Origin of the sequence: Tistrella mobilis (assembly GCF_041468085.1) — a bacterium.
Classification (GTDB): domain Bacteria; phylum Pseudomonadota; class Alphaproteobacteria; order Tistrellales; family Tistrellaceae; genus Tistrella; species Tistrella mobilis_A.
Map to the genome: position 1 here is coordinate 2325756 of NZ_CP121017.1, position 56637 is coordinate 2382392.

Genomic DNA, 56637 nt, shown 5'->3' on the forward strand with positions numbered 1-56637 from the left:
GTCGTACCAGGAGGCGGCGGCTGCGCTCGACGTGCCCGTCGGGACTTTGATGTCGCGGATCGGCCGCGCACGGGCTGCCCTTCGGGCACTCGACGAGGCCGGGCCTGCAACGGTGCGGACCGCCGGTTCCCCGCCGAAGCTTCGAATCGTTGGAGGGTCGGATGACGGCACCGACTGAACGCCTGCCGGATTTCGATCTGCACGCCTATGTCGACGGACAGCTCGACATTGCGCGGCGGATGGAGGTCGAGGATTACCTGTCCCGCCACCCCGAAGTGGCAGCGCAGGTGATGGCCGATCTGCGCACCCGTGATGCGCTCAGGATCGCCTTCGGCGGCGCTCAGGGCCGGCCGTCTCCGCGGCTGGTCGATGCAGCCCGTCGTCTGGAGCGCGGTCTGGCCTTTGCCGGCGTGATGCGGCGCATGCAGCGGGCGGCGGCGGTTGTTGCCCTGCTGTCCATCGGCTGGGCGGCCCATGCCCAGTTCGGCGGCATCTCGACCAGCGAGGCGGCGCCGACGCCGCCAGGCTTTGTGGACGAGGCGCTGATGGCACATCGGGTTGCAATGCTCCGCCACGGCATGGCGTCCGCGCCAACGGCGGCGGCCTTCGATGCCCAGGAGATTCGTCAGGTTACGCGAATTTCGCTGCCGGTCCTGCCTGAAGACTGGCGCGTGATCGATGTCCAGGTTTTTCCGTCCAACGACGGCCCGAGCGTCGAAATGACGATCGAGGATCGGAAGCTCGGGCGGATGTCTCTGTTTGCAGTCAGGGTCGACGAGTTCGACGTCTCCTGGCCGCAGGAGGTGAAGGCGGAACACGAGGCAGCCGCCTTCTGGCAGATCGGTGATCAGGCCTATGTCCTGACAGCCTCTGTCACGGACCCGCGCGATCTCGGCAAGGCCGCGGATCGCCTGGCCCGCAGCCTCTACTGAACGATCGAACGCATACGCAACGGCAATGAGTTGACGAGGGCCCCCGGCGGCACTGCCGCCACGAACGGGCCCCCAAAGGGGACCACACCAGATGAACCTGCCACCCTTCGCCCGCGAAGCGGCCTATGCCCAGACGGGCGCCGCGTTTGACGAAGGCCTCCGGCGGCACATGCTCCGGGTCTATAACTACATGGCCCTGGGGCTCGTCCTCACCGGCATCGTCGCATTCGTGGTGGGCACGACGCCCGCTCTTTATGTGCCGATCTTCAGCACGCCGCTCAAATGGGTGGTGATGCTGGCGCCGCTCGCCTTCGTGCTCGTGTTCTCGTTCCGAATCCACAAGATGTCGGCGGCCGGAGCACAGACTGCCTTCTGGGCCTTCTGTGCGGTCATGGGCCTGTCGCTCTCGTCGATCTTCCTGGTCTTCACCGGCGCCAGCATCGCCCGCACCTTCTTCATCACGGCCGCGATGTTCGGTGCAACCAGCCTCTACGGCTACACCACCAAGCGGGACCTGTCGAAGTTCGGCTCGTTCCTGATCATGGGCCTGATCGGCGTGGTCATCGCCAGCCTGGTGAACATCTTCATCGGCTCGTCGATGCTCCAGTTCGTGGTCTCGGTGGCGGGCGTGCTGGTCTTCGTCGGCCTGACCGCCTGGGACACCCAGTCGATCAAGGAGCAGTATTCCGAGAGCTGGGACCATGAGTCGAGCCAGAAGCTGGCCGTGTTCGGTGCGCTCTCGCTCTATCTGAACTTCGTCAACCTCTTCCAGCTGCTGCTGAGCCTCACCGGCCAGCGCGAGGAGTGACGACTGTCGGCGCCGGGGCAGGGGGTCGACAGACCTCCGCCCGGTGCCGGAGGGCAGGGGTGTCGTCGGCACCTCGCGCATAAGGCGAAGACGACCACCTCACGACTATCATCACACGTCATCCGTCATCACGGGAACAGACACGTCATGGACGCCCAGGACCGCAAAGCCATCGACGACCTCTTTGCCAAACTCGGCCAGGTCGAACGCAGCGCCGGCGCGCGTGATGCCGAGGCAGAGCAGTTCATCCGTCAGCGCGTCGACGCGCAGCCCGGCTCGCCCTACTACATGGCGCAGACCATCGTCATTCAGGAGCATGCGCTGAACGCGGCGCAGGCCCGCATTCAGGAACTGGAACAGCAACTGGCCAGCCGGCCCGCTTCGGGCGGCGGGTTCCTTTCCGGTCTGTTCGGCGGCGGCAGCCGCCAGGCTCAGCAGCCGCAGCCCCGCCAGGCCTATGGTCAGCAGGGTTACGGTCAGCAGCAGCCGGGATATGGCCAGCAGCCGGGCGGGGCGCCGTGGGGCGCACAGCCGCAGCGCTCCGGCGGCGGCTTCCTGGCCGGTGCAGCGCAGACCGCCATGGGTGTCGCCGGCGGCGTGGTGCTCGGCAACATGATCGCCGGCATGCTGGCGCCGGATGAAGCCATGGCAGCTGCCACTGAAGCCATGCCCGAGGAGCTTGATCCCGCGGCCGACATGATGGCCGACGAGGGGGGCGACTTCTTCGGCGGCGAGGAAGAATTGTTCTGATTTTTCATCGGGCTGCCTGCCCCCGCACAGCCCGATGACACGACGTTCGGCGAAGTTGTCCTCGAGACCCCTGGCACTTCGCTGACACCGGCCGGCACGGCCATTTCGACCCTGCCCACGTCTCGTGCCGGTCTGCTTCCGCCCCGTCCGCCCTGACGGCCGGAAGCCTTGCCCACCCGATCCGGTTGCCCCCGGATCGGTCGCCGATGCGGAAGTGACTTGGCCGGGAAGCGGTTCACCGTTTCCCGGCTTTTTTTGTCCACTCAGGCATCGTCACCGGCAAAGATCATGATGCGGAACAGTTCGGAAAAGCCGGCGCGGGTGTAGAGCGACGCACCGTCGACCGATGCCTCCAGACAGCAGGCGAGGGCGCCCCGCATCTCCATCAGGTGCAGGGCATGATCGACCAGCCGGCTGCCATATCCGCGCCCCTGCCAGGCCGGCAATGTGCCGACGTCGTCGAGTCGGGCGATTCTGCCGGCCATGGACAAAGTCGCCGAGCACACCGGTTCGCCGTCGACAAAACCGGTCAGGTGAACCAGCCGATGCCCGGCATGCCGGGCCGCCTTATGGCGCTCGCGATACTGCCGTGAAGCCTCGGGCCCGCCGCCGAAGGCTTCAGCCAACGGGCGGCCCCAGACATCCAGATCATCAATCGCCCGGATCGTGAGATCCGTCCCGGCCGTCTTGCATCGATGCTGCCGGTTCGCAGGATCTATCATCATCGCCGTCGTCATTCCGGACGGCGTCAGCCCGTAGCCGGCGGCCCAGGCCTCATAGACTGGTACGCGGTCTTCGGGCAGCGCAAGCGAGAAGGGCAGGCCGGAGCCGGCCATGAAGGCAACTCCGTGTTCGGCCGCTGCGTCCGGTGCCGCAGCCGGCAGATGCAGCGACAGCAGGTTCAGGCCGCCGGTCTCCACGCCGGTGACATAAGCCCGAACCTTGGAGCCGAAGGCTTCGCGCTGTACACTGATCGCCGTGAAAAAGTGATCTTCGGCGCGATACCAGTTGGGAATCGCTGTCCCGTGTCGGAGGTCGGTCATATCGATCCCTTGCGTCCTGGTCCCACACCGGCTGGCAGCGGGACGCGGCAGAATGCATCAAGATAAGGCACCGGTCCATCAGGCCATGTGTCGTGTTGTCGCTCCGGCCGTAACTCCAATGTCATTTTCCATAATGTTGCTTATGCGACTTTGATAAATCCCCGGAAGGGCGCGGTTTTAAGCCCGGGTGCCAGCCGAACCAGACGAGCCGGATCTCCGTCCTGCTCGGAGGGACGAAGCCCGGGCCGGGCCTGAGATTGCGGACGAGTCGCTGGTCCAGGTGCGTACAACATAAACAAGCCGGCCTCCATGCAACGCAACAGGTGCAATCCCGACTGAATCGGTCTTATATAGACCGGACCACCCGAACCCGACCGGGAGCCCGCATTCCATGAGCCTTCTTGCCCAAACCCGGATCTCCGTACTGGACCTGTCGCCGATCAGGGCCGGCCATCCGATTGCCCAGAGCTATGCCGACAGCCTCGCCCTCGCCCGCCATGTCGACGAGCTGGGCTATACCCGCTACTGGCTGGCGGAACACCACAACATTCCCGGCGTGGCCAGTTCCGCGACCGTCATCCTCATCGGCCATATTGCCGGAGGCACGCGCCGGATTCGCGTCGGATCTGGCGGCATCATGCTGCCCAACCACGCCCCCTTGATTGTGGCTGAACAGTTCGGCACGCTTGAAAGCCTTTATCCGGGCCGTATCGACCTGGGCCTCGGCCGGGCTCCCGGGACAGACGGGCTGACCGCCCGGGCGCTGCGCCGCGATCTGGCCGGCCGGCCCGAGGACTTCCCTGCCCTGCTGATGGAACTGCGCGGTTTCCTGGCAAAGCCAGAATCGTCGTCGCCGCGCCGGGTGCGCGCCATTCCGGGTGAGGGCCTTGAGGTGCCGATCTGGCTGCTCGGCTCCAGCGATTTCAGCGCACGCCTTGCCGGCAAGCTCGGCCTGCCCTTTGCCTTCGCCGGCCAGTTCGCACCGCGCTACATGCTGGAAGCGCTGGCGATCTATCGCCGGGCCTTCGAGCCGTCCGAGACGCTGCGGGCTCCCTACGCCATGATCGGCACCAATGTCATCGCCGCCGAATCCGACGATGAGGCCGACTATCTGTCGACCTCGGCCAAGCAGCATGTGCTGAACCTGATCCGCAACGATATGCAGCCACTGGCACCGCCGGTGGACGACATGGATGCGCTCTGGTCGGTGCACGAGGCCCGCGCCGTCGAGGATTTCCTCGGGGCCTCGGTCATCGGTGGCCGCGAGACCGTGCGCAAGGGACTGGAGCGGCTGATCGGACTGACCGGAGCGAATGAGGTCATGATCAATGCCGCGATCTATGACCAGGATCTCCGCCGGCGGTCGTTCTCGATCGTCTCGGAACTGAAGGCAGAGGCGGCAGAAGCCGCCTGAAACGCACGGCAGGTCTGACCCGTGCGGAAATCCACGGGATGGACCTGCGGTGGTTCATCATGGACCCGGGGCGGCGGCGGCGGTATGAAAGAGGCCCGACACGGCCGAAGCCGCCCCTCCATCCAGATGGAAGCCGCCCGATGACGGACGCTGCCCCGCCCAGCACCGCCCTGCCCGATGATGCAGCCATGGACCGCCGCGACATCCGGGCCCTGCTTCGGGTCATGGCAAGGCTGCGCGATCCTCAAACCGGCTGCCCCTGGGATGTTGCCCAGGATTTCTCGACCATCGCGCCCTATACGATCGAGGAAGCCTACGAGGTCGCAGACGCCATCGACCGCGGCTCCATGGCAGATCTTGTCGACGAACTGGGCGACCTGCTGCTTCAGGTGGTGTTTCACGCCCGCATGGCCGAAGAAGCCGGCGCCTTCGCCTTCCCGGATGTGGTCGAGGCGATCGTGACCAAGATGATCCGCCGGCACCCTCATGTTTTTACCCGGGAGGGCGGCGCCGACCAGGATGCCGTGCGGCGGCGCTGGGAGGATATCAAAGCCGAGGAACGCGCTGCCAAGGCCGCCCGCGCCGATGCCGCCTCCCCCAGCCTGCTGGATGATGTCGGCCGCGCCATGCCGGCACTGATGCGCGCCGCCAAGCTCGGCAAGCGCGCGGCCCGGATCGGTTTCGACTGGCCCGACGCCCGGGATGTGCTCGACAAGGTCGCCGAAGAGACGGCGGAGCTGCGTGAGGCCATGACGGCAGGCCATGACGATGCCGTGCGGGAAGAGGTCGGCGACCTTCTGTTCAGCGTGGCTCAGCTGGCCCGCAAACTTCATCTTGATCCCGAAGATGCCCTGCGCCGGGCCGATGCCAAGTTCGAGCGGCGCTTTCGGGCCCTCGAAACCAGGCTCGCCCCTGAAGAAGGCGGCAGACCGGTTGATGCCGACCGGCTGGAAGCGCTCTGGCAGGCCGTCAAGGCTTCAGAAGCCGAAGCCGCCCGCACAGCTCAAGACTCCCCCGGACCAGAAGACAAGGAGACGACGTGATGTCCGACCGCCTGACCGTCCTGATCACCGGCGCCACCGCCGGATTCGGCGCTGCCCTCGCCCGCGCCTATGCCGCCTCCGGCGACCGTCTGGTGCTGGTCGGGCGCCGTACCGAGCGTCTTGAAGCGCTGAAAGCCGAACTCGGCGGCGAGGTGCATGTCGTCACCCTCGACGTGCGCGATCGCAAGGCCGTGGAAGAAGCCATGGCCGCCCTGCCCGCCCCCTTCGACGCCGTCGACGTGCTGATCAACAATGCCGGCCTCGCCCTCGGCCTCAACCCCGCCCCCAGCGCCGATCTCGACGACTGGGACACGATGATCGACACCAATATCAAGGGCCTGACCTATATGACCCGGGCGATGCTGCCGGGGATGGTCGCTCGCGATCGCGGCCACATCATCAATCTGGGCTCGGTGGCCGGCACCTATCCCTATCCGGGCGGCAATGTCTATGGCGGCACCAAGGCCTTCGTGCACCAGTTCTCGCTGAATCTGCGCGCCGATCTGCTGGGAGCGAATGTCCGCGTCACCAGCATCGAGCCGGGCATGGCGGATACCGAGTTCAGCACCGTACGCTTCGGCGGCGACAAAGAACGGGCCGCCAAGGTCTATGAAGGCATGACGCCGATGAGCGCCGACGACATCGCAAACGTCATCCACTGGGTCAGCAAAACCCCCCGGCACGTCAACATCAACGTGCTGGAGCTGATGCCGGTCATGCAGGCCTTCAACGCCTTTGCGGTGAAGCGCGGCTGAGCCGGACACCACCCGCCACGGCACCGCCCGCCCCGATACGATCGGGGCGGGTTTTTCTTGCCGGGAAATCAGCCGATAACCACTTAGCTGAAAAAAGAAAAGGCCGCAGCCCCGTTTCCGGGACTGCAGCCTCCGTCGATATAGGCCGTCGATCCGAAGATCGGGTCGGCTGGTATCGGTTGGATCAGAAGTCCATACCGCCCATGCCACCCATGCCGCCCATGCCACCGGCCGGAGCAGCGTCCTTCTTCTCGGGCTTCTCGGCGACCATGGCCTCGGTGGTGATCAGCAGACCGACAACCGACGCGGCATCCTGCAGCGCGCTGCGGACAACCTTCACCGGGTCGATGATGCCGGCCTTGACCAGGTCGGTGTACTCGCCCTTCTGCGCGTCGAAGCCCCAGTTGGTGTCGTCGCTCTCGGCCAGCTTACCGGCCACGACGGCGCCATCGACGCCGGCATTGTCGGCGATCTGACGCACCGGACGGGTCAGGGCGCGACGGACGATGTCGATGCCGGTGGTCTGGTCGGCATTCGCACCGGCCAGGCCTTCAAGCGCCTTGGTGGCGTAGAGCAGCGCAGTGCCGCCGCCCGGCACGATGCCCTCTTCGACCGCAGCGCGGGTCGCATGCAGCGCGTCGTCGACGCGGTCCTTGCGCTCCTTCACCTCGGTCTCGGTGGCGCCGCCGACGCGGATCACCGCGACGCCGCCGGCCAGCTTCGCCAGACGCTCCTGCAGCTTCTCACGGTCGTAGTCCGAGGTGGTCTCCTCGATCTGCGCCTTGATCTGCGCGACGCGACCCTGGATCTCCTCCTTCTCGCCCGCACCGTCGACGATGGTGGTGTCGTCCTTGGTGATGCGAACGGTCTTGGCAGTGCCCAGCATGTCGACGGTGACCGTCTCCAGCTTGATGCCCAGATCTTCAGAGATCACCTGGCCGCCGGTCAGGATCGCGATGTCCTGCAGCATGGCCTTGCGGCGATCGCCGAAGCCCGGCGCCTTGACGGCGGCGACGCGCAGCCCGCCGCGCAGCTTGTTCACGACCAGGGTCGCCAGGGCCTCGCCCTCGACGTCCTCGGCGATGATCAGCAGCGGACGGTTCTGCTGCACGACGGCCTCGAGGACCGGCAGCATCGGCTGAAGGCTGGAGAGCTTCTTCTCGTAGAGAAGGATCAGCGGGCTGTCGAGTTCCGCTTCCATCTTCTCCGCGTTGGTCACGAAGTACGGCGACACGTAGCCACGGTCGAACTGCATGCCCTCGACGACATCCAGCTCGGTCAGCAGGCTCTTCGCCTCTTCGACCGTGATCACGCCTTCCTTGCCGACCTTCTGCATGGCCTCGGCGATCATCTCGCCGATCTCACGCTCGCCATTGGCCGAAATGGTGCCGACCTGGGCAATCTCGTCCGAGGTGTTGATCGGGTTGGCGCGCGACTTCAGGGTCTCGACGACCTTGGCGACGGCCTGGTCGATGCCGCGCTTCAGGTCCATCGGGTTCATGCCGGCGGCGACGGCCTTCAGGCCCTCGTTGAAGATCGCCTGGGCGAGAACGGTGGCGGTGGTGGTGCCGTCACCGGCGTTGTCAGCGGTCTTCGAGGCAACCTCGCGAACCAACTGCGCGCCCATGTTCTCGAACTTGTCCGACAGCTCGATTTCCTTGGCGACCGAGACACCGTCCTTGGTGATGCGCGGCGCGCCGAAGGACTTCTCGATCACGACGTTGCGGCCCTTCGGGCCCAGCGTCACCTTCACGGCATTGGCCAGGGCGTCGACACCGCGCTGAATCTTCACGCGCGCGTCGTTACCAAACTTGATTTCCTTGGCAGCCATGGTTCTTCCTCAAAAGCTCTGGTGTGGTCAGGGGATGGGACCCGCCTGGCGGCCATCCCGGTCCCTGGTCACGAAATTTGGTCCGGCGAATGCGGAACCGGATGCACGACGAAGGAGGGATCAGCCCTCGATCACGCCGAAGATGTCCTGCTCCTTCAGGATCAGGACGTCCTGGCCGTCGACCTTCACCTCGGTGCCCGACCACTTGCCGTAGAGGACGCGGTCGCCGACCTTCACGTCGAGCGCCACAACCTTGCCGTCCTCGCCGCGGACGCCATTGCCGACCGCAATGACTTCGCCCTGCTGCGGCTTCTCCTTGGCGGTGTCGGGGATGATGATGCCGCCGGCCGTCTTCTGCTCCTGCTCGATCGGGCGCACAACGACGCGATCATGCAGCGGACGAATCGCCATGAGTACTCTCCAGTCTGAGCGATTTCTGAGGATGTGCCCGGCCCGTTCAGGCTCTCCCGGATGGGCCGGACCTGCACGGGCTGTTTAGCACTCCTCAGGTAAGAGTGCTAGCAAATCGTTCAAGAGCTCCGGGCCCAAAAAAATCACGCGGGCGACACCGACGGCGAGAGATGCGGCCAGCGGGCCTGGAACCGGCTCAGATCCTGGGGTTTCAGGCGGACGGCGACATGGGCGACCGCTTCGTCGTCTTCCCGCTCCGCAATCTCGCCATGGGCATAAAGCCAGGCCAGGGCCTGGCCGTCCGAATGCGGCACGTCGAAATGGGCAAGCTCGTCACCGACCGCGAGCCGGGCGTCGATTGCGGCGAACAACCGGTCGAGCCCCTCGCCGGAGAGGGCCGAGCCCGCAACGGCATCTTCTGCGCGCGACGCCTCGTTCAGCACCCGCTCCCGCGCCTCGCCTTCCAGCATGTCGAGTTTGTTGCGGAATTCGAGCACGTCATCGGCAAGGCGATGCCCCATGCCCAGTTCGCCCAGCACATGGAGTACGTCGCGCCGCTGTGCACCGGTATCGGGATCGGCGATGTCGCGGACATGAATGATCAACGCCGCCTCGCGCACCTCTTCAAGCGTCGCCCGGAAAGCGGCGATCAGGCCGGTCGGCAGCTCGGAGACGAAACCCACGGTGTCGGACAGGATCACCCGCCGGCCGGAGGGCAGATCGAGCGCCCGCATGGTCGGGTCCAGCGTGGCGAACAGCATGTCTTTCGCCATCACCGAGGCACCGGTGACACGATTGAACAGCGTCGACTTACCGGCATTGGTATAGCCGACCAGGGCCACCACCGGATAGGGCACCTCGCGGCGCTTCTTGCGATGCAGTTCCCGGGTGCGGACGACTTCGGCGAGCTGAAGCTTCAGCTTGGCCATCTTGTCGTCGATGATCCGGCGGTCGGTTTCGATCTGGGTCTCACCAGGGCCGGCGAGGAAGCCGCGGCCACCGCGCTGCCGCTCCAGATGGGTCCAGCTGCGGACCAGACGGCTGCGCTGATAACCCAGGCGGGCAAGCTCGACCTGCAGCCGCCCCTCACGGGTACGGGCACGGTCGGCGAAAATTTCCAGAATCAGCCAGATCCGGTCGATGACCTTGACGTTCCAGGCCTTCTCCAGATTGCGCTGCTGGATGGGCGTCAGCGGCCGGTTCATCACCACCAGATCGACCGGTGCGGCTTCGAGCCTGGCCTTGATCTCCTCAACCTTGCCCGACCCCAGCAGGGTGGAAGGCCGCATGCGCGCAACCGGCACCACCAGCCCCTCGGCCACATCCAGGCCGAGCGCGCCGGTCAGTGCAACCCCTTCCTCCAGCCGCGCACGGATGCTGCGGACCGCTTCGGGATCATCCTCGACCGGGGCCGGCGCACCGCGCCGCTGCTCCTTGACGTCGGGCTGCAAAACCAGGGCCCGGGCCGGCAGATCGCCGTCGGGCCGGAAAATGATCTTATCGTCGGACAAACCGCTCCTTCATGCGCCGGGCGCAAAGGACAGGAAAGGTTGCGACATGATGTCGCCGGCGGTCGCCACCCCGCCCCCAGAAGGCGATGACAGGCCGCACGCGCAACCGCGGCGGCCTGGTCGGGAACCCTGCCGGACAGGGGAACCGCGCGGGCAGAGCACGTGTTCCCCGTCCGTCTCGACCATCAATGGTCGCCGTGATCCTTGTCGCGATCGCCCTGAGCCTGGGCATCGAACAGCTGGACCGGCACCGTCGGCATGACGGTCGAGATGGCATGCTTGTACACGAGCTGACTGTGCCCGTCCCTCCGCAGCAGCACGGAGAAGTTGTCGAACCAGGTCACGACACCTTGAAGCTTGACACCGTTGACCAGGAATACGGTCACCGGGGTCTTGTTCTTCCGGATGTAGTTCAGAAACACATCCTGGAGGTTCTGGTTCTTTTCAGACGCCATGGAGGCACCCCTTCTTGTTATCATGCGGCGATTTTGGTCTGTCTCCCGGCCGCCGCGACCGCTTTTCGGGTCTTAGCCGGGATCTTTGTCGAGCCGGTTGCCGGGCGTCCCCCGCCCGGGTACCGCGTGCCATCACACGCCGGCCCGGAGCCATACCATATCGGACCGCCCGATCAGGTAAGACCCATCGCCGAAGTTACAAGGTCGTGCAGGTGGCGGCAATCGACAACCCGGAGATCTGCGCGCGTAAGCACACCCTCGTCCAGGCTGGTGCCGTCATGGACCAGGAGGATACCGGTGCAGCCGGCCGCCCGGGCGCAGTCCATGTCGACCAGCGCATCGCCGACAAACCAGACATTCGGACCGGCTTCACGACCGACCGATGCCAAGGCCTCAATGACCGGTGCCGCATCCGGTTTGTCACGGGCGGCATCACCGGCCCCCAGCAAGGCCCCGAACCGATCCCCCCAGCCCAGATGCGCCACCTCCGCGCGCAGAAAAGGCCCCTGCTTGTTGCTGACCACACCGAGCGGGATTCCCTGCCCCGCCAGCAGGTCGAGCAGGTCTGCGGCGCCATCCATGGCCGCCACGGTTTCGAGATGCCGCTTGGCGTAGGCTGCCTTGAAACGCAGCGCCGCCTCCTGCCAGCGGTCTCCGAAGATTTCGGGAAAGGTATCGCGCATCGAGCGCCGGATGCGCAGCCGCCCCTCTTCCGGTGTCAGGGCCGGCGGCTTGTCATAGGCGATCATGACATCGTTATAGGCGGCGAGAATCGCCCCCCAGGCATCGACCAGGGTATGATCCCAGTCGAACAGCACGGCATTGGGACGGCCGAGCCGGGCAAAGGCCTCGGCATCGTCGATCCCGGTCACAGGCGCAGTCATGGTCATACGAGGGCGAGGCTCCGGGTCGGGGCGGTTCAAACGGGGATGGATCAGAAGAATTCGAGGCGGACGGAGAACAGCTTCTCGACTTTGCGGATGCTGTCGGCCAGCGCAAAGAGCACGATCCGGTCCCGAGCCTTGATCACCGTGTCGCCATCGGGGGCAATCACCCTGCCCTCGCGGACCACCGCGCCAATGATAACGCCTTGCGGCAGGCCGGTTTCCCTGAGCGGTCGACCGACCAGGGGCGACGTTTCCAGCGCATCTGCCTCGATGATTTCGCCACCGCCGTCCTGAAGACTGTAGACCGCATGGATGCGGCCGCGGCGGACATGCTGCAGGATCCGCGACACGGTCACCGCGCGCGGATTGATCACCACGTCGACGCCCAGAGAGCTGATCAGCGGCGGGTAGGTCGGGTTGTTGACCAGCGCCATCGCCCGCTTGCAGCCCATGCGCTTGGCCAGCAGGGCCGAAAGAATGTTGGATTCGTCGTCATTGGTGACGGTGACGATCGTTTCGGCACCGCCGGTATTGGCATCACCCAGCAGATCCGGGTCGAGCCCGCTGCCCGAAAGCACCAGGCTGTGGGTCAGCTGATCGGCGATCCGCTCCGCCCGATGGCGATCCGCCTCGATCAGTTTAATGTTCAGCCGCGGCTGGAGCTTTTCGAGCTGCGAGACCAGGAACAGGCCGATATTGCCGCCGCCCACCACGATGATCCGGCGTGCCTCGCGCTCTTCGAAGCCGAAGATCGCCATGGCCCGCGGCACGTGCTCACGATCGGCAACGAAATAGATCTGATCGCCGGCAATGATCTGGTCGCGCGGGGTCGGCACGATCATCCGGTCCCCGCGGATGATCGAAACGATCCGGAGGGTGAGATCGGGAAACAGCTCGGTCAGCTGGGAGAGCGGTGTGTTGACCACCGGGCAGGAGGCGTCTGCCTTCAGGCTGACCAGATAGACACGGTCGCCCGCAAACGGGATCACATCCGTCGCCCCCGGCACCTTCAGGCGCCGGCCGATCGCCCGCGCAACCTCCAGCTCCGGCGAGATGATCACGTCGATGGGCAGGTTCTCACGGCTGAACAGATCCGCCCACATCGGCTGCAGATAGCCCTGATGGCGGACGCGCGCGATCTTGGTCGGCACGTTGAACAGCGCATGCGCCACCTGGCAGGCGACCATATTGACCTCGTCCGAGGCCGTAACCGCGATCAGCATATCAGCATCGGCGGCACCCGCCTGCTCGAGCACGTCCGGATGCGAGGCATAGCCGATCAGCCCCTTGATCTCGAGCGATTCCGACAGCTTGCGGATCAGGTCTTCCGACTGATCGATGACGGTGATGTCGTTCTCTTCACGCACCAGAGAGCGCGCGATGTTGTGTCCCACCTGGCCGGCGCCGCAGATGATGACCTTCATATGGCCCTGCCCTTTCGACGGTCTGCCAGTGGGTTACGATGAAGTATTGATGCCGAGGCTCTTGAGCTTGCGGTGCAACGCCGAGCGTTCCATACCCACAAAGCTCGCCGTCCGCGACACGTTGCCGTTGAAACGGGCGACCTGGGCCTTCAGGTAATTGCGCTCGAACACCTCGCGCGCATCGCGCAGCGGCAGGCCCATGATCTCGCCGTCCTCCGAGGGATTGACCAGGGCAGGCGCCCCCGCTCCCAGCTCCGGCGGCAGCATTTCGGCACGGATCTCGGTCTGGGCATCACCCGGCGCCATGATCAGCAGCCACTCGATGACGTTACGCAGCTGACGGACATTGCCCGGCCATTCCCCGGCCTGAAGCACGGCCAGCGCATCGGCGCCCAGACTGCGCGGCGGCAGCCCTGACATCGCGGCAGCCCGCGCCATGAAGTGACGTGCCAGCTCCGGGATGTCGTCGCGACGCTCTTTCAGGCTTGGCACCTTGAGCGGCACGACGTTCAGCCGATAGAACAGATCTTCACGGAAACGGCCGGACTGGATCTCGCTCGCCAGATCGCGGTTGGTGGCAGCCACCACCCGCACATCCACCTCGATCGGCCGCTCACCGCCAAGCCGGGTGAAGCGCTGTTCATGCAGGGCGCGCACCACCTTGCCCTGGGTTTCCATCGGCAGGTCCGAAACCTCGTCCAGGAACAGCGTGCCGGAATGTGCCTGCTCGAACAGCCCGAGCTTACGCGGCGTGTCGGGGCCGAGCGCACCCGGCTCCGCACCGAACAGCTCCGCCTCCACCCGATCGGGCGTCATGATGGCGCAGTTCAGCACCACGAACGGAGCATCGGCACGGCGCGACTGCGTATGGATCCGCCGGGCCGCCACTTCCTTGCCGGCGCCGGCGGGACCGGTCACGAGCACGCGACTGTTGGTCGGCGCGACCCGCTCGATCGTGTGCCGCAGCTGACGCACCGCTGCCGATGTGCCGATCAGCTCGGCGTCACCGCCGGTACGCTTCTTAAGGTCGGCAACCTCGCGGCGCAGCTTGGCATGTTCGATGGCGTTGCGCACCACCAGCAGCAGACGGTCTGATTTGAAGGGTTTCTCGATAAAATCATAGGCACCTTCGCGGATGGCGGTGACCGCCGTCTCGATGGTGCCATGACCGCTGAACATCACCACCGGCAGGCCGGGATGATCACGTACGATCTCGGACAGAATGCCCATACCGTCGAGCCGGCTGCCATCGAGCCAGATGTCGAGCAGCACCATATCGGGCAGCCGGGCCGCGACCTCGGCCAGCGCCTCGTCGCTGTTGCGCGCCGTCCGGGCGGTGTAGCCCTCGTCGCGGAGCAGTTCAGCGACAAGGTGCCGGATGTCGTCTTCGTCATCGACGATCAGAATGTCCGATGGCATCGCGTCAGGGCCTTGTAGAACCAGAAGAGCTGTTGGGACCGTCCTGCGGTGGCGTGGAGTGCCGGTTATCTGACGCGGCCGCGCCGGGGACGGCACCCGGATCGGCCAGGGGCAGCTCCAGTGTCGCCACTGCCCCGATGATACGCCCGTCCGCCGATCGACGGTCGTCGATCGACAGGCGGCCGCCGTGATCTTCCATGATCTTGCGCACGATGGCGAGGCCCAAACCCGTTCCCTTCACCTTGGTCGTGACGTAAGGCTCGGTCAGGCGCCCGCGGAACGCCTCGGGCAGGCCCTTGCCGGCGTCCTCGACCGTGATCACGGCCCGCTTGTCCTGCGCATCCAGAGCGATCCGGATCATCCGACGCTCTTCGGGAAGGTCCTTGACCGCCACACCCTCGCCCTCGGCGACACCATCGACCGCCTGGGCGGCATTGACCAGCAGATTGGTCAGGGCCTGCCCCAGCAATCGCGCATCCGCCCGCACCATCACCGGCCCGTCCGGGCGTTCCAGCTCGAACTTCAGCTCCGGCCTGCCCATGCGCTGGGTAATCGACGCCTCGCGCAGCAGCGGTCCCAGATCGACATCCGCCATCACCGGCTGCGGCATGCGGGCAAAGGACGAGAATTCGTTCACCATCCGCCCGATATCGCCGACCTGCCGGATGATGGTTTCGGTACAGGCGACGAAAGTGTCGGGATCGGAGGTGATCTCCTTCAGGTATTTCCGCTTCAGCCGCTCGGCCGAAAGCTGGATCGGGGTCAGCGGGTTCTTGATCTCATGAGCGATACGCCGTGCCACATCCGACCAGGCCGCCGTGCGCTGCGCCACCATCAATTCGGTGATGTCGTCGAAAGTCACCACGACGCCGACGGTTGCCGCCGCCCCTTCCCCGCCGCGCGGAGCCACCAGATCAGCCGCAAGGCGCACCATCAGATTGCGATGATTGCCGCCGGCGATCGCCTCGATCTGGGCCTGGACCACCCGATCCGGCCGCTCCGCCAGGCGGGCGAGCAGCGGTTCAAGTGCCGGCAGAAGCTCGGTCACCGGCCGGTCGACCGCCTGATCGAAATCCACGCCCAGAAGCGCCAGCGCCGACCGGTTGGCCAGGTTGACCCGGTTTTCGGCATCAAGGCCGATGACACCCGCAGAAACGCCTTCCAGCACCTTCTCCGTGAAACGGCGGCGGGTGTCGATCTGGCGGTTGGCCGCCAGCAGGGCCTCGCGCTGCGCCGCCAGCTGACGGGTCATGCGGTTGAAGGCCCGGGCCAGGATGCCGACTTCGTCATCCTCCCGCCCCTCGGGCACCTGAGCGGTCAGATCGCCGCCCCGCACCCGTTCAGCGGCGCCGACCAGCTGACTGACCGGCCGGGCGATCGAGCGCGCGACCAGAAAGCCGATCCACACCGCCGCAAGCAGCAAGAGAAGTGCGATCAGCACGAACAGCCCGGTGAAGCTGAGCTGAATGCCCGACCGACGGCTGTCGGCTTCCTCGTACTGCGAAACCGCCCGGTTGACCTGCTCCATATGGTCGAGAACGGTGCTGTCGACGAAGCGGCCGACATAGAGGAAAACATCCCCAAGGCTCGGGACCTGAACCAGCGCACGCACCCGGTCATCCTGACGGTCGGTCAGCAGCACGACCTCGCCCCGCCTGGCCTCGTCGAGCAGTGGCTGCGGCACGGTGGCGAACTCCAGGCTGAAGCTCAGTTCCGTGCGGGCAAGGATGCGGCCGTCACCACGGAAGACCATCGCCTCCGGCAGGTTGCGAAGCGCTGCCTGGATCTCGATCAACCGCTGAAGCCGGCCATTGGCATCAAAGGTGGTGAGGGCCTCGCGGTCGATGTCGCCGGCCATGGCAATGACGTCGGCGCGGATGGTGCGCTGATGCTCCAGCAGATAGGCCTGCGCCACCTCACGCGACTGGCTGAGGGCGGTGCGGACCCGCTCGTTGAACCAGGTCTGGACACCAAAATCGAAGAACAGCGCCGAGAATACCATCACCACGATCGCGGGCAGGGCGGCGACCAGGGCGAACAGTGTCACCAGCCGCAACTGCAGGCGCGATGCCGTCGACTGCCGACGTCGCTGGAGCCACAAGCGGACCAGACCATGGGCCAGCAAGCCGACCAGCAGCAGCAGCAGCGCCAGATCGATGTTCAGCAGAATGAACACCGTGCCGGCATCGGCACGGGCTTCGTTCCCCCAGTTGTTGCCGAAGAAGGACAGGCCGGTCAACGCCAGATAGGTCGCGACACCGGCGCCCAGGGCGGCAATCAGCACAGCAATGGTGAAAATCCGGCCGGGGCGGATACGGGCCGCCAGCACCGTCATGCGGCGGCCGAAATTGCCGGCGATGCGGCCGGCAAAGCGCTGATGCCGCGCCTCGGGCGCACGTGACGGCTGGGGCCGTTCTTTCTCTACGCCCTCCCCGGCGGATCCGGTGGTCATCTGCCGGCCACGCTGCCGCCGATGCGGGTGGGCTCGCCCCCGCGGGTGACCTCGATCGACAGGTCGCGAATCTTCTTGCGCAAGGTGTTGCGGTTCAACCCCAGCACCTGGGCCGCCTTGATCTGGTTGCCGCGGGTGGCGACCAGGGTACGCTCGATCAGCGGCCGCTCCACCTCACGCAGGATCCGGTCATAGAGGCCCGCCGGCGGCAGGCCGTCGTCATGGGCATCGAAATACTCGGCCAGGTGGAAGTCGATCGCCTCGCCAAGACTGCCACCACGCCGCCGGTCATCATCCGCCGGCATCGGCTCGGCGAACTCACCCTCGATGTCCGGACGATAGATGACATCCTCCGCCGAGAGTGCAGCCAGACGGCGCATCAGGTTCTCAAGCTCGCGGACATTACCGGGCCAGTGATAGGCCGTCAGCACCTCGATCGCATCCGCCGACAGGGTCTTGAGCGGCAGCCCCTGGTCGCAGGCCAGTTTCAGGAAATGGCGGGCCAGATCGGCGATGTCCTCCCGCCGCTCGCGCAATGGCGGCAGGCGCACCGGCACCACATTCAGGCGATAGAACAGATCCTCGCGGAACAGACCCTGCTGAATCAGCTGACGGAGATCGCGGTGGGTCGCCGCGATGATCCGGACATCCGCCCGGATCGGCGTACGCCCGCCGACGGTGGTGAACTCCCCCTCCTGAAGCACGCGCAGCAGTCGTGTCTGGGCGTCCAGCGGCATGTCACCGATTTCGTCCAGAAACAGCGTGCCGCCCTGGGCCTGCTCGAACCGACCGGTCTTGCGCTGAGCTGCACCGGTGAAGGCCCCCTTTTCGTGGCCGAACATCTCGGATTCGATCAGATCCCGCGGGATCGCCGCCATGTTGATCGCAACGAACGGGCCGCCTCGACGCTTGCCGTAATCATGCAGCGCACGCGCGACCAGCTCCTTGCCGGTGCCGCTTTCACCGGTGATCATCACGGTCAGATCAGTGCCCATGATCCGGGCCATGACCCGGTAGACTTCCTGCATAGACGGCGACCGGCCGACCAGCGGCATCTCCTCTTCGGCCTGCGGCTGGCCACGCTGATCCAGTGCCGGTGGCGGCGCATCGCCGCGCCGGGTGTTGAGCGCCCGCTGGACGATGCGGAGAAGTTCGTTCAAATCGAATGGCTTGGGGAGATATTCGAACGCCCCGCGTTCAGTCGCCTTGACCGCGGTCAACAGCGTCTTCTGTGCGGTCATCACGATGACCGGCAGGTTGGGGCGCAGGCGCTTGATCCGGGGCAAAAGGTCGAGCGCGTTCTCGTCCGGCATCACCACATCGGTGATCACCAGATCGCCGTCGCCGTCCTCGACCATCCGCCAGAGCGAGGCAGCGGTCCCGGTGGTACGCACCGTGTGCCCGGCCCGGCTGAGTGCCTGATGCAGAACGGTACAGATGCTACGGTCGTCATCGGCGACCAGGATGGTTGCGGGCTCCATCGCGTCCGTCGTTCCTTCAGGCCTTGGGGTTGTACATGGGCAGCATCACCTTGAAGACGGTGCGCCGGGGGCGGCTGTCGACCTCGATCACCCCGCCATGATCGTTGACCGCCTTGGCGACCAGCGACAGGCCGAGGCCGGTACCCGAGGGTTTGGTGGTGACGAAAGGATCGAACAGATTGGCCCGGATATCCTCGGGCACACCCTGGCCGTTATCCTGCACCGTCACCACGAGTGGCAGGTCCAGCCGGTCGCGGCTGCCGGGCACCTGGACACGCAGGCCATGCTGGAAAGCGGTGGTGAGGGTGATTTCTCCACCTTCGTCCGGAACCGCCTCGGCTGCATTCTTCACCAGGTTCAGAAAGATCTGGACCAGCATGTCGTGGTGGCCGTAGACCGGCGGCAATGACGGATCGTACTGCTCGATGAAACGGACATGGGCAGCGAAGCCGTTCTGGGCCAGACGGCGGACATGTTCCAGCACCACATGAATATTCACCGGCTCGCGCTCGATCGGCCGCCCGTCGGAGAACTGTTCCATCCGGCCGATCAGGTTCACGATCCGGTCGGCCTCCTTGCAGATCAGCTGGGTGAGCATGCGGTCGCCCTCGGCGACATTGTACTCCAGCAGCTGGGCGGCGCCGCGAATCCCCGACAACGGGTTCTTGATCTCGTGGGCCAGCGCCATGGCCATCCCGGTGATCGAGCGTGCGGCGCCACGATGGGTCAGCTGACGATCGATCTTATGGGCCATCGACCGCTCGATCAGCGACAGCAGCACCGCCGGCGCACCGGTGGCAGCCTGGTCGGGAAGCGGGGCCACCTGCACATCGACCAGCCGGCTGCCGGTGCGGGGACCGTCGATCACGATGTCGTATTCGTTCAGGCTCGACCCGCCATGCAGGAAGCATTTGCGGGTGATGTCCATCAACGGGCTGTCATAGCGGATGAACTCGGTCAACGCCGAGCCGATCAGCACCGAGATGCCGGTGCCGAAAAACTGCTCTGCAGCGGGATTGCCATAGAGAATCCGGTCGTCATTGGCCACCACCAGAACCGGGTGCGGCAGGGCGTCGAGGATCGCATCGCCGGGGACGGGCGATTTGGAGGGCCGGCGTTTCCGGCCGAAGCTGGTCAGAGCCATGGTCTGGGCCAGACCTTTCCACATGCGCTGGCGGGGGCTGCCGACAGGGTCCTGGACCCCGTCCGCGGGCGTGGATGGGCCTTCGTCCGCGGTCCCGTCCACATAGCGGACGGGATCCTCGGGATCGGGGGCGTCGTGGTTAAGAAGATCGGGGTGCCGAAGGCTCGGATCACTCATGCGGCCACTCCGAAATCTGCCGGAAGATCGCCCAGCGCAAGGCGATCGAGCACGGCACGTACGTCGTCCGGCTGCTCGGCACGGACAAGACGGTCGCGTATCGTCCGGCCGGCACCGGCAACGGCCGCATAGGCGTCGAGATGCTTGCGGACCACCCGGCGGCCATGCGCCTCGCCATAATGGTCGAGCGCCAGATCATAATGCTGCCGGGCAAGTGCCCAGATCGCCCCCGCATCCGGCACGGTGGCGGTCAGGCCGGCCAGCGCCGCCATCACCAGTGCCGGCAGCCAGGGCCGCCCCATGGCGGCGCGACCGATCATCACCCCGTCTGCCCCGGTCAGGTCCAGAAGCCGTCGCGCATCGGCAGGGCTTGCGACATCGCCATTGGCGATCAGAGGCACACGGACCCGCCGCCGCACCGCCGCAATGCCCGCGGGATCGGCGGATCCCCGGTAGAGCTGGGCACGTGTACGGCCATGCACGGTGATCATCGCCACGCCGGTCTGTTCAAGCCGTGCAGCCAGATCGGGCGCCGAGAGTTCACCTTCGGCCCAGCCCAGCCGCATCTTGACGGTGACCGGCACCGGGCCCGCCGCGCGGATCACCGCCCGCACGATTGCCTCGGCACGCTCAGGCTCACGCATCAGCGCGGCGCCACAGGCGCCACTGGTCACCTTCTTCGCCGGACAGCCCATGTTGACATCGATCCACGCCGCTCCCGCCTCAACCGCCTTTTCCGCCGCCTCGGCCATCAGTCCCGGCTCGCGCCCGGCCAGCTGGACGGCGACCGGCCCCGGCTCACCGGCAAGATCGATCATGGACAAGGTACGGCTGCGTCCTTCCACCAGCGTACCGCCGGCAATCATCTCCGAGACCGTCGCCGACACGCCAAACCGGCGCACCATCGCCCGGAACGGGCGGTCGGTGACGCCGGCCATGGGCGCCAGAAGCACCGGAGGCAAAGATGTGTCGGGCGAGAAAAGCCGGTCGATCATCGGGTTCCTGGTCATGGGCTGGGCAATTGCCCGAGCTGAGTGCATAAAGTTTAGGCGAAGTGTATTGAGCCGGCCCGCGCCGTGCAAGCGTCGGCCGCGCTTGCAACCACCGGCCAGCCCCGGTATCGAAAGACACTGCAGTGTTTCGAAGCCCCGGACCGCCCTGCCCGACCAGGAGATGCGCCAGATGATCCCGACCCGGCCGCAGCCATCCGACGATCCCGCCGGCGATGTTCCGCCGCGCGGCCGTGCGGCGGCTCTGATCGTCGCGGCCGGACGCGGCCGGCGGTTCGGCGGCGGTGTTCCCAAGCAGTATCAGACGCTTGGTGGACGCGCCATGCTCGCCCACGCCGCGGCGGCCTTTCTGGCCCATCCGCGAATCGACCTCGTTCAGATCGTGATCGGCCCAGATGACCAGGAACTTCACGACCGGGCACTTGCCGGGCTGGAGGTGGCACCGCCGGTGATCGGCGGTGCGGAGCGACAGGATTCAGTGCGGCTTGGCCTGGAAGCACTGGCGGCACGCGGTGACATCGATCTCGTGCTGGTCCACGACGCCGCCCGCCCTTTCCTCCCGGCTGCGATGATCGACCGGGTACTGGATGCCCTTGCCGATGCGCCGGCAGCCCTGCCGGCACTTGCCGTCACCGATACGCTGAAGCGCGGCGAGGCGATGACGGTCGCCGGCACCGTGCCCCGCGACGGGCTCTGGCGGGCACAAACCCCCCAGGGTGCGCAACTGAACCTGCTGCTTGCTGCCCATCGCGCCGCGGTCGGGCACGCGCTCACCGACGATGCTGCCGTGATGGAGGCAGCCGGTCATGCCGTCCGACTGGTCGACGGCGACGAAGCCGCCTTCAAGATCACCACGACCGCGGATCTGAACCGGGCCCGGCAGTTGCTGACGCAGCGCGGCCTAGGGGTCCCCCTCCTCCCCGCCACGGGCAGCGGCTTCGATGTCCATGCCTTCGGCCCTGGCGACCATGTCTGGCTCTGCGGCGTGAAGGTACCGCATGATCAGGGTCTGTCCGGGCATTCCGATGCCGATGTCGCCCTGCATGCCCTGACCGATGCGGTGCTGGGCGCCGTTGCCGCAGACGATATCGGCCGCCATTTCCCGCCAACGGACGAGCGCTGGCGCGGTGCCGCTTCCGATCGTTTCCTGATCCACGCCCTGGCCCTTATGGGTGCGATGGGGGGCCGTCTGGTTCATTGCGACGTCACCATCATCGGCGAGCGGCCGAAGGTCGGCCCTCATCGCGAAGCCATGCGCCGACGTCTTGCAGATCTTACCGGCCTGCCGCCGGCGCGGATCGGGGTCAAGGCCACAACTACGGAGCAACTGGGTTTCACCGGCCGCCGCGAGGGGCTGGCTGCCATGGCGACCGCCACCGTCCTGCTCCCCGATCTCTCCGTTCCGGAGCCGGTGGTTTGAGCCCCCGCCGCCATCGCGAGCATCTGCCGGCCCATCATCCGGCAGAACTGATCGCGACCGTGCTCGGCAGCGGCAATGCGCCTCGCGCGCCCGGTACCGTCGGCACCGCCGCCGCACTGGTCATCGGCATTCCGGTCGCCTGGGCCGGCGGCGCACCGGCACTGCTGATCGGCGCCCTGCTGGCGGTGATCGCCGGCTGGTGGGCCATCCGCCTGGTCACCGCCCATGATGGTATCCACGATCCCGGTCGGGTGGTCATCGACGAACTGGCCGGTCTCTGGATCACGCTGGCGGCCCTCGCTCCTCTCGGACGGCTGGGCGACTGGCACTGGTGGCTCGCGGCCTTCCTGGCCTTTCGTGTCTTCGACATCGCCAAGCCCTTTCCGGTAGGATGGGCCGACCGCCATGTGCGCGGCGCATCGGGCGTGATCCTCGACGACCTGATCGCCGGGGTCTATGCCATCCTGCTGCTTGTCGCTCTGGCCTCCGGCCTCGACATGGCCGGCCTCGCCCTCTGACTGCCCCGGAGCCCCCGCCAATGCCCACCGACAGCCTGATCGAAACCGCAGAGCTCGTTCTGTCCCGCGCACGGGACCGCGGCCTGAAGATCGCCACCGTCGAGAGCTGCACCGGCGGGCTGGTTGCCGGCACGCTGACTGCCGTAGCAGGCTCTTCAGACGTGGTGGATCGTGGTTTCGTGACCTACTCCAACCAGGCGAAGACCGAGATGGTCGGCGTGCCGGCAGCGCTGATCGAGGCCGAGGGCGCCGTCAGCCGGCCCGTGGCCGAAGCCATGGCGACCGGCGGCATCGCCCGGTCGCTGGCCGATCTGGCCGTGTCCATCACCGGCATCGCCGGGCCGGGCGGTGCGACACCGACCAAGCCCGTCGGCCTGGTTTATCTCGCCTGCGCGCGTCGCGGCGGCACCGTCATCCATCGCCGGCATGTTTTTCCGGGTGACCGGCAGGCCGTGCGGGCGCAGAGCGTGGCCGCAGCGCTGGACATGCTGCTCGACGCCCTGGCGGACTGAAGATCTGGCGGACTGAAAGTCCGGCGGGCCGATCGGGATCAGTCGCGCCCGTCGAACAGGCGGCGCGCGGCGCCCAGCTTGTCGGGGTTGCGCATCGTCAGGATGGCGCCCACCCGCCCCTGCCCGTCGGGCACCAGGGCGCTGACGCTCATACTACCGTCGGGGAAGCCCTGGATGAACCCGGGCGCACCGTTGACCAGGGCCAGCCGCACGCTGCGGGCCGGGTTCTTGCGGGTGATCGAAAGCAGGAGCCGCACCACCTTGTCGACACCACGAATCGGGTTCAGCGCTGCCGACGCCTTGCCGCCGCCATCGCTTTCCAGCACGATTTCAGGAGCGAGCAGGCGCCGGAGCATGGCCTCGTCACCATCTGCCACCGCTTTCAGCACCGCCTCGGCGAGCGCGCGCGCCGCCTCTGGATCGGCATGGCTGCTGCCGGGGCTGCGGTCGAGCAGCGGATCAGCCGCCGCCGGCAGCTCCGCCCGGGCTGCCGTAAGGCGCCGACGTGCCCGAGACAGCCGCTGACGCAGCGCCACAGGTGTAATCCCAAGCGCCTCAGCCGCCTCGTCTGCCTCCATCTCCGCCACCTCGACCAGAAGCAGAGCCGCACGTTCCGAGGGCGGCACACGCTCCATCAGCCGGAGCAGCGCAAGCGACACCGTCTCGGTCGTTTCGGTTGCGCCGGTCTCAGGCGCTACGATGTCGGAGATCAGCGGCTCCGGCAGCCAGGGTCCGGGGTAGCCGGTGCGGGCCCGCCTGCGGCTGCGCAGGCGATCGAGGGCAAGCCGGGTCGCCACCGACAGCAGAAAGGCGCGCGGTTCGCGCGGCCGGCCGGCCTCACCGCCGGTTTCCGCCCGCTGCCAGCGCAGCCAGGCATCCTGCATGACGTCGTCTGCATCGGCCGAACTGCCGGTCAGGCGGTAGGCCTGCGCCCAGGCCGCCGGTGCATGGGCGAGAAAGGCATCGGTCCGGGTTGCGGAGGTTCCCGGCATGGCGCTTGTCGTCATGCTCATGCGCGCAGCTCCACATAAATGTCCACCCGGTCCGGCTCGGCATCCGGCCATCTGTCGAAATCGGCCCGAAAGGCACGGTTCGGCAGGGTTTGCCAGATCCTGGCCCAGCCTGCGGCCAGCGCCGCCGGCTGCGGGCCGGCGGTCTGCAGCACCAGAAAATCGGCCGCGGCCAGATCGACCCGGATCAGCCCGTCCGGCACCGCCAGACCGGGCACCAGAACCCGGCCGATGGTCAGCCGAAAGGGGGCGCAGTGGTCGCCCTGATACTGATCATAGACGGCATAGGTCGCAGCCTCGATGCAGGGCTGCCCCTCCAGCGGCCGCTCCGCAAACCAGCGCCCCCACAGGGCGCCGATCGCATCCGGATCGTTATTCGAAACAATGGCAGCAAGGCCGGTCACGGCAAAACCGCCGGAGCGGCAGCGGCTGAAGCCCGCAGGCGGCGTGGCGATGTCGGTCATCGGATCGTCCTTCGACAGGGAGACGCTGCCGGAAAGACGCCCACCCCGGACATCCTGTGACATCCCCGATCGCGATGTCACACCTAAAAATCGAGAGGCCGGGGAGAAAGGGAAGTCGGTGAGGAAGGGCCGGGATCAGGGCTCGGCGGGGCGCGGCGCCTGACCGCGATGCAGATGCTCGCGGCCATAAAGATCGGCGGCCCGGGCCTCGAAAGCCTTGACCATGCGCCGGGTGGCCTCGCCGAACAGTGCGCCCATCACATTGTCGAGCAGGCGTGAGCGGAATTTGAAATCGACTTCGAAATCGACCAGGCACCCCTCCGGATGCGGCTCGAAACACCAGCGATTGCGCAGATGTTCGAACGGCCCGGTGACGTCGGTGACCAGTACCTCATGCGGACGCAGCAATTCGACCTTCGAGGTGAAGCGCTCGCGGATCATCTTGAAGCCGATCACCAGATCGGCCTCCATGCGTTCGCGCTTATGCCCCTCGGCATCGGCGAAGCTTTCACGCGTACGAATCCGCGAGGCAATGCACCAGGGGAGGAACTCCGGATAGCGGTCGACGGCGGCAACGAGGTCGAAAAGCTGGTCGGGCGCGTAGGGCAGTACGCGCTTTTCGCTGAAGGACGGCATCGTCGAACGCTAACTCCGGTTGGCGAGAATCGTCTGACATACGGCAGCCGGGCAGCGGCCCCTGCTTCGTGCAGGCTCCGCTGCCACCGTGCCGTGGCGGACGTCTCTCTATACGGTCTGAGCGGTGCCCGCTGCAAGCTGCGCCTCGCGTGCGGCCTTCAGCCGTGCGAAGTCCTTGTCCGCGTGATGCGACGAACGGGTCAGCGGGCTGGACGACACCAGCAGGAAGCCCTTGGCCCGCCCCATGGTCGCATAGGACTGGAACTCCTCGGGCGTGACGAAACGGTCGACCGGCAGATGCTTGGGCGTGGGCTGCAGATACTGGCCGATGGTCATGAAATCGACATCGGCGGCGCGCAGATCGTTCATCACCTGATGAACCTCGCCCTTGGTCTCACCAAGGCCGACCATGATGCCGGATTTGGTGAAGATCGACGGATCGACGTCCTTCACCATCGACAGGATCTTGAGTGAGTGGAAATAGCGCGCGCCCGGCCGAACATCGGCATAGAGCCGCGGCACGGTTTCCAGATTGTGATTGAAGACGTCGGGCCGCGCCTCGGCCACAGCCTGGAGAGCGCCCTTCTTGCGCTGAAAATCAGGGGTCAGCACCTCGATGGTGGTCTCGGGCGACATCTCGCGGATGCGGCGGATCACCTGCACGAACTGACCGGCACCGCCGTCATCGAGGTCGTCGCGATCGACCGAGGTGACCACCACATGAGCAAGCCCCATCTCGGCCACCGCTTCCGCCAGATGCGCCGGCTCGTCCGGATCGACTGCCCGGGGCATGCCGGTTGCGACATTGCAGAACCGGCAGGCGCGGGTGCAGATATCGCCCAGGATCATCACAGTGGCGTGCTTCTGGGTCCAGCACTCGCCGATATTCGGGCAGGCAGCCTCTTCGCAGACGGTGAAGAGGTTGAGGCGCCGCATGCGCTGGCGCATTTCCGCCACCTGTGGCGAGGTCGGCGCCTTGACGCGGATCCAGTCGGGCTTGCGCTGACGCTGGGCTGGCGTGGTGCTGGCTGGCGCCGTCTCGACGGGATGGATGATCACGGCCACGTGCGATGTCCCCCGGCCTGGATGGGTTGAGGCCCGGCCCCGACCGGTGATCGGGAGCCGGGCCTTTTGTCGAGCATACCACAGTCGACCGCGGCACGGATGTGCCTGTCGCGGGGCTGAGGATATTTCGGACTAGAAATGGATGGCCCGTCCGAAGGCGTCAAGCACGGACTCGTGCATCATCTCCGACAGGGTGGGGTGTGGGAAGATGGTGTGCATCAGGTCGAGTTCGGTGCCTTCCATGGTCTTGGCGACGGTATAGCCCTGGATCAGCTCGGTCACCTCGGCGCCGATCATGTGGGCGCCCAGCAGTTCGCCGGTCTTTGCGTCGAACACCGTCTTGACCAGCCCCTCCGGTTCACCCAGCGCCAGGGCCTTGCCGTTGCCCCGATAGGGGAAGCGGCCGACCTTGACGTCGTAACCGGCCTCTTTCGCCTTGGCTTCGGTCATGCCGACCGATGCCACCTGCGGGGTGGCATAGGTGCAGCCCGGAATGTTCTCGCGGGTCATCGGGTGGACATGTTCGACGCCGGCGAAGGCCTCGACGCAGATGACACCTTCATGCGACGCCTTGTGGGCCAGCCAGGGCGCCCCGGCCACGTCGCCGATCGCATAGATGCCCGGCTCATCAGTTTCGAGATACGGACCGACCTGGATCTGGCCCTTCTCGACCTTCACCTTCGTCGTCTCCAGGCCCAGATCCTCGGTATTGCCGACGATGCCGATCGCCACGATCACCCGGTCGACCTTCAGGCTCTGGGTCTTGCCCTTGCCGTCCTCAAGCGTCGCCGTCACCCCGTCCTTGCCCTTGTCGAGGGCCTTGACCTGGGTACCGGTGAGGATCTTCATCCCCTGCTTCTCGAAGGCCTTGCGGGCGAGACCCGAAATCTCGGCATCCTCAACCGGCAGAATGCGGTCAAGCAGCTCGACCACGGTCACCTCGACGCCCAATGCGCGATAGAAGCTCGCGAACTCGATGCCGATCGCACCGGAACCGACCACCAGCAGCGACTTGGGCAGGCTCTCGGGTACCATGGCTTCGCGATAGGTCCAGACCCGCTCGCCATCAGGCTCCAGCCCCTTGACCACACGGGCGCGGGCACCGGTCGCCAGGATGATGTGGTCGGCGGTCACGCTGCGCTTGCCCTTGGCGCCCTCGATCACGACCTTGCCGGGGCCGTTCAGCCTGCCACGGCCATCGGCGACCTCTACCTTGTTCTTCTTCAGCAGGTGGGCCACGCCCTGCGACAGGGTCTTGGCCACGTCGCGGCTGCGCTTCACGATCGCCGACAGATCGAAACTCGGCTTCTCGACCGTGATGCCGAATTCCTTGGCATGGTTGACCAGGGTCCACACCTCGGCCGCACGCAGCAGCGCCTTGGTCGGGATGCAGCCCCAGTTCAGGCAGATACCGCCCAGATGCTTCTCTTCGACCACCAGCGTGCGCAGGCCCAGCTGACCGGCGCGGATCGCCGCGACATAGCCGCCCGGGCCACCGCCGATCACAATCACGTCGTAATCGTCGCCGCTCTTCGGACCTGAGGACTTCTTCGGCTCGGCCTTGGGTGTCTCGGTCTTTTTCGGGGGCTCCGCCGCCTTCGGGACCTCGGCAGCCTTGGGCGCCTCGGCCGCCTTCGGCGCGTCACCGCCACCGGCCGCGGCCTTCGCCGCTTCGGCCGGATCCTCACCTTCATCGGCAAGGACGGCGATGAGGGCATTGACCGCGACGTTCTCGGTGCCTTCCGGCACAACGATCTTCGCCAGCACGCCCTCGTCGGCCGCCTCGACCTCCATGGTGGCCTTGTCGGTCTCGATCTCGGCGATCACCTGACCGCTTTCGATCGTGTCACCTTCCTTGACCAGCCAGCGGGCCAGGGTGCCTTCGGTCATGGTCGGCGACAGCGCCGGCATCAGAACCTTGATCGGCATGGGATGGGTCTCCCGTCCGTCTCGTGTGTGTCTCGAAGGATGAACCGCCGGATGCCGCTCAGAGCAGCATCGACAGCGGATCCTCGATCAGCTTCTTGAAGGCGGCCAGGAACTGGGCGCCGACGGCGCCGTCCACCACCCGGTGGTCGCAGGAGAGCGTGACCGTCATCACCGTCGCGATCGCCAGCGCACCATCCTTCACCACCGGCCGCTGCTCGGCAGCGCCGGCGGCAAGGATCGCCGACTGCGGCGGGTTGATGATCGCCGAGAACTCCTTGATGCCGTACATGCCGAGATTCGACACCGAGAATGTGCCACCCTGGTATTCTTCCGGCTTCAGCTTGCCGTCCCGGGCACGGGTCGCAAGATCCCGCATTTCGGACGAAATCGCGGCCAGCCCCTTAGTATCGGCCTTGCGGATGATCGGGGTGATCAGCCCGCCATCGATCGCAACCGCCACCGAGACGTCGACATCCTTGAAGCGCAACACCGCCTCGTCGGTCCAGGCGGCATTGGCCGCCGGCACCTTGCGCAGCGACAGGGCGCTGGCCCGCACGACGAAGTCGTTGACGCTGATCTTCACACCGTCGCCGGCACGCTCGTTCAGCTCCTTGCGCACCGCCAGCAGCCGGTCGATGACACAATCCACCGTCAGGTAGAAATGCGGCACGGTCTGCTTGGCGTCGAGCAGGCGGCGAGCGATGGTCTTGCGCATGCCGTTATTGGCCTCGGCCTCGTACGGCATGCCGAGCTTGTCGACCAGATCGCGGGTCTGAGCGGAGGCGGCGGCCGAGATTGCCGCCACGCTGTAACCGGCGACCGCCTGCTGGGCCGGAGCCGGGGCGGGCTTGGGTGCCTCGGCAGCCGGAGCAGCCTGACTGCGGCTTTCCGCCTTCGGCGCCTCGGCCGGCTTCGCACCGGACGCGATCGCGGCCTCGACATCGGCCTTGACGATCCGGCCATGCGGACCGGTGCCCTCGACACCCGAAAGGTCGAGACCGGCTTCCGACGCGATCCGGCGGGCAAGCGGGCTCGCCTTGATCCGGCCGCCCTCGTTTCCGGCTGCGGGCATCGCGGAGGCCTTGGTGACCGATGCCGTCGCGGGCTCAGTCTCCCCCTCCTCGTCACCGGCGGCCTCGGCCTCCTCGGCCTTCTCCGCAGCTGCGCCAGCGCCGGCGGCGGCTTCCGCCACCGCCGCATCGTCGTCACCCTCTTCCTTGAGCACGGCGATCGGCGTGTTCACGGCCACGTTCTCGGTGCCTTCCGGCACCAGGATCTCGGCCAGCACGCCTTCGTCGACCGCTTCCACCTCCATGGTGGCCTTGTCGGTCTCAATTTCGGCGATCACCTGCCCGCTTTCAATCTTGTCGCCGGCGGCGACCAGCCACTTGGCGAGCGTGCCTTCGGTCATGGTCGGCGACAGGGCCGGCATCAGGATGGTCTGAGCCATGTTCGATCCTCGGTCTCGATGGGGTCCGGCGATGCCGGCTCAGAATTCGTAGCCGACGGCGCGCTTGGCGGCCTCGACGATGTCGTCGGGCTGCGGCAGGGCCAGCTTCTCGAGATTGGCGGCATAGGGCAGCGGCACGTCCTTGCCGCAGACCCGGATCACCGGCGCATCCAGATGATCGAAAGCGTGCTCCATCATCAGCGCGGCCTGCTCGGCGCCCATGCCGGCGGTCGGCCAGCCTTCCTCGACCGTCACCAGACGGTTGGTCTTCTTCACCGAGGCGACGATGGTGTCGACGTCGAGCGGACGGATGGTACGCAGGTCGACGACCTCGGCCTCGATCCCCTCTTCCGCCAGTTTCTCCGCGGCTTCCAGCGCCTTGCCGACATTAATCGACCAGGCGGTGATCGTCACATCCCGGCCCTCGCGCACGATCGCGGCCTTGCCGATCTCGACCACATGGTCGTCATCGTCGGGGACCTCGAAGCTCTGACCGTAGAGGATCTCGTTTTCGAGGAAAATCACCGGGTTCGGATTGCGGATCGCGGCCTTCAGCAGGCCCTTTGCATCCGCCGCGGACCAGGGGGCGATGACGATCAGTCCGGGCACATGGGCATACCAGCTGGCATAGTCCTGGCTGTGCTGGGCCGCCACGCGCGCCGCCGCACCGTTCGGGCCACGGAACACGATCGGGCAGCGCATCTGGCCGCCGGACATGTAGTTGGTCTTCGCCGCGGAGTTGATGATCTGGTCGATCGCCTGCATGGCGAAATTGAAGGTCATGAACTCGACGATCGGCTTCAGGCCGCGCATGGCAGCGCCGACGGCGAGGCCGGTAAAGCCGTGTTCGGTGATCGGGGTGTCGACCACACGCTTTGCCCCGAATTCGTCGAGCAGACCCTGGGTAACCTTATAGGCGCCCTGGTATTCGGCGACCTCTTCGCCCATCACGAAGACATCGCCGTCCCGGCGCATCTCTTCGGCCATGGCGTCGCGCAGCGCCTCGCGTACCGTGATCTTCGGCATGTATGGACCCGTTTCTCTCTGAAATCCGTCACCGGGGCGGCGCTGATGCGCCCCGCCCCGACATCCTGTGAAAACCTTGAGCCGGCAGAGCCTCGATCAGCTCTCAACCAGCACGTCCGTCCACAGCTCCGACGGATCGGGCTCGGGGTTCTCCTGGGCGAAATCGGCGGCGTCGACGACGATGTCCTTGATCTCGCGATCGATGCCCTTGAGCTTCGCCTCGTCCCATTCGCCGCTGTCGATCAGCAGCTTCTTGACCAGCTCGATCGGGTCGCGCTCGGCCTTCATGCGGTTCAGTTCGTCCTTCGACCGGTACTTGGCCGGGTCGGACATCGAATGGCCGCGGAAGCGATAGGTCTTCATCTCCAGCAGGATCGGGCCCTTGCCGCTGCGGGCATGCTCGACCGCGAATTCGGCCGCACCGCGCACGGTCCGCACGTCCATGCCGTCGACCGCAAAACCCGGAATGCCGAAGCTCTCGCCACGGCGATAGAGCTCCGTCACGGCACTGGCACGGGCCACCGAGGTGCCCATGCCGTAGAGATTGTTCTCGATGACGTAAACCACCGGCAGGTGCCAGAGGCTCGCCATGTTGAAGCTCTCGTACACCTGGCCCTGATTGACCGCGCCGTCGCCCAGATAGGTGACGGCGACCTTGCCGTCTTCCTTGTACTTGTGGGCGAAGCCGAGGCCGGTGCCGATCGGCACCTGGGCCGCCACGATGCCATGGCCGCCGAAGAAACCCTTCTCGACCGAGAACATATGCATCGAGCCGCCCTTGCCGCGCGAATACCCGTCGCGGCGGCCGGTGAGTTCGGCCATCACGCCGCGGGCTTCCATGCCGCAGGCGAGCATATGGCCATGGTCACGATAGCTGGTGACGACGCTGTCGCCATCGACCAGGCTGCCCTGCATGCCGATCACGACGGCTTCCTGGCCGATATAAAGGTGGCAGAAGCCACCGATCAGGCCCATGCCGTACATCTGGCCGGCCTTCTCCTCGAAGCGCCGGATCAGGAGCATCTCTCGGTAATAGTGGACCAGCTGTTCGATGGTGCTGTTCTCGGGCGCGAGCGCGTTGCTCTGCGAGCCCGAGGGCTTACGGCGCGAAGTCGCCATGCGGTCCTCCCCGGATGTGACGCGCGGGAGCCGCACGAGCCGGCTCCAGAGCGCCTAGGTGGAGTTGAACCTAAGCCCCACATCCGCGGCTGGCAAGCGAAACACGGCGCGCAAATCCTTGTGCTGCGTCGCAATATGGACGATTAACTTATACTGAGTTAATCGTCATATTCTTCCCTGGAATGAGCACCTGTGCAGACTGGGCATCCCGCAGCGCAGCAACCAGAGCGCCGGACAGGTGCTCATCCAGACCGACCGAGAGCTGCAGGCCAAGACGGCGCGTCAGCCCCAGATCTTCGACGGCAACGAAACCAAAGCCTTCCGGTATCAGCGTGCGCGGCGCAATGGTGACACCCAGGCCGGCCCGCACCGCAGCAAAAGCCCGGGCATCCTGATCGGTGGCAAAGGCCGGACGCAGCCTGATGCCGCGCGAATCGAGCAATCCCTGCGCATCCCTGCCCCGCTCACAATGCATGCGAAGGACAAAAGCTTTCCCGTCCAGATCGGCGGCCCGGATCGACCCGCGCCGGACGAAGTCATGGTCGACCGGACACACAACCACCAGAGGGTCGTCCCCGATCGGCAACCACCAGCCGTCGGCGACGCGATCCGAGATGGTCAGCGCTGCATCCATCCGACCCAAACCGACAGCATCCGCCAATCGGGGTTCGCGCGCCTCCCTGACGGTCAGCTCCACCCCCGGCAGGTGCCGCTGCAAGGCATCAATCAGTCCCAGGACCAGCTCCATGGGCGCTGTCGGCAGCACACCGAGCGTCAGGACGCTTTGCTCCAGCCCACGCCGCACCTCCTGACGGGCGAGATCGGCATCGCGCACGATCCCAAGGGCACGGCGGTGGAACCGTCGGCCCAGAGCCGTCAGCCGGACGGCTCCGCGCTGACGTTCCAGCAATGGCGTTCCCAGTTCGTCCTCAAGCGCCGCCAGACCTGCCGACAAGGCCGGCTGCGACACGTTCAGAGAGCGCGCCCCCTCGGTGATACTGCCAGCAGCCACCACGGCGATCAGATAGCGCAATTGCCTGAGGGTCATCGCGGTTCTTTCATCCAAATTTTGGATCTATAGGATCCATATAATCCATTTTCCTTTAGTTTAGATCGTTTCCTATCATGGCGCCAGCGGGTGCCCCCCCTCGGCGGCAGCCCCATCATTGATCGGGAGGCCTCGGTACAATGTGCGACGATCTGGTGCTGTATGCGGTTGAGGACGGAATCGCCCGCATCGTCATGAACCGGCCAGAGGCGCTGAACGCCCTCGACGACCGGCTCAACCAGGCCTTGGCCGGAGCCTGGGAGCGCTTCGCCGCGGATGACGCGGCAGATGTCGCCGTTCTCTCGGGCGAAGGCCGGGCCTTCTGCACGGGCGCCGATCTGAAAAGCTTCATTCCGCGCTGGAAGGGCGCCGACATGATGGCCCCGCGACGTCATGCGCCGACGGGCATCGGTGGCGGGCTCACCCGGGGTCGTCATCGCCTGGCCAAACCGGTGGTGGCCGCACTGCACGGCCACATCATCGGCGGTGGGTTCGAACTTGCCCTCGCCTGCGATATCCGCATCGCCGCGGAAGACGCAATCTTCGGCGTGTTCGAGCTGCGCTACGGCCTGCATCAAGGGGATGGCGGACTGGTGCGGCTCTCAGCCATCGCCGGGATCGGCACGGCACTCGACCTGACCCTCACCGGCCGGCCCGTCGATGCCGCGGAAGCACTGCGCCTGCACCTGGTCTCCAGGGTCGTGCCGCGCGCAGACCTCGCGGACGCGGCGCTGGAAACAGCTGCACGCATCCGGGATAACGGCCGCGCCGCCGTCCGCTCGGCCAAGGAGACCGTGCTGGAGTTGATCGGCCGGCCGCTCGATGATGCCCTCAGGCTGGAAACGCTCTACGGCTACTCAAGCCTCGGCGATTTCAGCGAGGCCGGACCGAGACTCGCCCGCTTTCTCGACAAGACGTCCCGGCCTGAGGATGGAGACCGGTGATGGCAGCCAGGCTCGTCGGCCAGGCAGACGTGATGCTTGGCCACAAGATCAAGCGGCTGCGCCGCTTGCACGGTCTCAGCCAGAGCGACGTCGCCGATGTTCTGGAGATCACCTTCCAGCAGGTGCAGAAATACGAGCGGGGCGTCAACCGCATTCCAGCCGCAGCAATTCCGGTGCTTGCACGGTTGCTGAATACCACGGCGAACCATCTGCTCGACGCCGATGATCTCCGGCGGACACACGTGGCCGATGATCGCGAGGTAATAGCGCTGCAGGCCGCGCTTTCGACGCTGCCTGCAGATTCACCCGCCCGTCAGCAGTATCTGAAAGCTGTTGCCGCACTTGCGGCCGCCATCCGTGCCACCGGCGACGATCAGCAGGCACTGAACATGGTCGACAAGACCGGCCGGGTCTCCGTGTCGGGCGCCGGCACGACGTCGTCGGTTATGCCCCAATCGGCCAGGTCATAGACCGCGCCATGGACCGTGCCCCGACCGGTGGCGAAGGTCATCTTGCGGCTCAGCACGTCGTTCCGCCATTGGGCAGCCGCGTGATTGGCGATGACCTGCGCGAAAGCCGCACGACAGGCGGCGTTGTCGAGGCCTGTCATATCGACGGCCAGCAGGTCGGTCGAAACCGCGCTGCTCACCCCGGTCTGCACTGCGACGTCGAACCAGAAAGCGATATCGAGCAGCGAGACCTGCCTGCCCGGCATATACCGGTCGATATAGCCGACCGCACGGCCGAACCACGTCGCAAAGGCATGATCCATCTGAACCGCCTTGGCAGCCCCCCGGCCACCCAGTGCGGAGAAGTAGCCCGCCCAGGGCGCAACCAGCTGCGTATTGTCGGCACCTGTCGAAATCGTCTTCGCCCAATCGACGGCGGCCTGACCGCGCAGTGGCAGGGCCTGCATTAACTGGCCGTATTCGGCGCCGAAAATGCCGGCGATCAGCCCCGGAGCCCTGGTCTCGATATCCGAGAACAGCTCCTGCAACGCGCCCGAGGACAGGGTAAAGCCGAGAATGCCCCAGGTGAGCCCCCCGGAATCGAAGGCCCCCACCACGCCGGTGAAATAGGTCCCCTCGAAGGCAACGGTCGGATTCAACACCCGGTCGAAGGCGGTAAGCGGCCCCAGCGCCGAGAGGCGCTGCCACTGGTCCTCGGAGAATGTGGGAGAGGACGGGAAGCCATTTCTGGCTTGCCAGTCATTCATGGCACGAGCGCTCGCCGGTCCAAACCGCCCATCGACGATCAGCCGCGCGCCGTCGCGGTCCAGCAGGGTCTGAACGGCATCCGCGAGCGGGCCGGATATCCTGGCTCGCCCCTGGGTAGCGGTGGAGAAGTAGATCATCGCGGCAACAGCCCCCTCCCGTGATCCATCAAGGGAGAGCCTAGCGCAAAACGCCCCGACCTCCAATCACGGGTGGTCACATGGCAGTGCCGTCAGCGCGCTGCCTCGGGCAGCACATCCAGAACACTCGGCGTTCCGGAACCTGATGGGGCTGGAGCAGCCTGTTCCTGCGCGGCTTCCGGAGTGACGGGAGCAGCCGCGTCGTAAAATTCCACGCGATCGCGCGCATCGGTATACCCGAGCACCCGGCGCACCTGCTCGTCGAGCATGTCGGGATCCAGGCTTTCCGCCCGCATCAGGGCGACCTGCTTTTCAAGCCGCTGCCGCTCCGCCCGGGCATCGTCGAGCTGATGGTCGAGCGCCGCCAGCTGCTGGCGCATCTGCAGCCAGGCAACGACCCCACGGTCGCCCTGGACGGCATGGAAGGCAAAATAGCTGACCAGGCACCCCCAGAAAATCTGGGGCGCGATCTGGCGCAAGCGGCGCGTTATGTCCCTCTGCATCGACATGGGGTGCATGGAATCACGCAGTCGTCACGGCGTCAATCGGCCTTCGCCGGCGCACTGCACCCCGACAGATATTTGTCATTCCCTGTTGCCCGGGCGCCGCGCGCTCCTTGCCTGCGCGACCCGTCACAAATATGGCTAAATTTTAACCATGCCATGTCATCTGACGGTTTTTTGAGCGAACCCAACACCGTTCGGACACCTGCGCGCCTGTCGCCACCTACGTAATCTTCCCCGGAGAGAATCGCGGAGCCCTGCGGACATGAGGAACAAGATCTCCTACTTGGGCATGTTTGGTCCGCTTCTTGCTGAATTTGTCCATGGATCGGAACAACGCGCCCTACCGGAGGCCGTCTATGAAACTCATCGTCCGCACCATCGCCAGCGGCGCCATTCTCGCCGCAGCCGCCGTCAGCACCGCCACTGCCGCAGAACCCATCAAGGTGGGCGTGCTGCACTCGCTGTCGGGCACCATGGCGATCAGCGAGACCACCCTCAAGGACACCGTGCTGATGCTGGTGGACGAGGTGAACAAGAGCGGCGGCCTGCTTGGCCGGCCGCTTGAAGCGGTCGTCGTCGATCCGGCGTCGAACTGGCCGCTGTTCGCCGAGAAGGCCCGCGAACTGATCGAAAAGGACAAGGTGGACGTCGTCTTCGGTTGCTGGACGTCGGTGTCGCGCAAGTCCGTCCTGCCTGTATTCGAAGAACTGGACAGCCTGCTGTTCTATCCTGTGCAGTACGAGGGGGAGGAAAGCTCGCGCAACGTCTTCTATACCGGTGCCGCCCCCAACCAGCAGGCCATCCCGGCCGTCGAATACCTGATGAGCGAGGATGGCGGGGCGGCCAAGCGCTGGGTTCTGCTCGGCACCGACTATGTCTACCCGCGCACGACCAACAAGATCCTGCGGGCTTTCCTGAACTCCAAGGGTGTCTCGGATGGCGATATCATGGAGAGCTATACGCCCTTCGGCCACAGCGACTGGCAGACCATCGTCTCTGACGTGAAGAAGTTCGCCAGCGCCGGCAAGAAGACCGCCGTGGTCTCCACCATCAACGGCGATGCCAACGTGCCGTTCTACAAAGAACTGGCCAACCAGGGCATCGATGCCGCCGACATTCCGGTGGTTGCCTTCTCGGTGGGCGAGGAAGAACTGGCCGGCCTCGACACCGGCCCGCTGGTCGGCCATCTGGCTGCCTGGAACTATTTCATGTCGGTCGACACGCCCGAAAACGCCGAGTTCATCAAGAAGTGGCACGCCTTCATCAAGAGCGACAAGCGCGTCGTCAACGACCCGATGGAGGCGACCTATATCGGCTTCAAGATGTGGACGCAGGCCGTTCTGCAGGCCGGCACCACGGATGTGGACGCCGTGCGTCAGGCCATGTACGGCCAGACGGTGCCGTCGCTGACCGGCACCACGGCCGTGATGAACGTCAACCACCACCTGTCGAAGCCGGTGCTGATCGGCGAGATCCAGGGTGACGGCCAGTTCTCGACGGTGTGGAAGACCGACGGGCCCATCGTGGGCGACGCCTGGTCCGACTACATCCCGGAAAGCGCCAAGCTGACGGCCGACTGGACCTATCCCTGGGTCTGCGGCAACTGCGAAACGCCCAAATACAAGTGATGCGCTGACATCACGGCTGCCCCACCGGGCCACGCCGCCCGTGGCCCGGTGGGGCAGCAACCTTCACGGAAAGTCTTCACCGATCGGACGGTGGCCCGTGCCGCCCGATCGCGGAGGACGGGGCTTCGGCAGCCTGTCTGCGGCCGCGGTACGCTCTCCCGCCGTCGGAGCATCACGCAGGCCGAAGCCCCACCCTGCCAATGCCGCCCCGGGTCGGCCGGTGAGTTCGCCGGCAGCATCCTGACGCGGTCGCAGAAGACGAGCCCGATGCCCGGACAAGCGATATCTCCCCGCCGGCCCGCCGGCGGCCCCGCCACGCTGCTGCGCGCGCTCGCGCTGGCCGCGGTGCTGCTGATCCTGCCGTTCGCCACCGGCCCATCCACTTTCTCACCCGTAGGCATGGCCGTCGCGCAAACCGCTGACGACGCCCCCACGGCGGAAGAAGATGCACAGCTGCGCGCAGCACTCGCAACCGAGGGCAGCGGCTTCGACGGCGCACTTGCGCTTATCCGCGCCCTGGCCGCCACCGGTGATGCCCGTGCAGCCCGTGCGATCGACGCCCTTCAATCCGGCAGCCTCGGCCGGCGCAGCGACGGCAGTCTGGTGATTCTGGAAGGTCGTGCCAGCGACGCCAGCATGCGTGATCCGGTAACCGGCGAGGATCTCGGCAAAGCGGAGGCCGGCCAGGTCGATCGGATCCGGGTCAACAACCGTGTGCGGGTCGAAGCCCGCGCTGCGATGGGCCTGATCGACCTCAGGGCCAAAAGGCCGGAACGCCGGATTGCTGCCGCAGACGGGCTGGTCAAGACTCCGGACGCCGCTGCCCTGCCACTGCTCACGCAAGCCATCGAGACCGAGACCAACGGCCGGGCCCGCGAAGCGCTGACCAAAGCACTGGCCGCCGTGCAGGCCTTTTATGCCGAAAACCCGGAAGAGCGGCTCCAGGCGATCGAAACTCTCGGCGACTATGCGGATCCGCAGGTCCGCAGCCTGCTCGGCCGGATCGCCGACGGCACGCCCGAAGGTCTGCCGCCGGATGCCGCCCAGGCGGTCAAGGGCGCCGCGATCGATGCGCTCGCCGCCGTGGAAGCCAAGCTCGAAATGTGGGCCCTGGTCGGCAACGTCTATCAGGGGCTGAGCCTCGGCTCCGTGCTCGTCCTTGCCGCCACCGGTCTTGCCATCACCTTCGGCGTGATGGGCGTGATCAACATGGCCCATGGCGAGATGGTCATGCTCGGCGCCTATACGACCTTTCTGGTTCAGCAGGGCATCGCAGCCGCCGCACCGGCCCTGATGCCGGTCTCGCTGCTGATCGCCCTGCCCGCGGCCTTTCTGGTGTCGGGGGCCGCGGGCTTCGCGATCGAGCGCAGCGTGATCCGCTGGCTCTACGGTCGGCCGCTCGAAACCCTGCTTGCGACCTGGGGGCTCAGCCTGATCATTCAGCAGGCGGTACGGTCAGTCTTCGGGCCCACCAACCGGGAGGTCTCCAGCCCCGACTGGATGAGCGGCGCCTTCGAGATCGCCGGCGGTATCACGCTGACCTATAACCGGCTCTGGATCCTGGCCTTCTCCCTGGTCGTAGTGGCGGGCGTCGCCCTGCTGCTGCGCAAGACCTCCCTCGGCCTGCATGTCCGCGCCGTCACCCAGAACCGCGCCATGGCCTCGTCCATGGGCATCCGCACCGGCCGGATCGACGCGCTGACCTTCGCGCTCGGTTCCGGTATCGCCGGCATTGCCGGCGTGGCGCTCAGCCAGATCGACAATGTCAGCCCCAATCTCGGCCAGGGCTACATCATCGACAGCTTCATGGTGGTGGTGTTCGGCGGTGTCGGCACGCTCTGGGGCACACTGATCGGCGGTTTCGCCCTGGGTGTGGTGAACAAGCTGCTGGAACCCTTCGCCGGTGCGGTGCTCGCCAAGATCCTGGTGCTGATCGCGATCATCCTGTTCATCCAGAAGCGGCCGCGCGGTCTGTTCGCGCTCAAGGGCCGCGCGGTGGAGGCCTGACCCATGGCATCGACCACCGAACCCACCACCGCTCCCCGTCAGGCCTTGCGCGGGCTGGCGCGCGGCCCGCGCAGGCCGATCCTGCTGGCCCTGCTCGGCGATCGCGGCGGGCTGATCTTCATGGGGCTCATCGCAGCCTCGGCCGTGCTGATGCCGATCTCGGCCCTGGTGCTGCCCGCGGAGCATCCGCTGGCGATCCCGTCCTACATGGTATCGCTGTTCGGGAAGTATCTCTGCTACGCGCTGCTCGCACTCGCCCTCGACCTGGTCTGGGGCTATTGCGGCATCCTCAGTCTGGGACACGGCGCCTTCTTCGCCCTCGGCGGCTATGCCATGGGCATGCATCTGATGCGCGAGATCGGCCCGCGCGGCGTCTATGGCAACCCGATCCTGCCCGATTTCATGGTCTTCCTGAACTGGCAGGAACTGCCCTGGTACTGGTACGGCTTCGACATGGCATGGTTTGCGATCCTGATGGCGCTGGTCGTCCCCGGCCTGCTCGCCTTCGTGCTCGGCTGGCTGTGCTTCCGCTCACGGGTGACCGGCGTCTATCTGTCGATCATCACCCAGGCCATGACCTACGCCCTGCTGCTCGCCTTCTTCCGCAACGACATGGGCTTCGGCGGCAATAACGGCCTCACCGACTTCAAGGACCTGTTCGGCTACAGCCTTCAGGCACCCGAGATGCGGGTGGCACTCTATTCCGCCACCGCCATCGCCCTGGTCGGCGCCTATGCGCTCTCGCGCATCGTCGTCACATCGAAGCTCGGCAAGGTGCTGGTCTCGATCCGCGACGCCGAAAGCCGGGTGCGCTTCCTGGGTTACCGGGTGGAGCACTACAAGCTCTTCGTCTTCGTCCTCTCGGCCATGCTGGCCGGCATCGCCGGCGCGCTCTATGTCCCCCAGGTCGGCATCATCAATCCGGGCGAGTTTGCACCTGCCAACTCGATCGAGGCCGTGATCTGGGTGGCGGTCGGCGGCCGCGGCACGCTCTGGGGCGCCGCCCTCGGCGGCATCACGGTCAATTGGGCCAAGACCTGGTTCACCGGCGCCCTGCCCGAATTCTGGCTCTTCGCGCTCGGAGCGCTCTTCATTGCGGTGACACTGTTCCTGCCCAAGGGGCTGGTGGGCAGACTGCCTGCCTTCCCCTCCTTCGGCCGCCGTCGCGAGAGTGCTTCCCCTGCCGTCACGGAGGATCGCGGATGACCGTGCACACCGCCGACCTGCTGGCCGATACCGGCACCGCGCCCGACGGTACCCGCAATCCCAGAGGCAGCGCTCTCTATCTCGACGGCGTGACCGTCAGCTTCGACGGCTTCCGGGCGCTGAACGAACTGTCGCTGGTGGTCGATCATGGCGAGCTACGCGCCGTGATCGGCCCCAACGGCGCCGGCAAGACCACCATGATGGACGTGATGACCGGCAAGACCCGGCCGGACAAGGGCAAGGTCCTGCTCGACGGCTCGATCGACCTCACCAGACTCGACGAGGCGCGCATCGCAACCCTCGGCATCGGCCGCAAGTTCCAGAAACCCAGCGTCTTCGAAACCCACACGGTGGTCGACAATCTGGAACTCGCCCTTGCCGGCGACCGCAGCCCGTTCGCCGCGCTCAAATTCCGGCGAACGGCCGAGAAGGCGGCGCGAATCGAGGCGGTTCTGGAAGACATCGCCCTCGCCCATCGCGCTCACGAGCCCGCAGGCCGGCTCAGTCATGGCCAGAAACAATGGCTGGAAATCGGCATGCTGCTGATGCAGCAACCGCGGGTGCTGCTGGTCGACGAGCCGGCGGCCGGCATGACCGATGCCGAGACCTCGCAGACCGCCGTGCTGCTGAAGCGCCTGGCGCAGTCTCATGCGGTAATCGTGGTCGAACACGATATGGGCTTCGTGCGTGATCTGGACTGCAAGGTGACCGTACTGCACGAAGGCTCGGTGCTCGCCGAAGGCTCTCTCGACCATGTCCAGGCCGACCAGCGGGTCGTGGACGTCTATCTCGGCCGCTGACGGAGGCTCGCCCCCATGCTCGACGTTCATGCGCTGGATGTGCATTACGGTTCGGCCCAGGCGCTCAAGGGCGTCTCGATCGAGGCGCGCGCTGGCGAGATCACCTGCGTGCTCGGACGCAACGGCGTCGGCAAGACCACGCTGATGCGTGCCATCACCGGTCATCTGAAACCCTCGGCCGGCAGCATCAAGCTGGATGGCGCCGATCTCGCCGGCCGCGCGCCCTATGACCGGGCCCGATCCGGCATCGGTTTCGTGCCGCAGGGCCGCGAGGTGTTTCCCCTGCTGACGGTGGAAGAGAACCTGCGCACCGGCCTCGCCGCCCGGCCGCGCAAGCTGGAGCGGAAGATCCCCGACGACATCTTCGCGCTCTTCCCCGTGCTCAAATCCATGCTCGGCCGGCGGGGTGGCGACCTGTCGGGCGGACAGCAGCAGCAGCTCGCCATCGGCCGCGCGCTCGTCACTGCGCCAAAACTGTTGGTCCTGGACGAGCCGACCGAGGGCATCCAGCCCTCGATCATCAAGGATATCGGCCGGGTGATCCGGCTTCTCGCCCGGGAACGGGGGCTTGCAGTGGTGCTCGTGGAGCAGTATTTCGATTTCGCCCAGGAGCTTGCGGATCGCTTCATCGTGCTGGATCGCGGTGAGGTCATCGCCGCCGGAGACGGGGCGGCCCTCGACGACGACATCCGTCGCCACCTCACCGTCTGATACCGGTAGCCCCCGAAGGTGCAGATTCCCAAAGACGATGCGGCTCGTGCCCGGCGCGCCGCCCTGGATCACGGCCGTTTGACCCTGGTGATGGGCCCCGCCCCCACGGCCAGGCGTGGCCTGCGCGACCTTGTCCAGCAGGTGCCCTATCGGGCGCTCTTCCCCCATGCCGAGCCTGGTGAGCCACCGATGGTGGTGGTCACCAGCACCTCCGGCGGCATCGTCGGCGGCGACCGGCTGGGCCTCGACGTGACGGTCCAGGACGGCGCCCGGCTGCTGCTGATGCCGCAGGCGGCAGAGCGGGTCTATCGCACCACCGGCCCGGTCTCGACCATCGACAACCTGTTCCGGATCGGCAGCGGCGCCAGCTTCGAGTGGCTGCCGCAGGAAACGATCATCTACGATCAGGCGCGTTTCGAGCGCCGCACCCGGCTGGTGCTTGCCGATCACACCTCTCATGCGCTGTTCGGCGAGATGCTCGTGCTGGGGCGGACTGCCCATGGCGAGAGCGTCATGCGTGCCCGATTGCGCGATGCCTGGGCAGTCGAGCGTGCAGGAAGGCTTCTGCTCGCCGATGCCTTCGATATTGCCGAGGAGGATTTCGCTGCGGCCCTCACCAGCCCGTCGGCGCTGGGCGGCATGACCGCAATCGCAGGATTCTGCGGGATCGGCAGTTCCGACGAAGCCGCACGCCAGGCGCTCCGCGACCGGCTGCGGCAGGAGCTGGAGGCAGCCGAAGGTCCGGAACCGGCTTTCGGCACGAAACATGCATCGAATTCGGCAGGGTCTGTTGCGGATCCGGATGCTCTGACCCGCCCCGTGGTGGGGATCGGTCTGGTCGACGGGTGTCTGGTGGTGCGGATGGCGGGGAGAGATGCCGCCCGTCTGAAACGGGTCTTCGATCGGCTGTGGGTGGTGGCGCGATCGGAACTTCTTCATCATCCACCGCGTTTACCGCGCATCCGCCGCGGCTGAACCGAAACCCGCCCGTCAGAGGCGACAGGTTGAACGATACAGGGAATGGCCAGGGAGCGTCCGCCGCATGCATCTGAGCCCTCGGGAAACGGAAAAACTGCTGATCGCCATGGCGGCAGAGGTGGCGCGTAAGCGCCGTGCCCGCGGCGTGAAGCTCAACTATCCGGAAGCAATTGCGCTGATCACCGATTTCGTGGTCGAAGGCGCCCGCGACGGCCGCAGCGTCGCTGATCTGATGGCGGCCGGCGGCCGGGTACTCACCCGCGACGAGGTGATGCCCGGCATTCCCGAGATGATCGAGCAGATCCAGGTCGAAGCGACCTTCCCCGACGGGACCAAGCTGGTCACCGTCCACAACCCGATCCGCTGAGGGCATCAGGATGACCGAGACCACCCTGCCCCTCTCTTCCGCGGACGCGCCGTTTTCGCCCGATGCCGAGGGTCTGGCCCCCGGTGCGATCATCCCTGCCGCCGGTGTGATCACCCTCAATGCCGGCCGCCCGACCGTAGAGATCGAGGTTGCCAATACCGGTGACCGGCCGGTGCAGGTCGGGTCGCACTATCATTTCTACGAGACCAATACCGGCCTCGTTTTCGATCGTGCCGCAGCCTGGGGCATGCGGCTCGACGTTCCCGCCGGCTCGGCAGTCCGCTTCGAGCCCGGTCAGACCCGCAGCGTGCGCCTGGTCGCCTATCAGGGTGACCGCGTGGTGCATGGTTTCGACGGCAAGGTGTCGGGCGCGCTTGGCGCCGCAGCGCCCAAGGGCGGGGAGGGCTGAACACATGGCCTACGAGATCGATCGCGTTTCTTATGCCGCCACCTACGGTCCGACCGTGGGCGACCGGGTGCGCCTGGCCGACACCGAACTGGTGATCGAGGTCGAGGAAGACCGGACAATCTATGGCGAGGAGGTCAAGTTCGGCGGCGGCAAGGTGATCCGCGACGGTATGGGCCAGTCGCAGCGCACCCGTGCCGATGGTGCCGCCGACACCGTCATCACCAATGCCCTGATTCTCGACCATACCGGTATCATCAAGGCGGATGTCGCCCTGCGCAGCGGCCGGATTGCCGCGATCGGCAAGGCGGGCAATCCCGACATCCAGCCCGGCGTCGACATCGTCATCGGCCCCGGCACCGAGATCATCGCCGGCGAGGGACGAATCCTGACAGCCGGCGGCATCGACGCGCATATCCACTTCATCGCACCCCAGCAGGCGATCGACGCAATCGCAAGCGGTGTGACAACCATGATCGGCGGCGGCACCGGCCCTGCAGAGGGCACCTTCGCGACCACGGTCACGCCCGGCCCCTGGCACATGATGCGCATGATCCAGGCAGCCGCAGACCTGCCGGTCAATGTCGGTTTCCTCGGCAAGGGCAATGCCAGCCGGCCGGAAAGCCTGATGGAGCAGATCGAAGGTGGCGCCTGCGGCCTGAAGCTGCACGAAGACTGGGGCACCACGCCCAAGGCGATCGACACCTGCCTGACCGTCGCCGACCTGATGGACGTGCAGGTGGCCATCCACACAGACACGCTCAACGAGAGTGGCTTCGTGGAACGGACCATCGCCGCCTTCGCCGGCCGCACCATCCACGCCTATCACACCGAAGGCGCCGGCGGCGGCCACGCGCCCGACATCATGAAGGTGGCAGGGCTCGCCAATGTGCTGCCCTCCTCCACCAACCCCACCCGACCCTATACGGTGAACACCATCGACGAGCATCTCGACATGCTGATGGTGTGCCATCACCTCGACCCCTCGATCCCGGAAGATGTCGCCTTCGCCGAAAGCCGCATCCGTCGCGAGACCATCGCGGCGGAGGACATTCTCCATGACCTGGGAGCCATCTCGATGATCTCGTCGGACAGCCAGGCCATGGGCCGGGTGGGCGAGGTGATCATCCGGACCTGGCAGACTGCCGACAAGATGCGCCGCCAGCGCGGCAGGCTGTCAGGCGAGACCGGTGACAACGACAATCTCCGCGCCCGTCGCTATGTCGCCAAATACACGATCAATCCGGCCCGCGCGCACGGGATCGATGCCGAGGTCGGATCGGTCGAGGTCGGCAAGCTGGCCGATCTGGTACTCTGGAAGCCGATGTTCTTCGGCGTGAAGCCGGACATCGTGCTCAAATCCGGCAGCATCGCCTATGCGGCGATGGGCGATCCCAACGCCTCGATCCCGACGCCGCAGCCGGTGATATACCGGCCGATGTTCGGGGCGATGGGCACTGCGCGCACGGCATCCTGCCTGACCTTCGTCTCTGGTGCCGCCCTCGCCTCAGGCCGTCTCGGCGCGATTGCAGGTGGCCGGCAGCTCTCGGCCGTGCGTGGCACCCGGACGGTCACCAAGGCGCAGATGGCGCTCAACGACGCCTGCCCGGTGATCGAAATCGACCCCGAAACCTACGAAGTCCGCGCCGATGGCGAGGTCCTGGTTTGCGAGCCGGCAGAGGTGCTGCCGCTGGCCCAGCGCTACTTCCTCTTCTGACACAGAATTTACAGGGAGATACACCGAAAGATCACCGATCAAACCCCCCGTCCCGATGCACGATCCGCATGCGACAGCCGCATCGCGTCGCCACGCAGGAGACCGGTTCCCATGAAGATGACCCAGCTTTCCGCCACTGCCGCCGCCGTCGAGAAGATCACGCCCCTGATTCCGGAGGTCCCTCAGTCGGTCATGCCCAGGGCCGTGCAGGTGGTGACCGCCGCTTTGCCGGTTCTGGGATCCGATGCCGCCTGGGGCACCATCACCCTGCCGCATGCCGACCGTCATCGCCGGCGGATCCGGCTTGCCACCGATGACGGCCGCGCTTTCCTTCTGGATCTGCGCGAGGCCGTAAGGTTGGCGGATGGCGACCGGCTGATGCTGGATCAGGGCGGCCATGTCGTGGTCCGGGCTGCGCCAGAGGCGGTGATCGAGGCCGAAACGGCGGACCGTCGAGATCTCGTCCGCATCGCCTGGCACCTGGGCAACCGGCATGTTCCGCTTGCTGTGACCACCCACGTCGTAACGCCGCGACTGCTCATCTCCCGGGACCTGGTCGCACGCGATCTGCTCGGCCGCCTGGGCGCACATCTGACGGAAACGGTAGCACCCTTTGATCCCGAACCAATACTGGGCGCCGCCGGGATGGCCGCGGGTGAAGATCCCGGCCACAGCCATGATCACGGGCATGGGCATCACGACCACGGCCATGCCACGAAGGTGACCACAGCCGTCGATCTGGTTGGCGGCACAGGTGCCGACACGGCCCGCGCCGCCTGGCAGATCGGCAACCGCCATCGGCCGGCGCAGGTGGTCGACGGCTGGCGGATCCGCACGGCGGATGAGCCGCTGGTCCGCCGTATCGCCGCCGCCCTGGGTTTGCGGATCCTGCCCGCCGCGGACACCTTCGAGCCTGAACCCGGTGCCTATGCCGATCACGCCCATCACCACTGATCCTGCCATGACCACCGAAGGACAGGTTCTGCTGTATGGCTGGCCGGGTGGCCCGGAGGCCCCCTTAGTGGCGGCAGGCCCACGGGCTCTGCACCGGCTGCTTGCCTGGACCAGCCCCAGCTTCCCCATCGGGGCCTTCAGCTACAGCCATGGGCTGGAACAGGCGATCGAGGATGGCACAGTCGGCACGGCAGAGACCCTGGCCGGCTGGATCGGTGGCGTCCTGCGTTTCGGGGCCGGGCGGACCGATGCCGGCTTCGCCGTGCGTGCAGCCCGCCAGGCACAGGCGGGTGACATGGCCGGGCTCGTCGAGACCGCGATCGTCTCCTCAGCCCTGACGCCTGCCGGCGAGCGGGCATTGGAAGCGCGACAGCAGGGTCGGTCATTTCTGGAAGCCGTGGCGCGTGGCTGGGCGCTGAACGAAGCCGCGGACTTGGCGGCACGGCTCGACGCCGCAGAAGTACCGGCCACCCTGCCGATCGCCGCGGGCGCCTGCGGCGGATGGGCAGGTCTGCCCGAAGACATGCTGATCGAAGCCTTCGTTCACGCTTTCGCCGCCAATCTCGTCTCCGCCGGGGTCCGGCTGGTGCCACTGGGACAGACCGATGGCCAGCGGGTGCTGGCAGCGCTGGGTCCCGTGATCGGTGCGGTGGCCGCTGCGGCCCGCGCCGGCCCCGAGGCCGCTCCGGGTGGGGCTGCGATCCTCGCCGACATTGCCGCTCTCAGACACGAAACCCTTTATTCCAGGCTGTTCCGCTCATGACGACGCTCGCCCCCGCGCCCATCCCGCTCACCCCTCAGGGCAGCTCCCGGCCGTTGCGCATCGGCGTCGGTGGCCCCGTCGGCTCCGGCAAGACCGCCCTTCTCGAAGTGCTCTGCCGCAGGCTGCGCGACAGCTATCGGATCGCGGCGATCACCAACGACATCTACACCCAGGAGGACGCGCAGATCCTGACCCGGGCCGGCGCCCTGGCGCCGGAGCGGATCATGGGGGTGGAAACGGGCGGATGCCCGCATACCGCCATCCGGGAAGATGCCTCGATCAACCTCGCGGCCGTGGCCGAGATGAGCATACGCTTTCCCGATCTCGAACTCATCTTCGTTGAAAGCGGCGGCGACAATCTGTCGGCCACTTTCTCGCCCGAACTTGCCGACATCACGATCTATGTGATCGACGTGGCGGCAGGCGAGAAGATCCCGCGCAAGGGCGGCCCCGGCATCACCCGCTCGGATCTGCTGGTGATCAACAAGGTCGATCTGGCCCCCCTGGTCGGCGCCGATCTCGGGATCATGGAGCGGGATGCCGCCCGCATGCGCGGCCGCCGCCCCTTCCTGTTCACCAACATGAAGAGTGGCGCCGGAGTCGACGCCCTGATCGCCCGCCTGCTGGACCTGGGCGGGCTGGATGATCGTCTCGGCGTGTCGTCCGCGGCGCCGCTGGATGTCGCAGCGGCCAGAGCCGAGGCCGCTGCCTGATACGGATCAGAACCGGACGACGCCACCACGGCCGGGCACCGGGACGTGGTCGTTCGGCTGGAGCGTCGTGCGCGGCCCCATTGCGGCCTGGGTCGACCAGACCCCTCGCAGATAGACGAGAAGCGCCGTCACCGTGGCGAGTTCACCCGGTGTGAAGACAGCCTGTCGCTACCCGTTTCGCCGTGGCTGCTCTGTGTGGCGCTCTATCTGGCCAAGCTGGTCACGATGGTCGTCTTCAGGCAGCAGGTCAGCGCCCGAGTACTCGACCACGAGTCGCAGCGACGGAGGGCGGACTGGATCTCACCGCAACCGGGCTACAGGCGCCGGTTGCGGGTCTTGTGTTCGCCGATGCCGTCAAGGCACGCACCACGCCTGGGGAGCAGGGAGCAGGGAGTAGGCCAGTGTGATGGGTTTGCGGCAGCTGGGTACACCACCCTCGGGCCCGCATGCTGCTATCCCCAGCGACAGCACCACGATACGGGCTGTCTGTGAAGGCTTTGCGCGCGACGGATGTGACGCCCCGCTGCCCTGAGCAGACCTGTTCCATACAGGGAGGGAGCCGGAACCAACGGGATCAGGCGGAGATCACCGGACCGTAAGCCGCCTCCAGCCGGGCCAGGGGCTCCGGCCGTGCGACGAAAATGAAGTTGTTGACATAGACCCTGTCCGGCAGCCGGCGGGTTCCTTCTGCATTCAGGGCCGAGCAATCCTGAAGCCGGGCGATATCAAAACCCGCCATATCATGCAGACGACCGTCAAGCAGATAGAGGCCGCGATAGCCGATCGGCCCCAGCAATGCCTGAAGCTCCGCCAGGGTGCCCGGGGTATGGCGCTCTTCGGCCTCAATCAGCAGGGTGGGCCGATTCGCCTTCAGAGTCTCGATGGCTCCGCGAAGTGCCGTGCCCTCGAAGCCCTCCACGTCGATCTTGACGAATCCCACGCGTCGACCGCGGCCGATATCTGCCTTGAGATCGTCAAGCCGCCGGACAGCGACGGCAATGTGCAGCATGCCCGGCGTACTGACGCTTCGCACGGCCTCCTCCTTCATTGAGGCGAGGCCGGATCCGGCCTCGGGCACATGCAACACCGCTTCTCCCTCGGCATCACCGAGCGCCATCGGCATGAGCACCAGCCGCCCCTCGCGAAAATCCCGGGCGAAGCGGGCTTTCAGCACCTTGCTCATGGTCGGATTCGGCTCGAAGGCCACGACGCGTCCGGCGGTCTGCAGCATGGGCGCCGTATAGGCGCCGTAATTGGCGCCGATGTCATAGGCATCGGCATCCGCCTCGGCCAGAATCGGCACCAGCTCCAGTTCCTTCTCGCCGTAATCCGGGGCCATACGGTCGCGGAAGTCTATCAACCGGGCATAGAGCCGGGGCATCCGTCGTTCGATGATGGTTTTCAGGCCGGCCACGGCAGAGAATCCCTTGATCGTATGAGCGATAACGACGAACTCCCTAATCATAACACGGTTGTCGGCAGGGAGGATGTCTATCGATGCCGCAGTGCGACAGCATGGGATACTTGCCCCGGGGCCCGGGCCAGCCGATGATCGGATCATGACCCAGAGATCCGCAGATACCAGCTTCGATGGCCGAGGCCCCCACGCCCCAGATCCACGGATCCAGGCGCTGATCGCCTATTGGCGATCACGGCGCATGGGACGCCCGATACCGCTCAGACGGGATTTCGATCTGCTGGTCGATATGCCAAGGGTTCTCCCCAGCCTTCTGATCATCGAGCGCATGGCCGATGGCGCCTTCCTGCACCGCTATGTCGGCAGCGTCATCGTCGCCCTGGCCAAACGCGATGCCACCGGCCATCTCGTCGACGGTATCTGGTACGGCCATCGCTGCGCCGACATCCTGCGCGCCTATGATCGTGCGATTGATGAGGGCACCCTCATCTGGGGCGTCGATCGCGCAACCTGGCCGGATGGAGAGTGGCGCATGGCAGAGTGGCTGATCATGCCGCTTGCCCGCGTGGATGGCACGCCGGCCTGGATCGCCACCTATACCGTCGTGCTTGACGGGCCGGTGACGTCATATCGGCCGCAGGTTCGCATCCTGAGAGACTGATACCGTCGCCGCTGCCACCGGAAATGCTGGACCAGGATCGAGCCGATGATGCCACCGGTGTCACCTTCTTCGGTCGTCAGATGACGGCGCGGGGCCGGGCCGGCCTCTTCGCTGGCAGCATCGGCGCCGGCATCGCCGGCCAGGATGCCGCTGACATCGGGCGAGCTGCCACTTCTCGTGCTTCTGCTGCCGCCCGGCGGCATGGTTGCGCTGGCACTTACCCCCTGCCGGGCCCCGGCCTGCGCCCGAAGACGGCGAAGGCCCGTCCGGATCACTCCGAACGGGCCTCCAGACAGGTCCTGATCGCCGACGATCAGCGGCGCGCGAGGGCCTTCAGCGCCCCGCGACCGGCGTAATAGCCGGTGTCACCCAGGATTTCCTCGATACGGATAAGCTGGTTGTACTTCGCCAGACGATCCGAGCGCGACAGCGAGCCGGTCTTGATCTGGCCGCAATTGGTGGCAACCGCCAGATCGGCGATGGTGGTGTCCTCGGTCTCGCCCGAGCGATGCGACATCACCGCCGTGTAGCCGGCACGATGGGCCATATCGACCGCACGCAGCGTCTCGGTCAGGGTACCGATCTGGTTGACCTTGATCAGGATCGAGTTCGCAAGGCCCTTCTCGATGCCCTCGGCCAGGATCTGCGGGTTGGTCACGAACAGGTCGTCGCCGACCAGCTGGACCTTGCCGCCGATGGCCCGGGTCAGTGCTGCCCAGCCGTCCCAATCCTGCTCGGCCATGCCGTCCTCGATCGACACGATCGGGTAGCGCGCGACCAGATCCTCGTAGAAACGGACCATGTCGTCGGCGCCGAGCACCCGGCCTTCGCCGTCGAGATGATACTTGCCGTCCTTGAAGAATTCGGACGAGGCCGCGTCGAGCGCCAGCACCACATCCTCACCCGGAGTGTAGCCGGCAGACTCGATCGCCTTCATGATGAAGTCGATGGCCTCGGCATTGCTGCCAAGATTGGGGGCGAAGCCGCCCTCGTCGCCGACATTGGTGTTGTGGCCGGCCGCCGACAGCTGCTTCTTCAGGTGGTGGAACACTTCGGCGCCCGTACGGATGGCATCGGCGATGCTGTCCGCGGCCACCGGCATGATCATGAATTCCTGGATGTCGATCGGGTTGTCGGCATGGGCACCGCCGTTGATGATGTTCATCATCGGGACCGGCAGAGTATGCGCCATGACGCCACCGACATAGCGGAAGAGCGGCCAGCCGGCCTCTTCCGCCGCGGCCCGGGCAACGGCCAGGCTGACGCCCAGGATCGCGTTGGCGCCCAGGCGCGACTTGTTCTCGGTGCCGTCCAGCTCGATCAGCGCCTGATCGATACCGATCTGGTCCTCGCCGTCATAGCCGATCAGTTCGTCCGAAATCTCGCCCATCACGGCTTCGACGGCCTGCTCGACGCCCTTGCCCAGATAACGGGCCGTGTCGCCGTCGCGCTTCTCGACCGCTTCGCGGCTGCCGGTGGAGGCGCCGCTCGGCACGGCGGCACGGCCGATCGCACCGCTTTCCAGCTCGACATCGACCTCGACGGTCGGGTTGCCGCGGCTGTCGAGGATCTCGCGGGCACGAATATCGACGATGGCAGTCATGGGATGTCTCGCTCTCCGTTCAGGGCAAGGGGCCGGGGCAGACTGTCGAGGACAGCAGGCTGTCGACAGAAGGTAGGCAGGACGAGAATGAACGCCGCCCGTGACGATCAGGTGTCGGGGCGGCAAAAGATCAGACGGCCAGCGGACGGGCCTTGGCGGCCGCATCGAAAACCATCCAGTCGGCGACCATATCGGGCAGCGCCTTCAGAGGTACCATGTTCGGGCCGTCGCTCGGCGCCTTGTCGGGGTCGGGATGGGTCTCGGCGAAAATCGCCGCCACGCCGACCGCCGCCGCCGCACGCGCCAGCACGGGCACGAATTCCCGCTGCCCGCCGCTGCGCCCGCCCAGGCCGCCCGGCTGCTGGACCGAATGGGTGGCATCGAACACCACCGGGCAGCCGGTGCGGGCCATGATCGGCAGGCCGCGATAATCGGTCACCAGGGTGTTGTAGCCGAAGCTGACCCCGCGCTCGGTCAGCATCACATTGGGATTGCCGGCGGCATCCAGCTTGGCGACCACATTGGTCATGTCCCAGGGCGCCAGGAACTGGCCCTTCTTGACATTGACCACCCGGCCGGTCTTTGCCGCCGCGACCAGAAGATCGGTCTGGCGGCACAGGAAGGCCGGGATCTGCAGCACATCCACCGCCTCGGCGGCGATGGCACACTGTTCGGGCAGATGCACGTCGGTGAGCACCGGCAGGCCGGTTGTCTCGCGGATCTCGGCGAAGATCGGCAGCGCGTCTTCAAGGCCGAGGCCGCGCTCGGCACTGGCCGAGGTGCGGTTGGCCTTGTCGAAGGAGGTCTTGTAGATCAGACCGATGCCGAGCTTTTCCGACATCTCCTTCAGCGCCGCCGAGACCTCAAGCGCATGGGCCCGGCTCTCCAGCACGCAGGGGCCGGCGATCAGCACCAGCGGCCGGTCATTGGCGATCTCGAGCGCGCCGACGCGCACGCGACGCATACCGTTCTGGGTCTCGGTCATCTCGGGCCTTCCATGGGATGTCCGCAGGAGGGGAATGTGTCGGTCAGACGAGCCGCGACTGCTCCATCGCCGCACGAACGAAGGACACGAACAGCGGATGCGGCTCGAAGGGACGCGACTTCAGCTCAGGATGGAACTGAACACCGACGAACCAGGGATGATCCGGCAGTTCCACGATCTCGGGCAGCACACCATCGGGAGAGAGGCCCGAGAAGCGCAGGCCCGCTGCCTCCAGCCGGTCACGGTAGTTGACGTTCACTTCCCACCGATGGCGGTGCCGCTCGGCGATCCGATCCGCATTGCCATAGATGGCGGCGGCACGGCTGCCCGGCAACAGGGTGCAGTCATAGGCGCCGAGACGCATCGTGCCGCCCAGATCACCGCCCGCGCTACGGGTTTCGGTCGAGCCGTCACCCCGCGACCATTCGGTCAGAAGACCCACCACCGGTTCCTCGGTCGGACCGAACTCCGTCGAGGACGCCTTCGGCAGGTCAGCCAGATGGCGGGCAATCTCAATCACCGCCATCTGCATGCCGAAGCAGATGCCGAAATAGGGAATACGCCGCTGCCGCGCGAAGGTGACCGCCGCGATCTTGCCCTCGGCGCCGCGCTCGCCGAAGCCGCCGGGGACCAGAATGCCGTGCACACCTTCCAGATGCAGCATGGCGTCGTCACGCTCGAACACCTGCGCATCGATCCACTTCAGGCGGACCTTGACGTTGTTGGCGATGCCACCATGGGTCAGCGCTTCGTTGAGCGACTTGTAGGCGTCCATCAGCTCGACATACTTGCCGACGACCGCAATGGTCACTTCGCCCTCGGGCCGCTTGATCCGGTCGACCACCCGTTCCCAGCCCGAAAGGTCGGGCCGTGGCGCGCCGGTGATGCCGAAAGACTTGAGCACCTGGGTGTCGAGCCCGTGCTCGTGATAACGGATCGGGACCTCGTAGATGGTCTCGACGTCGTAGGCCGGCACCACCGCCTCTTCGCGCACATTGCAGAACTGCGCGATCTTGCGGCGATCGGAGGCAGGGATTTCGCGGTCGCAGCGCACCAGCAGGATGTTCGGCTGGATACCGATGCCGCGAAGCTCCTTCACCGAATGCTGGGTCGGCTTGGTCTTCAGCTCGCCGGCCGCCTTGATATAGGGCACCAGCGTCACATGGATGAACACCGCCCGCTCGGGGCCCAGCTCGTTACCGAGCTGACGGATGCTCTCCATGAAGGGCAGGCTTTCAATGTCACCGACCGTGCCACCGATTTCGCAGAGCACAAAGTCGTGCGCCTCAGCATCGGCCAGGATGAATTCCTTGATGCAGTCGGTGACGTGCGGGATCACCTGCACGGTGCCGCCCAGATAATCGCCCCGGCGTTCGCGCGCAATCACCTCGGAATAAATCCGACCTGAGGTCACGTTGTCGTTGCGCCGGGCAGCGACGCCGGTGAAACGCTCGTAATGGCCGAGATCGAGATCGGTTTCGGCGCCGTCATCGGTGACGAAGACCTCGCCGTGCTGATACGGGCTCATGGTGCCCGGATCGACGTTGAGATAGGGGTCGAGCTTGCGAAGGCGGACACGGTAGCCGCGGGCCTGCAGCAGCGCGCCCAGCGCCGCCGAGCCCAGACCCTTGCCCAGCGAGGAAACCACGCCGCCGGTGATGAAGATGAAACGCGTCATGGGAGAAGCTCGTCCTGGTCTTTGGCGCGGGGGCGCGCCGGACGTCGATCAACGGGCGAAGGCCACGCTCCTAAAGCGCGGCCCGGCCGGCGATCGACACACCGGCCCGTCCTCGAAGTCCTTGAGCGGACCTGCCCCGACGGGCCCGGTCCATCAAGCTCCGAGCCCCGCGGCCGAAGCGGCGCGGGGCCCGAAGCAGTGTCGTCAGTTGGCGGCCGGGGCGGCCGGTGCCGAAGGCGGCGTCACCGTGTCGCCCGACGGCGCCGGTGCCGCAGGCGCGGCCGGCGTTTCAGCGGGCGCGGCCGGCGCCACGGGCGCGGTCGGCGTCGCCGGGGTGATCGGCGCTGCCGGACCTGCGGGCGCAGTGGTGTCGATGCGGTCGAGGACCGAGCCACCCCGGTTATGAGTGCCGCCGAGGATGGCGAGGCCCAGGCTGGTCAGGATGAACAGCGTGGCCAGCACGGCGGTCGCGCGGGTCAGCAGATTGGCCTGGCCGCGCACCGACATCAGCCCGCCGCCGCCACCGCCACCGCCGATGCCGAGCGCACCGCCTTCGCTGCGCTGCAGAAGAATCGTGATGATCAGCGCGATCGCCAGCAGCAGGTGGATGACCAGCAGAACACTTTCCATGGGGCGTGTGGTCCGTTCTCGAAAGTGTGGTCGCGAGGCCCGGAGTTCTGCCGGACCGCACGGGTTTCGTCAGGGGGGAGCCGCCGCCTCAGCGGGCCGGCGCCGCCGCCCCGATTGCCAGGAAGTCTGCGGCCTTGAGACTGGCACCGCCGACCAGGGCACCGTCGACATCGTCGACGCCCAGAATCTCGGCCGCGTTGCCGGGCTTCACCGAACCGCCATAGAGGATGCGGATGCCCTGGGCGGCATCGCCGAAGCGCGCCGCCAGACGTGCACGGATCGCACCATGCACCGCACGGATGTCGTCAGTGGTGGGCACGAGACCCGAGCCGATCGCCCAGACCGGCTCATAGGCCACGACCAGACGGTCGGCCGAGGCGGAAGCAGGGACGGAACCGTCGACCTGCGCCTCCACCACGGCCACGCCCTGGCCGGCCTTATACTGCTCCAGAGTCTCCCCGACGCAGATGATCGGAACGAGCCCTGCGGCTGCCGCCGCTTCCGCTTTCGCAGCCACCACGGCATCGGTTTCGCCATGATCCTGGCGCCGCTCCGAATGACCGACGATAACATAGGTGCAGCCGACATCCTTGAGCAGGACGGCGGCATGGTCACCGGTATGGGCGCCGGACGCCTTCGCATGGCAGTCCTGGCCACCCAGAGCAACGCGCGAGCCGCGGATGGCCTCACCCACGACGGGCAGCAGCGCGGCGGGCGGGCAGACGGCAAACTCGGCAGCCAGACCGTCTGCGCCCGCGGCAACTTCGGCCGCAAGCGCACGGCCATCGGCCACCAGCATGTTCATCTTCCAGTTCCCGGCGACCAGCGGCGTCGGACGATGCGGCATACCCGGTAGCTCCCGTTAATCTTAAGAGGCGGCTGCGGAAACGAGTCGATCTCTTGGCCGGTCCGGCACGCCACGGTCGCCGGCGGGTTTGCGGAGCGGCCATCATCGGTCGTCAGGTCCACGCACGCATTCACGCCCGGCAAACGCGTCTTCGCGTCCGGTCGGGGCTGCTATAACACGCCTCGCAGGGCATTTCCAGTCGGTGCGGCGGCACATAACGCAGGCCCGACATGCGGCAGGCGGGTTTCAAGATTGCGACGCGGAGGTCCCGCCTTCTATTATGCGCGCGACCGTGACCCCGGCCATGCCCCTATGCCGTGCCGCCGGGCCGAACAGAGATCAGGATCCGTCCCGCATGCTTAACCAGCTTCGCACCGCGTCCCGCCACTGGCTGTTCCGCGTGTTCCTTATCGCGCTTGCAGCCAGCTTCGCGGTCTGGGGAATCGGCGACATCTTCCGCGGCCGCAATTCCACCGTCGTGGCCGAGGCGGGCGGCGTGGAGGTGACACCGCAGGAGCTGGACCGGATCTATCAGGGTGAGATCCAGCGCGCCCGCCAGATCTTTGGTCCGACTTTCGACCAGAACATGGCCCGCAGCATGGGCCTGCTGGAACGGTC

The 56637-nt window shown here is 66.3% G+C and carries 54 protein-coding genes and 2 pseudogenes (2 of these 56 running past the window's edge); 26 read left to right on the plus strand and 30 right to left on the minus strand.

Going from position 1 to position 56637, the window contains the following annotated elements:
- The 4 genes from P7L68_RS16320 to P7L68_RS16335 form a co-directional block, all read left to right on the plus strand.
- Nucleotides 1–178, plus strand: partial view of a sigma-70 family RNA polymerase sigma factor gene (locus tag P7L68_RS16320; protein ID WP_372006680.1) — the end only. Its footprint begins 383 nt before the window's first position; the window shows 178 of its 561 coding nt (coding positions 384–561); its start codon lies off the left edge, out of view; the stop codon is at nt 176–178.
- Complete coding sequence (locus tag P7L68_RS16325; RefSeq protein WP_372006681.1) at nt 162–932, plus strand: anti-sigma factor; 771 nt, start codon at nt 162–164, stop codon at nt 930–932. Before P7L68_RS16320 ends, P7L68_RS16325 begins: the two co-directional genes overlap by 17 nt.
- A gap of 91 nt (nt 933–1023) precedes the next feature.
- Nucleotides 1024–1740, plus strand: coding sequence for a Bax inhibitor-1/YccA family protein (locus P7L68_RS16330; protein WP_372006682.1), 717 nt, complete (start codon nt 1024–1026; stop codon nt 1738–1740).
- 147 nt (nt 1741–1887) lie between these two features.
- Nucleotides 1888–2490 (plus strand): DUF2076 domain-containing protein, encoded by a 603-nt coding sequence (locus P7L68_RS16335; protein ID WP_372006683.1) that lies wholly within the window; start codon nt 1888–1890, stop codon nt 2488–2490.
- A gap of 263 nt (nt 2491–2753) precedes the next feature.
- Here P7L68_RS16335 and P7L68_RS16340 read toward each other — a convergent pair whose 3' ends face one another.
- On the minus strand, nt 2754–3533 hold the full coding sequence (locus P7L68_RS16340) for a GNAT family N-acetyltransferase (protein ID WP_372006684.1): 780 nt from the start codon (nt 3531–3533) through the stop codon (nt 2754–2756).
- Between the two features lie 391 nt (nt 3534–3924).
- Here P7L68_RS16340 and P7L68_RS16345 point away from each other — a divergent pair, with 391 nt between their 5' ends.
- The 3 genes from P7L68_RS16345 (at nt 3925) to P7L68_RS16355 (ending at nt 6745) form a co-directional block, all read left to right on the plus strand.
- Entirely contained in the window at nt 3925–4947 is a 1023-nt protein-coding gene (locus P7L68_RS16345) for an LLM class flavin-dependent oxidoreductase (protein WP_372006685.1), read from the plus strand.
- A 140-nt stretch (nt 4948–5087) separates the two neighbouring features.
- Nucleotides 5088–5990, plus strand: coding sequence for a nucleoside triphosphate pyrophosphohydrolase (gene mazG / locus P7L68_RS16350; RefSeq protein WP_372006686.1), 903 nt, complete (start codon nt 5088–5090; stop codon nt 5988–5990).
- Nucleotides 5990–6745: an SDR family oxidoreductase gene (locus P7L68_RS16355; RefSeq protein WP_372006687.1), complete on the plus strand. Its 756-nt coding sequence runs from the start codon at nt 5990–5992 to the stop codon at nt 6743–6745. The genes mazG and P7L68_RS16355 overlap by 1 nt, the downstream gene beginning before the upstream one ends.
- Nucleotides 6746–6929: 184 nt before the next feature.
- Here the strand turns inward: P7L68_RS16355 and groL are convergent, their stop codons facing one another.
- From groL to dusB, 11 genes are all read right to left on the minus strand, one after another.
- Entirely contained in the window at nt 6930–8576 is a 1647-nt protein-coding gene (gene groL / locus P7L68_RS16360; protein ID WP_372006688.1) for a chaperonin GroEL, read from the minus strand.
- A 120-nt stretch (nt 8577–8696) separates the two neighbouring features.
- Nucleotides 8697–8987, minus strand: coding sequence for a co-chaperone GroES (gene groES / locus P7L68_RS16365; protein WP_014745214.1), 291 nt, complete (start codon nt 8985–8987; stop codon nt 8697–8699).
- A gap of 143 nt (nt 8988–9130) precedes the next feature.
- The gene (gene hflX / locus P7L68_RS16370; protein WP_372006689.1) at nt 9131–10498 is read right to left on the minus strand and encodes a GTPase HflX; all 1368 of its coding nucleotides are present in this window, start codon (nt 10496–10498) and stop codon (nt 9131–9133) included.
- Nucleotides 10499–10683: 185 nt separating this feature from the next.
- Nucleotides 10684–10953 carry an RNA chaperone Hfq gene (hfq, locus tag P7L68_RS16375; protein WP_041604880.1) on the minus strand — a complete coding sequence of 90 codons (270 nt, stop codon included), beginning with the start codon at nt 10951–10953 and terminating at the stop codon, nt 10684–10686.
- A 173-nt stretch (nt 10954–11126) separates the two neighbouring features.
- Nucleotides 11127–11843, minus strand: a complete 717-nt coding sequence (locus P7L68_RS16380; protein ID WP_372006690.1) for an HAD family hydrolase — start codon at nt 11841–11843, stop codon at nt 11127–11129.
- Nucleotides 11844–11887: 44 nt separating this feature from the next.
- Entirely contained in the window at nt 11888–13264 is a 1377-nt protein-coding gene (gene trkA, locus P7L68_RS16385; RefSeq protein ID WP_372006691.1) for a Trk system potassium transporter TrkA, read from the minus strand.
- A gap of 33 nt (nt 13265–13297) precedes the next feature.
- Nucleotides 13298–14683 (minus strand): sigma-54-dependent transcriptional regulator, encoded by a 1386-nt coding sequence (locus P7L68_RS16390; RefSeq protein WP_372006692.1) that lies wholly within the window; start codon nt 14681–14683, stop codon nt 13298–13300.
- Between the two features lie 4 nt (nt 14684–14687).
- Nucleotides 14688–17135, minus strand: coding sequence for an ATP-binding protein (locus P7L68_RS16395; RefSeq protein ID WP_372006693.1), 2448 nt, complete (start codon nt 17133–17135; stop codon nt 14688–14690).
- The gene (gene ntrC, locus P7L68_RS16400) at nt 17132–18616 is read right to left on the minus strand and encodes a nitrogen regulation protein NR(I) (RefSeq protein WP_014745221.1); all 1485 of its coding nucleotides are present in this window, start codon (nt 18614–18616) and stop codon (nt 17132–17134) included. Before ntrC ends, P7L68_RS16395 begins: the two co-directional genes overlap by 4 nt.
- Before the next feature lie 16 nt (nt 18617–18632).
- A complete protein-coding gene (locus tag P7L68_RS16405) occupies nt 18633–19784 on the minus strand; it encodes a nitrogen regulation protein NR(II) (RefSeq protein WP_372006859.1) in 1152 nt (383 codons plus the stop codon).
- A gap of 149 nt (nt 19785–19933) precedes the next feature.
- Nucleotides 19934–20932, minus strand: coding sequence for a tRNA dihydrouridine synthase DusB (dusB, locus tag P7L68_RS16410; protein ID WP_372006694.1), 999 nt, complete (start codon nt 20930–20932; stop codon nt 19934–19936).
- A 187-nt stretch (nt 20933–21119) separates the two neighbouring features.
- Between dusB and P7L68_RS16415 the strand changes: the two genes are divergently transcribed.
- From P7L68_RS16415 to P7L68_RS16425, 3 genes are read left to right on the plus strand one after another with little or no spacing between them, the layout of a single operon-like run.
- The gene (locus P7L68_RS16415; protein ID WP_372006695.1) at nt 21120–22367 is read left to right on the plus strand and encodes a bifunctional 2-C-methyl-D-erythritol 4-phosphate cytidylyltransferase/2-C-methyl-D-erythritol 2,4-cyclodiphosphate synthase; all 1248 of its coding nucleotides are present in this window, start codon (nt 21120–21122) and stop codon (nt 22365–22367) included.
- Nucleotides 22364–22885: a phosphatidylglycerophosphatase A gene (locus P7L68_RS16420; RefSeq protein ID WP_372006696.1), complete on the plus strand. Its 522-nt coding sequence runs from the start codon at nt 22364–22366 to the stop codon at nt 22883–22885. Before P7L68_RS16415 ends, P7L68_RS16420 begins: the two co-directional genes overlap by 4 nt.
- Nucleotides 22886–22905: 20 nt before the next feature.
- Nucleotides 22906–23397: a CinA family protein gene (locus tag P7L68_RS16425; protein ID WP_372006697.1), complete on the plus strand. Its 492-nt coding sequence runs from the start codon at nt 22906–22908 to the stop codon at nt 23395–23397.
- Nucleotides 23398–23435: 38 nt separating this feature from the next.
- Here the strand turns inward: P7L68_RS16425 and P7L68_RS16430 are convergent, their stop codons facing one another.
- The 10 genes and pseudogenes from P7L68_RS16430 to P7L68_RS16475 form a co-directional block, all read right to left on the minus strand.
- The gene (locus tag P7L68_RS16430) at nt 23436–24410 is read right to left on the minus strand and encodes a sigma-70 family RNA polymerase sigma factor (RefSeq protein WP_372006698.1); all 975 of its coding nucleotides are present in this window, start codon (nt 24408–24410) and stop codon (nt 23436–23438) included.
- On the minus strand, nt 24407–24871 hold the full coding sequence (locus P7L68_RS16435) for a GyrI-like domain-containing protein (protein WP_372006699.1): 465 nt from the start codon (nt 24869–24871) through the stop codon (nt 24407–24409). Before P7L68_RS16435 ends, P7L68_RS16430 begins: the two co-directional genes overlap by 4 nt.
- A 135-nt stretch (nt 24872–25006) precedes the next feature.
- A complete protein-coding gene (locus tag P7L68_RS16440; RefSeq protein WP_372006700.1) occupies nt 25007–25507 on the minus strand; it encodes a type II toxin-antitoxin system RatA family toxin in 501 nt (166 codons plus the stop codon).
- Between the two features lie 108 nt (nt 25508–25615).
- Complete coding sequence (gene lipA / locus P7L68_RS16445) at nt 25616–26572, minus strand: lipoyl synthase (RefSeq protein WP_372006701.1); 957 nt, start codon at nt 26570–26572, stop codon at nt 25616–25618.
- Between the two features lie 132 nt (nt 26573–26704).
- Nucleotides 26705–28084: a dihydrolipoyl dehydrogenase gene (gene lpdA, locus P7L68_RS16450; RefSeq protein ID WP_372006860.1), complete on the minus strand. Its 1380-nt coding sequence runs from the start codon at nt 28082–28084 to the stop codon at nt 26705–26707.
- Nucleotides 28085–28282: 198 nt separating this feature from the next.
- A pseudogene (locus P7L68_RS16455) lies at nt 28283–28501 on the minus strand (biotin/lipoyl-containing protein); the annotation flags it as partial.
- Nucleotides 28502–28559: 58 nt separating this feature from the next.
- On the minus strand, nt 28560–29951 hold the full coding sequence (locus P7L68_RS16460; RefSeq protein ID WP_372006702.1) for a pyruvate dehydrogenase complex dihydrolipoamide acetyltransferase: 1392 nt from the start codon (nt 29949–29951) through the stop codon (nt 28560–28562).
- Nucleotides 29952–29990: 39 nt separating this feature from the next.
- A pseudogene (locus P7L68_RS16465) lies at nt 29991–30974 on the minus strand (pyruvate dehydrogenase complex E1 component subunit beta); the annotation flags it as partial.
- Between the two features lie 99 nt (nt 30975–31073).
- Nucleotides 31074–32096, minus strand: coding sequence for a pyruvate dehydrogenase (acetyl-transferring) E1 component subunit alpha (pdhA, locus tag P7L68_RS16470; protein ID WP_014745234.1), 1023 nt, complete (start codon nt 32094–32096; stop codon nt 31074–31076).
- 148 nt (nt 32097–32244) lie between these two features.
- Entirely contained in the window at nt 32245–33144 is a 900-nt protein-coding gene (locus P7L68_RS16475) for a LysR family transcriptional regulator (protein ID WP_372006703.1), read from the minus strand.
- Between the two features lie 140 nt (nt 33145–33284).
- On the opposite strand from P7L68_RS16475, the gene P7L68_RS16480 reads away from it, so the two are divergent.
- Both P7L68_RS16480 and P7L68_RS16485 read left to right on the plus strand, forming a co-directional pair.
- Nucleotides 33285–34088, plus strand: a complete 804-nt coding sequence (locus P7L68_RS16480; protein ID WP_372006704.1) for an enoyl-CoA hydratase/isomerase family protein — start codon at nt 33285–33287, stop codon at nt 34086–34088.
- Nucleotides 34088–34558, plus strand: a complete 471-nt coding sequence (locus P7L68_RS16485; protein ID WP_372006705.1) for a helix-turn-helix domain-containing protein — start codon at nt 34088–34090, stop codon at nt 34556–34558. Before P7L68_RS16480 ends, P7L68_RS16485 begins: the two co-directional genes overlap by 1 nt.
- Here the strand turns inward: P7L68_RS16485 and P7L68_RS16490 are convergent.
- Entirely contained in the window at nt 34462–35442 is a 981-nt protein-coding gene (locus P7L68_RS16490) for a hypothetical protein (protein WP_372006706.1), read from the minus strand. The genes P7L68_RS16485 and P7L68_RS16490 overlap by 97 nt on opposite strands.
- Before the next feature lie 92 nt (nt 35443–35534).
- Nucleotides 35535–35921 (minus strand): septum formation initiator family protein, encoded by a 387-nt coding sequence (locus P7L68_RS16495; RefSeq protein WP_372006707.1) that lies wholly within the window; start codon nt 35919–35921, stop codon nt 35535–35537.
- Nucleotides 35922–36304: 383 nt separating this feature from the next.
- On the opposite strand from P7L68_RS16495, the gene urtA reads away from it, so the two are divergent.
- The 12 genes from urtA (at nt 36305) to ureG (ending at nt 48198) form a co-directional block, all read left to right on the plus strand.
- Nucleotides 36305–37576 (plus strand): urea ABC transporter substrate-binding protein, encoded by a 1272-nt coding sequence (urtA, locus tag P7L68_RS16500; protein WP_372006708.1) that lies wholly within the window; start codon nt 36305–36307, stop codon nt 37574–37576.
- 267 nt (nt 37577–37843) lie between these two features.
- Entirely contained in the window at nt 37844–39583 is a 1740-nt protein-coding gene (urtB, locus tag P7L68_RS16505; RefSeq protein ID WP_372006709.1) for an urea ABC transporter permease subunit UrtB, read from the plus strand.
- A 120-nt stretch (nt 39584–39703) separates the two neighbouring features.
- Nucleotides 39704–40789, plus strand: a complete 1086-nt coding sequence (gene urtC / locus P7L68_RS16510; RefSeq protein WP_372006861.1) for an urea ABC transporter permease subunit UrtC — start codon at nt 39704–39706, stop codon at nt 40787–40789.
- Nucleotides 40786–41589, plus strand: coding sequence for an urea ABC transporter ATP-binding protein UrtD (gene urtD / locus P7L68_RS16515; protein ID WP_372006710.1), 804 nt, complete (start codon nt 40786–40788; stop codon nt 41587–41589). Before urtC ends, urtD begins: the two co-directional genes overlap by 4 nt.
- Before the next feature lie 15 nt (nt 41590–41604).
- Nucleotides 41605–42300, plus strand: a complete 696-nt coding sequence (gene urtE, locus P7L68_RS16520; RefSeq protein ID WP_372006711.1) for an urea ABC transporter ATP-binding subunit UrtE — start codon at nt 41605–41607, stop codon at nt 42298–42300.
- A gap of 18 nt (nt 42301–42318) precedes the next feature.
- Complete coding sequence (locus P7L68_RS16525; protein ID WP_372006712.1) at nt 42319–43275, plus strand: urease accessory protein UreD; 957 nt, start codon at nt 42319–42321, stop codon at nt 43273–43275.
- Nucleotides 43276–43342: 67 nt separating this feature from the next.
- On the plus strand, nt 43343–43645 hold the full coding sequence (locus P7L68_RS16530) for an urease subunit gamma (RefSeq protein ID WP_372006713.1): 303 nt from the start codon (nt 43343–43345) through the stop codon (nt 43643–43645).
- A gap of 73 nt (nt 43646–43718) precedes the next feature.
- Nucleotides 43719–44054: an urease subunit beta gene (locus P7L68_RS16535; RefSeq protein WP_372006862.1), complete on the plus strand. Its 336-nt coding sequence runs from the start codon at nt 43719–43721 to the stop codon at nt 44052–44054.
- A 4-nt stretch (nt 44055–44058) separates the two neighbouring features.
- Nucleotides 44059–45768 carry an urease subunit alpha gene (locus P7L68_RS16540; protein ID WP_372006714.1) on the plus strand — a complete coding sequence of 570 codons (1710 nt, stop codon included), beginning with the start codon at nt 44059–44061 and terminating at the stop codon, nt 45766–45768.
- Nucleotides 45769–45879: 111 nt separating this feature from the next.
- Nucleotides 45880–46722, plus strand: coding sequence for a hypothetical protein (locus tag P7L68_RS16545; RefSeq protein ID WP_372006715.1), 843 nt, complete (start codon nt 45880–45882; stop codon nt 46720–46722).
- A gap of 7 nt (nt 46723–46729) precedes the next feature.
- Nucleotides 46730–47485 (plus strand): urease accessory protein UreF, encoded by a 756-nt coding sequence (locus tag P7L68_RS16550; RefSeq protein ID WP_372006716.1) that lies wholly within the window; start codon nt 46730–46732, stop codon nt 47483–47485.
- On the plus strand, nt 47482–48198 hold the full coding sequence (gene ureG, locus P7L68_RS16555; protein ID WP_372006717.1) for an urease accessory protein UreG: 717 nt from the start codon (nt 47482–47484) through the stop codon (nt 48196–48198). The genes P7L68_RS16550 and ureG overlap by 4 nt, the downstream gene beginning before the upstream one ends.
- A 574-nt stretch (nt 48199–48772) precedes the next feature.
- Here ureG and P7L68_RS16560 read toward each other — a convergent pair.
- Nucleotides 48773–49759: an FkbM family methyltransferase gene (locus P7L68_RS16560; protein WP_372006718.1), complete on the minus strand. Its 987-nt coding sequence runs from the start codon at nt 49757–49759 to the stop codon at nt 48773–48775.
- On the opposite strand from P7L68_RS16560, the gene P7L68_RS16565 reads away from it, so the two are divergent.
- Nucleotides 49758–50276, plus strand: a complete 519-nt coding sequence (locus tag P7L68_RS16565) for a PAS domain-containing protein (RefSeq protein WP_372006719.1) — start codon at nt 49758–49760, stop codon at nt 50274–50276. The two genes, P7L68_RS16560 and P7L68_RS16565, sit on opposite strands and share 2 nt — an antisense overlap.
- A gap of 313 nt (nt 50277–50589) precedes the next feature.
- Here the strand turns inward: P7L68_RS16565 and eno are convergent, their stop codons facing one another.
- The 5 genes from eno to tpiA form a co-directional block, all read right to left on the minus strand.
- Nucleotides 50590–51879, minus strand: a complete 1290-nt coding sequence (gene eno / locus P7L68_RS16570) for a phosphopyruvate hydratase (RefSeq protein WP_372006720.1) — start codon at nt 51877–51879, stop codon at nt 50590–50592.
- A 130-nt stretch (nt 51880–52009) separates the two neighbouring features.
- The gene (gene kdsA, locus P7L68_RS16575; RefSeq protein WP_372006721.1) at nt 52010–52864 is read right to left on the minus strand and encodes a 3-deoxy-8-phosphooctulonate synthase; all 855 of its coding nucleotides are present in this window, start codon (nt 52862–52864) and stop codon (nt 52010–52012) included.
- A gap of 43 nt (nt 52865–52907) precedes the next feature.
- A complete protein-coding gene (locus P7L68_RS16580; protein WP_372006722.1) occupies nt 52908–54542 on the minus strand; it encodes a CTP synthase in 1635 nt (544 codons plus the stop codon).
- Between the two features lie 204 nt (nt 54543–54746).
- On the minus strand, nt 54747–55172 hold the full coding sequence (gene secG / locus P7L68_RS16585) for a preprotein translocase subunit SecG (protein WP_372006723.1): 426 nt from the start codon (nt 55170–55172) through the stop codon (nt 54747–54749).
- 88 nt (nt 55173–55260) lie between these two features.
- Nucleotides 55261–56019, minus strand: a complete 759-nt coding sequence (tpiA, locus tag P7L68_RS16590; protein ID WP_372006724.1) for a triose-phosphate isomerase — start codon at nt 56017–56019, stop codon at nt 55261–55263.
- A 355-nt stretch (nt 56020–56374) separates the two neighbouring features.
- On the opposite strand from tpiA, the gene P7L68_RS16595 reads away from it, so the two are divergent.
- Nucleotides 56375–56637 carry the 5' end (the start) of a SurA N-terminal domain-containing protein gene (locus P7L68_RS16595; RefSeq protein ID WP_372006725.1) on the plus strand. The gene runs 1651 nt beyond the window's last position, so the window shows 263 of its 1914 coding nt (coding positions 1–263); the start codon lies at nt 56375–56377; its stop codon lies beyond the right edge, outside the window.

What these genes read in the sequence shown, in the direction of transcription:
- P7L68_RS16325 (WP_372006681.1), top strand. Translation starts at nt 162, where the DNA reads ATGACGGCACCGACTGAACGCCTGCCGGATTTCGATCTGCACGCCTAT.
- P7L68_RS16330 (WP_372006682.1), top strand. Translation starts at nt 1,024, where the DNA reads ATGAACCTGCCACCCTTCGCCCGCGAAGCGGCCTATGCCCAGACGGGC.
- P7L68_RS16335 (WP_372006683.1), top strand. Translation starts at nt 1,888, where the DNA reads ATGGACGCCCAGGACCGCAAAGCCATCGACGACCTCTTTGCCAAACTC.
- P7L68_RS16340 (WP_372006684.1), bottom strand. Translation starts at nt 3,533, where the DNA reads ATGACCGACCTCCGACACGGGACAGCGATTCCCAACTGGTATCGCGCC.
- P7L68_RS16345 (WP_372006685.1), top strand. Translation starts at nt 3,925, where the DNA reads ATGAGCCTTCTTGCCCAAACCCGGATCTCCGTACTGGACCTGTCGCCG.
- mazG (WP_372006686.1), top strand. Translation starts at nt 5,088, where the DNA reads ATGACGGACGCTGCCCCGCCCAGCACCGCCCTGCCCGATGATGCAGCC.
- P7L68_RS16355 (WP_372006687.1), top strand. Translation starts at nt 5,990, where the DNA reads ATGTCCGACCGCCTGACCGTCCTGATCACCGGCGCCACCGCCGGATTC.
- groL (WP_372006688.1), bottom strand. Translation starts at nt 8,576, where the DNA reads ATGGCTGCCAAGGAAATCAAGTTTGGTAACGACGCGCGCGTGAAGATT.
- groES (WP_014745214.1), bottom strand. Translation starts at nt 8,987, where the DNA reads ATGGCGATTCGTCCGCTGCATGATCGCGTCGTTGTGCGCCCGATCGAG.
- hfq (WP_041604880.1), bottom strand. Translation starts at nt 10,953, where the DNA reads ATGGCGTCTGAAAAGAACCAGAACCTCCAGGATGTGTTTCTGAACTAC.
- P7L68_RS16380 (WP_372006690.1), bottom strand. Translation starts at nt 11,843, where the DNA reads ATGACCATGACTGCGCCTGTGACCGGGATCGACGATGCCGAGGCCTTT.
- trkA (WP_372006691.1), bottom strand. Translation starts at nt 13,264, where the DNA reads ATGAAGGTCATCATCTGCGGCGCCGGCCAGGTGGGACACAACATCGCG.
- P7L68_RS16390 (WP_372006692.1), bottom strand. Translation starts at nt 14,683, where the DNA reads ATGCCATCGGACATTCTGATCGTCGATGACGAAGACGACATCCGGCAC.
- P7L68_RS16395 (WP_372006693.1), bottom strand. Translation starts at nt 17,135, where the DNA reads ATGACCACCGGATCCGCCGGGGAGGGCGTAGAGAAAGAACGGCCCCAG.
- ntrC (WP_014745221.1), bottom strand. Translation starts at nt 18,616, where the DNA reads ATGGAGCCCGCAACCATCCTGGTCGCCGATGACGACCGTAGCATCTGT.
- P7L68_RS16405 (WP_372006859.1), bottom strand. Translation starts at nt 19,784, where the DNA reads ATGTGGAAAGGTCTGGCCCAGACCATGGCTCTGACCAGCTTCGGCCGG.
- dusB (WP_372006694.1), bottom strand. Translation starts at nt 20,932, where the DNA reads ATGATCGACCGGCTTTTCTCGCCCGACACATCTTTGCCTCCGGTGCTT.
- P7L68_RS16415 (WP_372006695.1), top strand. Translation starts at nt 21,120, where the DNA reads ATGATCCCGACCCGGCCGCAGCCATCCGACGATCCCGCCGGCGATGTT.
- P7L68_RS16425 (WP_372006697.1), top strand. Translation starts at nt 22,906, where the DNA reads ATGCCCACCGACAGCCTGATCGAAACCGCAGAGCTCGTTCTGTCCCGC.
- P7L68_RS16430 (WP_372006698.1), bottom strand. Translation starts at nt 24,410, where the DNA reads ATGAGCATGACGACAAGCGCCATGCCGGGAACCTCCGCAACCCGGACC.
- P7L68_RS16435 (WP_372006699.1), bottom strand. Translation starts at nt 24,871, where the DNA reads ATGACCGACATCGCCACGCCGCCTGCGGGCTTCAGCCGCTGCCGCTCC.
- P7L68_RS16440 (WP_372006700.1), bottom strand. Translation starts at nt 25,507, where the DNA reads ATGCCGTCCTTCAGCGAAAAGCGCGTACTGCCCTACGCGCCCGACCAG.
- P7L68_RS16460 (WP_372006702.1), bottom strand. Translation starts at nt 29,951, where the DNA reads ATGGCTCAGACCATCCTGATGCCGGCCCTGTCGCCGACCATGACCGAA.
- pdhA (WP_014745234.1), bottom strand. Translation starts at nt 32,096, where the DNA reads ATGGCGACTTCGCGCCGTAAGCCCTCGGGCTCGCAGAGCAACGCGCTC.
- P7L68_RS16475 (WP_372006703.1), bottom strand. Translation starts at nt 33,144, where the DNA reads ATGACCCTCAGGCAATTGCGCTATCTGATCGCCGTGGTGGCTGCTGGC.
- P7L68_RS16480 (WP_372006704.1), top strand. Translation starts at nt 33,285, where the DNA reads ATGTGCGACGATCTGGTGCTGTATGCGGTTGAGGACGGAATCGCCCGC.
- P7L68_RS16485 (WP_372006705.1), top strand. Translation starts at nt 34,088, where the DNA reads ATGGCAGCCAGGCTCGTCGGCCAGGCAGACGTGATGCTTGGCCACAAG.
- P7L68_RS16490 (WP_372006706.1), bottom strand. Translation starts at nt 35,442, where the DNA reads ATGATCTACTTCTCCACCGCTACCCAGGGGCGAGCCAGGATATCCGGC.
- urtA (WP_372006708.1), top strand. Translation starts at nt 36,305, where the DNA reads ATGAAACTCATCGTCCGCACCATCGCCAGCGGCGCCATTCTCGCCGCA.
- urtB (WP_372006709.1), top strand. Translation starts at nt 37,844, where the DNA reads ATGCCCGGACAAGCGATATCTCCCCGCCGGCCCGCCGGCGGCCCCGCC.
- urtC (WP_372006861.1), top strand. Translation starts at nt 39,704, where the DNA reads ATGGGGCTCATCGCAGCCTCGGCCGTGCTGATGCCGATCTCGGCCCTG.
- urtD (WP_372006710.1), top strand. Translation starts at nt 40,786, where the DNA reads ATGACCGTGCACACCGCCGACCTGCTGGCCGATACCGGCACCGCGCCC.
- urtE (WP_372006711.1), top strand. Translation starts at nt 41,605, where the DNA reads ATGCTCGACGTTCATGCGCTGGATGTGCATTACGGTTCGGCCCAGGCG.
- P7L68_RS16530 (WP_372006713.1), top strand. Translation starts at nt 43,343, where the DNA reads ATGCATCTGAGCCCTCGGGAAACGGAAAAACTGCTGATCGCCATGGCG.
- P7L68_RS16540 (WP_372006714.1), top strand. Translation starts at nt 44,059, where the DNA reads ATGGCCTACGAGATCGATCGCGTTTCTTATGCCGCCACCTACGGTCCG.
- P7L68_RS16545 (WP_372006715.1), top strand. Translation starts at nt 45,880, where the DNA reads ATGAAGATGACCCAGCTTTCCGCCACTGCCGCCGCCGTCGAGAAGATC.
- P7L68_RS16550 (WP_372006716.1), top strand. Translation starts at nt 46,730, where the DNA reads ATGACCACCGAAGGACAGGTTCTGCTGTATGGCTGGCCGGGTGGCCCG.
- ureG (WP_372006717.1), top strand. Translation starts at nt 47,482, where the DNA reads ATGACGACGCTCGCCCCCGCGCCCATCCCGCTCACCCCTCAGGGCAGC.
- P7L68_RS16565 (WP_372006719.1), top strand. Translation starts at nt 49,758, where the DNA reads ATGACCCAGAGATCCGCAGATACCAGCTTCGATGGCCGAGGCCCCCAC.
- P7L68_RS16560 (WP_372006718.1), bottom strand. Translation starts at nt 49,759, where the DNA reads ATGATCCGATCATCGGCTGGCCCGGGCCCCGGGGCAAGTATCCCATGC.
- eno (WP_372006720.1), bottom strand. Translation starts at nt 51,879, where the DNA reads ATGACTGCCATCGTCGATATTCGTGCCCGCGAGATCCTCGACAGCCGC.
- kdsA (WP_372006721.1), bottom strand. Translation starts at nt 52,864, where the DNA reads ATGACCGAGACCCAGAACGGTATGCGTCGCGTGCGCGTCGGCGCGCTC.
- P7L68_RS16580 (WP_372006722.1), bottom strand. Translation starts at nt 54,542, where the DNA reads ATGACGCGTTTCATCTTCATCACCGGCGGCGTGGTTTCCTCGCTGGGC.
- secG (WP_372006723.1), bottom strand. Translation starts at nt 55,172, where the DNA reads ATGGAAAGTGTTCTGCTGGTCATCCACCTGCTGCTGGCGATCGCGCTG.
- tpiA (WP_372006724.1), bottom strand. Translation starts at nt 56,019, where the DNA reads ATGCCGCATCGTCCGACGCCGCTGGTCGCCGGGAACTGGAAGATGAAC.